Here is a 57,671-nt window from a genome sequence, read left to right on the forward strand (position 1 = left end):
GTTAATTATGGAACAGGAAAAGATGTAAGCGAAGAAACAATAGATGATGCTAAAGAGCCTCTTGAAATAAAGTTTTATAACGACAGTTATATTGAAATTCCTGTTTCAGAAAACAAATAAATGCCCCAGTTCCCATATCAGTTTTTTCAGGAGTTTGCAGTGCGTACTCCACATTATTCGCAGAAAGATTTTCATAAAAAAATCTCAAAAGAGAAATTATCAGAGTCAGATTTTCGTGAAATCTGTATTAATCCTATTTTTCAGGAAGCCATTTATCTTGCTTCACCGGAATTATATAAGAAAATGTCTCAATGGCTGCTTTCGGAAAAAGATTTTGCTTTCAAAAATGTGCAAAAGCTTCATCATACCATTCTGAAATATTATATCAGAATGAGTACAAGAGCAACTCCGTTTGGTTTATTTTCAGGAATTGGTTTGGGCTCTTTTGACAAGTCCGATCTGAAAACTTCAGTTTCAAGAAAATTAAGAGATACTAAACTGGATATGCATTTCCTTGTATCTTTAGGCAGAAAACTAGGGAATACGAAAGAAATCAGAAGACAATTGATATATTTTCCCAATAATAGTATCTATAAGGTTGGAAAAAGAATAAGGTACATAGAGTACGAATATGTAAACAGAAAAAGAGATTATATTATTTCCTCTGCACCGTTTTCGGAAGAGCTTTTTCATTTATTAGCTTTTTCAAAGAAAGGAAAAACAATACAACAGATTGCACAATCATTAGTTGCAGAAGAAATTTCTTATACAGAAGCCGAAGAATTTGTTGAAGAATTAATTGAAAATCAGGTCTTAGTAAGCGAATTGGAACCTGTGGTATCAGGTGAAAATTATTTCGATCATATCATTTCAATTTTAGATAAGGTTGAAACTTCAAGGGAAACAAAAATTTTAAAAGAGATTAAAGAAAAACTCTTACAACTGGATCAGGCAATAGGAAACCCTATTTCAGAATATCAGAAAATTGAGAGTTTAATTCAGTTTCTAAATACTGAATATGAGCAAAAATATCTCTTTCAGACCGATCTGTATTTTCAAAATAAATTTTATGTTTGTCCCGACACGAAAAAGAAAATTAAAGAGGGGATTATATTTTTAAATAAAATTAATTCTTATAATAAAAATACTTACATTGAAGAGTTTAAAAAAGCGTTTGCTGAACGTTATGAATCTGAGGAAATATCTTTATCTCTTGTTTTGGATACTGAAATAGGAATTGGATACAGACAAAATACTCAAACTAGAGGAGTGCATTCTTACCTTGAAGAGCTAAAAATTCCAAGGTCTCGAAATAAAGACGAACTTGAATTTACTCTGACCCCTTTCCAAGAAGTTCTTAATCAAAAAATACAAAAAGCATCTCTAGAAAACCAACTCATTATTGAATTTTCCGACGAAGATGTAAAAGATTTTGAAGAAAAATGGGAAGATTTACCCAAAACTTTTTCCGTAATGGCGGAGCTGATTTCCGAAAATAACAAAGAAAAATTATCTCTCGGAGGCATTGGAGGAAGCAGTGCTGCAAATCTGCTTGGCAGATTCTGCTCCGAAAAAAGTAAAGTACAGGATTTAACTAAAAAGATTACAGATAAGGAAGAACAATTGCAAACTGACAATAATGTAATCTTAGCAGAAATAATTCATCTTCCTGATTCCAGAATTGGAAATATCATCAGAAGACCTACTTTAAGAAAATACGAAATTACTTATCTGGCGCAGTCTGTTGTATCAGAAGAAAGACGGGTTTTTGTGAATGATCTTTATATTTCATTACAAAATGATCACCTTATTTTAAGATCGAAAAAACTTAACAAGAAAGTTATCCCTTTTCTAACCAACGCACACAATTATCAAAATAGTTCTTCGCTTCCCGTATATAATTTTTTATGCGATTTAAGTTCACAGAACAAACGGCGAAGTCTACATTTTAACTGGGGAGCATTAAGCCGGCTTTATCGGTTTTTACCGAGAGTTGAATATAAAAATATTATTTTATCTAAAGCTAAATGGAGTATTACAGAGCAGGAAATACAATCTTTACAAATATTTGATAATAAAGAAGAGAAGAAAATCGTATCTGAAATACAAAACTGGAGAATTAAAAGAAATATTCCACAGTGGATTGAGTGGGTGCAGTCTGATAATATTTTGCCGATCAATCTGGGAAATTCAGATATGATCAAAATCTTTCTGGAGATTATCCTGAAACATAAATCTGTCACAGTAGAAGAATATTTGTATCACGGCAGAGAAGATCTCAAAAAAGAGTTTGTTTTTCCAATGTTTAAAATATAATATGTCAGCAAAAAGAAAATTTTTTCCGGGAAGTGAGTGGCTGTATTTTAAAGTTTATACAGGAATAAAGACCGCAGATCTGGTCTTAGAAGAATTAATGCCTTTAATTGACAGCCTTGAAGAAAGAAATCAAATCTCAAAATGGTTTTTTATACGGTATAATGATCCGAAACCCCATTTAAGAATTCGCTTTAATTTAGCTGAAAAAGAGTTTTTTCAGTCGGTTGTGCAGGAGATAAATAACGGTTTGGAAAGTTTTTTGGAAAGTGGCGAAATATCAGACATATCCGTCAATACATATACCAGAGAACTGGAAAGATATGGTTATAATACCATAGAAAACGCAGAAAGTTTTTTCTTTATCAACAGCAAGATTACTTTAGAATGGCTGGAGTATGATGATGAAGAAAAGTTATTGGTCAGCATTTTTTATATCGAATGTTTGTTAAATCTGCTTAAACTTTCTATAACCGAAAAATCAGAATGGATAAAGCGTTTTAATGATGCGTTCAAAGCAGAATTTAATGCTGACAAAAATCTTAATTCACAGCTTGATAAAAAATACAGGACATTTAAGCTGAAATATATTGAGTTTCTGCATTCTCCTGAATTTTCGTCAGAAAGAAATCAGATTGTATCAAATCTTTTTAATATAGAAAGTGATATTCAGGTTATTTTAAGTAAAAATAAAACGAATAGCCTTGATGTCAATCTACCATCATTTTTTCAAAGCATTTTTCATATGAATATCAACCGCCTTTTTGTTTCAGACCAAAGGCTTTTTGAAATGGTTGTTTACGATTTTTTAAACAGGCATTGTAAAAGCCTTCTATATCTTAACTCTAAAACAACCTCAGCTGCTGCTCCTTTGTCCCCGTAAAGCCATCCGTTGAAAGCTTCGGAAACTCTTTTCCATCAAAGAATTTTTTTCTGCCGATTTTAAAAGTATTGTGAATCATTTCGGCAATATTTCCTTTACCTTTCTGTCGGTCAAAGTATCTTTTTTCGCCCAGTTTTCCGCCATGCATAGACTTTATTAAATTTAAAACCTTTTGTGCACGATCAGGAAATGCATTTTCAATCCATTGTACAAAAACAGGTTCTACCGTATCGTTCAGCCTTACCAATGTGTAACCAAAACTTTGTGCGCCTGCTTCTGAAATAGCTTTTAAAATAGCTAAAGGCTCATCACTGTTAAGTCCCGGAATGATTGGTGCTACCATAACATGCGTGGGAATTCCGTTTTCTGACAGAATCTCAATTGCCTTCAGTTTATTTTTCGCAGAACTCGTTCGTGGTTCCATCTTTCTGCGCAGATCCTCGTTTATGGTCGGAATACTAAGAGATACAGAAACTAAATTCTGTTCTGCCATCGGTTTTAAAATATCCAAATCCCGCAGCACCAAAGCATTTTTCGTTAAAACATTGACAGGATGTCGGTAATCAAGACAAACCTGTAAAAGCTGTCTGGTAATTTCAAATTGTCTTTCGGCAGGTTGATAGCAGTCTGTATTTCCGGAAAGCAGAATCGGAAAAGGTTGGTACCCTCTTTTCTTGAAAAATTTCTCCAGCAATTCCGGAGCATTTTTCTTTACCATTATTTTTCTTTCAAAATCAATTCCTGCACTGTAACCCCAATATTCGTGGGTGGGTCTTGCAAAACAGTAGGAACAGCCGTGTTCACAGCCTTGATAAGGATTCATGGAATATTCCATAGGTAAATCTTCACTTTTTACCTTATTGACAATCGTTTTAGGAAAAATCTCCGTGAAAGTAGTTTTTATGGATTCTAAATCTTCATCATCAGGTTCATAGGTAAATCTGTCGAAACGGTTATTAACATTCCGTTGCGCTCCCTGACCTTTTTTGAAATTTTCGTTCTGCATATTTTTATAAACGTAAAAATAGGCTTAGAAGTATTGAAAATAATAAGTTTTAACAGGATAGTTTTCCACAAAAAATCCGAAATCAAAAAATGATTCCGGATTTTAAAAAATTATATTCTTACTATTTCTTACGGGTCGCTACTTAAGGGCATAAAATTCTATTCCATGATCATCATCAGAATTTTTGTTGTCAAAATGTCTGTGATAATCAGAGTAATAGTCGTTATATTTTCTATTTTTCTTAGATAATATTTTTTTTACGCCAAAAAAACTCAAAACTGCCAAAAGTCCTACGCCTCCTGCCAGTAAAACTCCTACTTCTTTTTTCATATGTAGATATTATTTAATGTTCCAAGATCAATAAGATTTAAAGAAATATTACCGATCTGTTTCAAACTATATCAAATAATATACCTTTTTGTTTTTTAATTAATGATAAATTTTGTTAATTATCAAAATAATGCTTTCAGTGTTTTATGGTTTAAAAATTGTACTAAACATAAAAAAATATTATTATGGAAAGTTCAGAAAACATAGACAGAATGACAACGCTTACCGGTGTCATGGAAACTTTAAGACAAAGAGGAATTCACAGAGAATTCAGAATGAATGAAGACTGCGAAATGAAATATGAAGGATCAGACAAAAACTATAAGCCGGAGGAGCTTAGAATTGTAAAAACATACAGGTTTGAAGGTCCGAGTAATCCTGATGATAATGCTGTTTTGTATGTAGTGCAGGATGCCGAAAAAAACATAGGAATCATTCTTGATTCTTATGGAGCAGACAGCAATTATCCGGGTCAGGAATTTGATGCTTTCCTAAGAGATATTCCTATTGAAGAAAGCGATGAGTACTAATTTTTAATTCATATTAGCATAAAAGAACATCCCGAAATATTCACTTTCGGGATGTTTTATTTTAAACTTTTCTACGGTATAATTCAGGTTTTAGCTATTTTTATTTTTTTGAAGACTCATTTTTCGTATTGTTTTTAGCTTTATCGGGATTGATTCCTAATAAAGTTTTTTTCAAACCACTTTCCACACCTTTCCAAAACATATTGAAAAAAGATTTTGTAGGATCTCTTTCCACACCTTCTACGATCACAGATTCGGGAAACTGACCGGAGTCTGTTTTAATAAAGATATTGGCAACCGCACTTAGGAGATTCTTTTTTTCTTTGCTTTTTTTGTCTAAAACAGAGATCTTTAAATCTTTGTGTTTGATATTGAATGTTCCACCGATTCCCTCCGGATTGCCTTTAAAGTTAAAAAGCATTTGCTGAATAGATCCTGTTGCCGAAACACTCATATAAGGAACAATAAACGAATTTAGTGCGACAGCCGGAATATTGTCTAAATTTCCTGAAATCGCAAAACGGTCACTCTGATCAGCAGTATTAAAAGTCCAGTTTACCGCCAACGGCGATGTATTCATAAACTTACAGTCAATCTTTATACTAACCTGAGTGGGTTTCCCCTTCATTTTTGCTGAATTGAGATTATTAACATTCATATTAAAATTACTGAAAGTCAATTTTCCAGGGCCACTGCTTTTCGGAGTGTCTTCTTCATATTCTAAAGTCGAATTTTTAAGTTGAAGATTAGTGACAAACATGGGAATTTTAATGGTTCGCAATAACTTTGAATATAAAGGCTTTATTTTCGGATCATCTTCCGGAATTTTACTTCTGAAAATATTGGCATTTGCAGACTGAATGATAACTTGTGATGCATAAAATGATTTATTTTCGGAAAATAAATCCCAGTTGCCCTGCGCGGATATCTGATCTGCTTTAATATCATACAGATCCTGTTCTACAGGAATCATTCTTATAAATTCCGCTCTTGATACAAGCGGAATCATTGCAAAACGATTGATCTGAAGTTTATTTTGATCTAAACTCAATGCGGCCGTTTTCATCTGATAGAACTTAGTTTTGTAACTGAAATCGTTTGCAGTAATATGATAATTTTTTACTTTCACAGCCATTCCGTCTTTTGCAGAATTATCTGTTAGTTCAAGATTTTCAATAGAAGCATTAAGATTATTGAGACTTAAAGGTTGCTGGTTACTCTCATAAGTAATATTGGAATTTTTAAGATCAATTTTTCCAATTTTAATGGGAAAATTAATTCCTTTTGCTGAATTTTTCTTTTTTTGTGACGTTTTTGAAGAGGCTATTTTACCGTTTACGCCATCAATAAAAATATCATTTACATCCAGATTGAGTTTTTTATTTTTAAAATCAAACGTATTGATGTTGAATTTTATCAGGTTGGTTTTAAAATCCATTACCAGATCAGAGTTTGTAGGTTTGGCGATAATGTTTTTAATATGACCGCTTTTGGGTGTTAAACTGAAACTTTCTGCATACAGATTCTGTTGGTCATTGTAATAGATTCCGTTTCCCGAAATTTTGAAATCTTTATATAAAACAGGAATCACTTCTTCCGAACTCTCTTTAGTCATCTGCAATTCGGAAATGTCCATATTCAGATCCTGTGCAAAAAAGAAATCTTTTGCATTCGTTTTCACCATCTGTATTTTTGCATGGCTCACTTTTACATTTTTCAGATCAAGTTCAAAACTTTTTTCCTTTACTGCCTTTTTAACCGAGACACCGGTGTCATAAGTTCTTATAAATGGGTTTACAAAGATGGCGTTGGCGAGAGAAACTTTATTTTTTTTGAGAAAAATATCCTTGAAAGTCATTTTGGGAACCATAAACTGAAACATTTTAGATTTTTCAGGATATGTTTTCTTAAACTGCTCAAATGAAATCAGCGGTTGAAGATGAAAATTCTCAACAGAAATTTGACCGTTGGTGGTTGCAATTTTAGCAATTTTAAGCTCATAAATATCATCGGGCTGAAAAAAGAAATTTTTTCCCTTAATTTTATACTGGTCAAAAATTACAGGAAGTTTTTCTTCAACAGATTCTTCCGTTAATTGAAGGTTTTCCACATAGAGATTAAGCTCTTCCACACCAACGAATTTTTGTCTGGTATGACGGAAAACAGCAATAGTTCCGTCATTGATTCTGATGTTTTCAAATTTAACCGGATTGGGCTTTTTACCTGTTTTTTTATCAATAGGTTTTGCAAGAATAATATTTAAGTTGGGTTTAGAAAGCAAAAGATCATTGGAGCTTATTATTTTATTAAACACAGCATCGTAGATCCCAAAACGACTGACTTTTAGTGTATCAATCGTTCCCTGAAGTCCTATAACCGAAGTATTTGTCGGGTTTTTATTATTAACAGTAACTCCGGTTGCAAGAATATTTCCTGTTCCCAAGTCTACATTCAAAGATTTATAAGTTACTCGGTAAACCGTATTTTTCTTAATATAGTCTGGAAGTTGGGTTTTGAGCCAGATATTTAAGCCAAAATTTGCCAGTAAAATTATTCCCAGCAATATGCCAAAGCCAATAAGAAGCTTCTTAACCCAAGGTTTTTTCATGATTATATCTTGTTTTTCATTAAATTATTAGATTTTCAATTCTACTAAATATCCTTCATGTCCTCTTACATTCATGAAATTTCCGCCTTCAAAAGCTAAATACTGCCCTTTTATTCCGGTAAGTCTTCCTATAAATTCAGGGTTTTTATCCAGTGTAAAAGAAGTTACTTTTTCAGGTTTGTCAAACGGATAATCAAACTTCCAGAGATTTTCTCCTTCCGAATAAAATTTTTGGAAATCTTCAGGAAAGTATTCTTTAATCTTCTGCTGAAAATCTGCTAAATCCATTTCGCCTTCAAAATCATCCTGAAGCATTTTTTTCCAGCTTGTTTTATCTGCAACATGTTGTTTTAGGGCGACTTCTATCATGCCTGCTTCATAGCGGTTTTCTGTTCTGGCAATAGGAAGAGCAAAAGTCGCTCCCTGATCAATCCATCGTGTCGGAATTTGGGTGTTTCTTGTTACTCCTACTTTCACATCACCTGTGTAAGCCAGATATACGGTATGTGGCTGCAGTTGGATTTCTTTCTCAACATTCAAATCCCGTTCCGCAATTCCAAGATGTGCAGTAGAAAGTTCAGGACGAATGATCGTATCACTTGCATAAGGGCTTTCAAAAAAGCAGTTTTTGCAGAATCCCATTCTGTAAACTGTTTTGTCTAATCCGCAATTGACGCATTGGTAACCAATATGTCTTATGGTTAATTCTTTGCCGAACAGCTCATTCATGTGAATCAAATCATTGGAAAGATTAAGATAATACTGAATAGGCTCATCATTGAAGCTCGTCATTTTTAAAATTTGTCCCTGAAACTGCATGTTTTAAAATTTTAAATAAATATAGAAATTAAAATTTACTTTGATTTGTTCTATTTCACATAAAATAACATGGTAATCCCAAGCTAAAATTTTAAGGGATTGAGAATAAATCTTTTTTAGAGTAGGTTTTATGTTAAAATATCAGTTAAATACTTTTGGTTTTTGTTCTCATATTAATGTATAGAAAGTTCTTTTTATAAGTTAATTTTATTGCGTTTAAGTTGTAAATGGTTGTTTTTCAATATTTTAATTGTTGTATATTAAATGTATATATATAAGATTTATGAACTAATTGTTAACATTTTTAAATTAGGCATGTTAAGATTCTTAAAGAATAATATGACAGCGCTTATTTAAGACAGCATAATAAAACTTAAAAAAATTATATAAATCATGAGAAGAATATTACTTTTTTTAGTTTGTTTAAGCACTCATATCTATTACTCCCAATCTCAAAAAGTGGAAGTAGTAAATGACTTAAACGGACAAAAATTAGAAGTCAACGGGAAGCCTTTTATTGTAAATGGTATGAATTGGGATTACTTCCCGGTAGGAACTAATTATAATTATTCATTCTGGACTCAGTCAGATGATTTCATCAGGAAAGCATTGGATGATGAAATGTCATTGCTGAAAAATATGAATGTAAATGCAATCCGTGTATATACAGGAATTCCCAAAAAATGGATTACCTATATTTATGAAAACTATGGCATTTATACGATGCTCAATCACTCCTTCGGAAGATACGGACTTACTATTGACGGTGTTTGGACACCCGTTACCCATTATGATGATGCTAAAACTCAAGAGCTTCTAATAAAGGAAGTGAAACAACTGGCGTCTCAATACAAGAATACACCAGGCTTATTACTCTATTTATTAGGAAACGAAAATAACTATGGTTTATTTTGGCAAGGTGCAGAAACTGAAGATTTTCCAGATGATGAAGAACAGAAAAAATTTGTTGGAGAAAAAAGAGGACGGCCTATGTATCGTTTGATGAACGATGCAGCTAAAGAAATGAAATCGTTGGACGGAAATGTTCCGGTGGCGATTTGTAATGGCGATTTATTGTTCCTAAACATTATTAATGATGAATGTAAAGATGTTGATATCCTCGGAATCAATTCTTACCGTGGTGTTTCTTTTACCGATTTATTTGACAGAGTAAAAAAGGAATACGGAAAACCGGTACTTTTTACAGAGTTCGGAGCAGATGCCTTCAACGAACTTTCTCAGCAGGAAGATCAGGATGCACAAGCCTACTATCTTAAGGGGAATTGGCAGGAAATCTACGAAAATGCAGCGGGAATGGGAAAAGCTGGAAACTCCATAGGCGGTTTTACGTTCCAGTTTAGCGATGGATGGTGGAAGTACAAACAAACCGAAAATCTGGAAGTTCATGATTCTAATGCTTCTTGGAGTAACGGCGGCTATATCAAAGATTTCAAACAGGGACAAAACAATATGAACGAAGAATGGTTCGGTATCTGTGCCAAAGGGAAAACCGATGCTACGGGTCATTACCAACTCTACCCAAGAGCGGCGTATTATACTTTGAAGGAAATCCATCAGTTTAATCCTTACAACACTAGTGCTTCCAGATCTGGAAATCCTGTGCAGTCTTATTTTGGAAATGTAAATACTGCCGATGCTCAACTTCGTGCGAGAGGAGACAAAGCCGCTTTAAAAGGGGAAAGTACTGATTTGATTAGAATTAGCCAGCTTAGAGCAGATTTCACCACGTTTAATACAGGCGGAAGTCTTACAGAAACACCAAAAGACAAATCAGACGCATATACCAAATATCCTAACAAACAAGGTTTTGACCATATGCAATCGTATTTTGTAGGAATTGAAGGAAATCCTGCACCCAATATGAGAGCCAATGTCAATTTCAACATTTTAGGAAATGTAGCAGAAAATCCTATCGATCAGATTTTCTACGAAAACCGAGGCAGACCTATCAAAGTAATGAATGCCGACGGAACCATTACCGAAATGAGAGACCTGAACAGGTTACAAGTCTATAGCGCAAGTTACAACTGGAATCACAAAAATTTCGACTTGCACGGTTTCTACAGAACAGGTCATTATCATTGGGCTTATGAAGGAGATTTCTTTAACCTATATCCTGAAGCCAACTATGGGCAAATGATTGATATCTACAATGGTGAAGCTCCTTTTGGTTTTGAATTCACAGGTAAAAAAGAACTAAACGGTCTAAAGATCGCTTTCGGGCCAGAATTGTGGTGGGGAGCTAACCCAGCGTTTTTGGTAAAATATTCTAAAAATTTAGGCAAATTCAATTTTACAGGGATTTTCCACGAAGATATAGACCAAAGAGGAGATTCTCAGAGTTCTTTTGCTGTTCCTCAACCCAAAACCAGAAGAGCAACTTTAGCCTTACAAAGAAAATTAGGAAAATTTGCAGTAGATTTAGGAGGTATTTGGGCAGGTCAGCCGCTTAATGGAAGAGATTTCCAATTATACAGAGACGGAAATATCTACCAAGACCAAATCAATGGTAATGACAACTGGGGAGGAAAAGCAAAACTTACCTACACTGGAGGAAAATTCAACTGGTACGCACAAGGTTCTGCAATGGGATTGGTTGCTAACGGAGGTTGGGATCAAACACAGACCTTCACCGGTTGGAGACTAAAAGATACCGGAAGCGGTAACCAATACAATTTCCTTACAGGTTTTACCTACAAAATAGGAAACTTTGAAATTGCACCCAATTTCCTTTGGCAAGAACCCATCGAAGGGCCAATTCCTGCCACAGCAGCAGCTCCGGGAAGACCAAGAAACATTCTTCAAGATCCTTTTGTAGTAAGAGTGAATAGAAAACAAACCGCAGGAGAAATTTTGTTTACTTATGATCCTACTCCTGCAACGTGGATGTACGCTTGGGATAGCGACAGAACAGAAGATGCACCATTTGCATTCAGTGCGGGGTTTGTGTACAGACATTTACCAACCACTCAAGATGCTGCTATCGGTATTTTAGGAGACGGAAGATCGTTATTTGCGTTTCCAGGTGCAGCTCCAGCTGCAGATCTTTGGGAAGCCAATGCCAGAATTGTTTCCAAAATATCGCACGATTTCGGGGTAATTGCTAACATTTATGGAGGAACAGGTCAGGCAAACGGAAGCGACCCTCGAAAAGTAGAACGATTCGGTCTAGACCTAAGAACCATCTACAAAAAAATGAAATTTATTTCTGGAATTAAATTCAACGATTGGGGACCATACGATTTCCACAGAGACTTCAATCAGACATTCCCGATGCAGTTAATGGGAGATTTATCTCTTGAAATCGGAAAACCGGATTGGTGGATTCTTCCTGGAACGAGAATCGGAATCAGAGGAACCTACAGAACGCTAGACCAATACTCTCCAAGATACAACCCGACACAAACAATTGACGGTGCAGGAAACTGGGTTCCTGATCCAACTGCAATTGGCTTTCCCAACGGAAATGAATGGGAAATCAGAACGTACATTCAAATTAATATAGGTAAATAAATCAGAATTTTCAGGGCAGCTTTATCCGCCTTCCGCTCCCAATCTTTTTGTTTCGCTTTGCTCCACAAAAAGGATTTCCGCTTAAGTCGGGCTGCAACATTCAACCTTAAAATTTAGAATTAAAAAAAATCAAAATGAAAAATATATTTAAAAATAGAATCATAAAATCCGTATTAGGATTATCCATGCTGTTGGTTTTGGGTTGTCAGCGTGATCTGAATGAATTAGAAGAAGCCAGCTATCCTAAAAATCCCGAGATTTTTATAGATGGTTTCAGTTCAGGACTCAATTATGCTGCATTTGGAGGCTCTGCTCCTAAAGCATTTCAGGTAGATAATGAAGTAAAATATGCCGGAACAGCATCTATGCGTTTTGAAGTTCCGGATTTTGGAAGTCCGGAAGGAGCTTATGCAGGCGGAAGTTTCTTTACATCTGTCGGCAGAGATTTATCAGACTACAATGCATTAACATTTTGGGTAAAAGCGACCCAATCTGCAAACATTGATATTATCGGATTCGGTAACGATTTAGGAGAAAACAAATATCAGGTTTCTATCAGTGCATTAGCTGTAAACACCAATTGGAAAAAAGTCTATATTCCGATTCCGGATGCAAGCAAACTCATTGCTGAAAAAGGAATGTTTTTCTATTCCGAAGGTCCGGAAAACAACAACGGATACACTTTCTGGATTGATGAGGTGAAGTTTGAAAAAGTTCCGGGTGTTGCTCAGGGAACAGCAGGAATTCTAAACGGGGATGCAAAAACAGTCACTTCTTTTGTGGGAGTAAACCAAAATGTTGACGGTTTAATTTCCACATTCAGCCTTCCGAACGGAATCAATCAGGTGGTGAATCTTACTCCGTATTATTTTAATTTTTCATCTTCCAATCCTTCGGTTGCGACAGTAAATACTCTGGGAAATGTAGCTACAGTTTCAGGAGGTTCTGCGGTAATTACAGCAACTTTGGGTGGAAAACCAGCTTCTGGTAGTTTAACAATCAACTCTCAGGGGAATTTTCTGGCAGCTCCAACACCTACACTTCCTGCAGATAAAGTAATTTAGGTTTTCAGTGACGCATATACGAATGTTCCGGTAGATTATTACAACGGATATTGGGCGCCTTATCAGACGACACAATCTGCAGATTTTACAGTAAACGGAAACAATGTGCTCAATTATTATAATTTTAATTTTGTAGGAATACAGTCTGCCGCCAACCCAATTAATGCTTCTGCAACTTCGCATTTTCACGCAGATATTTACCTTCCAAATGCATTAGCAGCGGGAGCAAATTTCAAAGTAAATATTGTAGATTTTGGACCAAATGGAGCTTTTGGAGGAAATGATGACAGCAATCACGTTACAACCATTACCGCACCTGCTTTGCAGGGGCAAAACTGGGTAAGTATCAACATTCCTTTTAGTGCGATGACAGGTTTAACTTCCAGAAGCAAAATCGGACAGATTATTTTTGAAGGTACCAATATTCCGGCTTTCTACGCAGACAATATATATTTCTACAATGACGGAAGCATTATCCCATCTACACCAGCTACAGCTGCACCAGCACCTTCTCATCCGGCTTCTGGAGTTCTTTCGGTTTTCAGTGATGCGTATACAAATGTTGCCGGAACAGATTTTAATCCAAACTGGGGACAAAATACGGTAGTTTCCCAACTTCTGATTGCGGGAAATAATACTTTGAAATATGCAGGTCTTAATTATCAAGGAACACAATTCGCAAGTCCGCTTAATGTATCTTCTTATGGTTTTGTTCATTTGGATTATTACTCTGCCAATTCTACCAGCCTAAAGTTCTATTTAATCAGTCCCGGACCGGTTGAGAAAGTGTACACTTTGTCTGTACCTTCAGGTATTGGAACTAATACAAATGGATGGAAGAGCATCAGTATTCCACTCTCTGCATTTTCAGGAGTGAATTTGAGCAATATTATTCAGTTCAAAGTAGATGGGAACGGAGATGTTTTCTTTGATAATATGTATTTCCACAATTAAAATCAAAAAGAAGAATTATGAAATTTTTAAATCAACATAAATTTTTAATGTTTACATCGCTTGTTGCTTTTGCATTTTTTGCAGTTTCTTGCGAAGAAGAATCGGTTCAGACGTTACCCGAAAGAAGCTGGGAGCTTACCTGGAGCGATGAGTTTGATGGTGTGGCGGGAACTTTACCTGATGCTGCCAAATGGTCTTATGATATCGGTACCGGAAGTGGTGGCTGGGGAAATCAGGAGTTACAATATTATACCAACCGTCCTGAAAACGTTTCGCTGGACGGAAACGGAAATCTTGTCATCACAGCCAGAAAAGAAAATTATAATGGCTCAGCATTTACATCTGCAAGAATCAAAACCAAAGGGCTTTTCGACCAGCAATACGGAAGATTCGAAGCAAGATTAAAAACGCCTTACGGACCTGGATTATGGCCGGCTTTCTGGATGCTGGGTGCAAACATAGACACTGTTCAGTGGCCTCAATGTGGTGAAATTGATATTATGGAATTACGTGGACAGGAACCGCACATAGCTCACGGAACTCTTCATGGACCAGGTTATTCTGCTGGAAATGCAATTACAAAAGCTTATGCATTAAAAGACGGAAGATTTGATGTTGATTTTCATCTTTTCGCAGTAGAATGGGACGCAGACAAAATTGATTTTTTTGTAGATGATTATCTGTATCAACGTTTGACCCGCGATGAAGTAGAAAAAAAAGGTCAATGGGTGTATAATTCACCGTTCTTTATGATTCTAAATGTCGCTGTTGGAGGAAATTATGTTGGCTTCCCGGTGGATGGAACGCCTTTCCCACAAAAAATGACTATAGATTATGTAAGAGTTTACAAAACAAAATAAATTTTCAAAAATCTTAAACCTTATAGTTTTCAAAACCTATAAGGTTTCACTATAAAACAACATTTTTCAGACCATTACATCCGAGGATCTTTTTTCCTTCGGAAGGGTTTTACAACCAATTTTAAAATTAATTTATCAAAATTTCAATAATGCAATCCACGATTTCCCATATCGAATCCTCTATAGAAACTGTAAAAATCAACCACGAAGTTTTTTTTAAAATCTCCGATGCAGAAACCTTGCGTCCGTTTTTTATGACCATCGTGAGCGACTCCAATCATTGGATGTTCGTGTCCAGCAATGGCGGACTTTCCGCAGGAAGAAAAAACTCAGAATTTGCCCTTTTTCCGTATTACACCGATGACAAAATCACCGAATCGGCAGAAATTACCGGAAGCAAAACAATGGTTCAGGTGCATAAAAATGGGGAAACACTAGTTTGGGAACCTTTTTCCGTTCGCAACGAAGCACAATTTCGCACCAGCAGAAATGTGTACAAAAACGAATTTGGAAACAAGATTATTTTTGAAGAAATCAACCACGATTTAGCCCTCGCTTTTTCTTATGAATGGAATAACAGCAGCGAATTTGGCTTCATCAAAAAATCAAAAATCAAAAATTTAGCCTCCGATAATCAAAACGTTACTGTTTTAGATGGACTGCAAAACATTTTACCGTACGGAATCGGCAGCGATTTGCAAATGAGGGTTAGCAATTTGGGCGATGCCTACAAACGTACCGAACTCGATGCAACATCAGGACTCGGAATTTTCGCATTGAGTGCCATTATCGTGGATAAAGCCGAACCTAGCGAAGCTTTGAAAGCAAACACCGTTTTCTCCATCGGAACAGAAAATCCAACGTATTTGCTGTCTTCGCTTCAATTGAAAAATTTCAGAAAAGGCAAAAAAGTAAGTCAGGAAGCCGACATCAAAGGCGAAAAAGGAGCGTATTTCGTTCAACAGGAATTAGCATTAAACACCAACGATGAAAAAAATTGGTGGTTTGTAGCCAATGTGAATCAGTCGCAATCGAATGTTATTAACTGGATTGAACGCATTAAAACCGAAAAAAATCTTGCTTCAAGCATTCAAAAAGATATTGATTTAGGCACCGAAAATCTTAAAAAATTAGTGGCTGCTGCCGATGGTTTGCAGTTTACCAACGACGATTTGCGAGACAGCCGTCATTTCTCCAACACGCTGTTCAACATTATGCGTGGCGGAATTTTCGATGACAATTACACCATCGAAAAGTGGGATTTTTCCAAATATATGGAGAAAGCCAACCAACAAGTTTTAAAAAATTCAGCAGCCATCATCAACCAACTTCCAGAGAAATTTTCTTTGTTTGAGTTGATAGCAGCGCTAGAGAATGCTGATGATGCCGATTTTATCCGATTGGCAAAAGAATATCTACCGCTCAAATTTTCCCGCCGTCACGGCGATCCTTCCCGTCCGTGGAACAAATTTTCCATCAACACCAGAAGTGAAGTGGACGGCTCTAAAATTCTCGATTACGAAGGAAACTGGAGAGATATTTTCCAAAATTGGGAAGCTTTGGCGCATTCCTATCCGTATTTTATCGAAGGAATGATTTTTAAATTCCTGAATGCGACAACCTTTGACGGGTACAATCCGTATCGGGTAACCAAAGACGGTTTCGATTGGGAAACCATTGAAGAAGACGACCCTTGGAGCTACATCGGTTATTGGGGTGATCATCAGATTATTTATTTACAGAAATTTTTAGAATTTACCGAAAATTATTTCCCTAATTCGTTAGAAAATCTGTTGGACCAAGAACTTTTTGTGTACGCCAACGTACCGTACAAAATAAAATCGTACGAAGAAATCCTGAAAAATCCGAAAGATACCATCGACTTTGATTTTGAATTGGATTCAACAATTCGTGAAAGAAGAAAAGAAATGGGAGCAGACGGCGCTTTACTTACCGATGAAAACGGAGATGTCTTGAAAGTGAATTTCATAGAAAAAATATTGGCAACTGTTTTAGCAAAACTGTCCAATTTCATTTTGGAAGGCGGTATTTGGATGAATACGCAACGACCAGAATGGAACGATGCCAACAACGCTTTGGTAGGAAACGGCGTTTCGATGGTGACGCTGTATTATTTGCGACGAATGATGCAATTTTTCCAAGGTATTTTTGAAAATTCGGTTTTGGAAAATGTAAAAGTTTCTACCGAATTGGTGGATTTTTACAAAAAAATACGAGAAGGTTTTCAGGAAAATCTTCACTTACTCGAAGGAACTATTAGCAACGAAGACCGCAAAAAAATCCTCGATGTTTTTGGCGAAGCGGCTTCGGAATACCGAAATCACGTGTACACCAAAGGTTTTTGGGGTAAAAAACGTACCGTTTCTCTGGAAGGGTTGAGAAGATTTACCAACCTTTCGTTGCAGTTTTTGGAGCATTCCATCAAAGCCAACGAAAGAAAGGACGGTTTATATCACGCCTATAATCTGATGACTTCCAACGAAAAATATGTTACGATTTCATACCTGAGCGAAATGTTGGAAGGACAAGTTGCGGTGTTGAGTTCTCAGTTCCTCACTTCCGAAGAAGCATTGAAAGTGTTGGATGCGTTGAAAAATTCGGCTTTGTTCCGAGAAGACCAATACAGCTATTTACTCTATCCTAACAAGCAACTGAAAGGCTTTTTGGAAAGAAACAGCATTCCTGAAAATTTAGTTCAGCAATCAGCATTGCTTCAGCAATTAGTTGCTGAAAAAAATACACAAATCATTGAAGTAGATGTGTTAGGAAATTATCATTTTAATGGAAATTTCAAAAATGCAGGCGATTTAGAAGTAGGTTTAGATGCTTTAAAGGTTGAAAATCAAGAAAAAATCTTGATTTCAGAAATCTTTGAAGCCGTTTTCAATCACAAAGAATTTACCGGAAGAAGCGGCACTTTCTACGGGTACGAAGGTTTAGGCTCTATTTATTGGCATATGGTTTCCAAATTATTGTTAGCCGTGATGGAAGTTTGCCAAAAAGCCATCAACGAAAATGCTTCGCCCGAAACAGTGGGAAGATTATTGGAGCATTTCTACGAAATCAACGCAGGAATTGGCGTTCACAAATCTCCGGAATTGTACGGCGCATTCCCAACCGATGCGTATTCGCACACACCATTTACCAAAGGCGCACAACAACCAGGAATGACGGGACAGGTAAAAGAAGATTTGCTGAGCCGTTTTGGAGAACTGGGAATGATTGTGAAAAACGGACAATTGCAGTTCAAACCCGATTTATTGAGAAAAGAAGAATTTTTGGCGGAAGAAAAAACCATCGAATATTTTGATGTACAATCCAATGCTTCATCGTTGAAATTACCCGAAAATTCATTGTTTTTCACCAAATGCGAAGTTCCAGTAATTTATGAAATTTCGGAAACCGAAAGCGTAGAAGTTTTTAATGAACAGTGCGAAGCAAAAATAGAGAACAGTTTAACCATTAATAAAGAAGACTCTGAAAACATTTTTAAAAGAAACGGAAAAGTGTCTTTGATTAAAGTTAAAATCAGAAAAGAGCAGTTGAAATAATAATCAGTAGGAACGGGCTTTAGCCCGTTTACAAATATCAAAATCGATTGAACTTTAGCCAAAACCTAAAAATGAATGAATACAGTTTCAATAACGAATGAAATTATTCAGCTTAATATCATCCTTTTTTTTGACCTTTTTAATGTCGTGTAACAGTATGCAAAACACAATTAAACATAAAAGCGCAGCCGAAATTTTGGGAAATCCCAATTATTTAGCGATGTCTTACGGCGGTTACCGAACCAACTCCAGAAGAGTGCAACCTACCGTTTCGCAGTTGAAAGAAGATATGAAAATTCTTTCAGCGATGGGCGTGAAAATCATCAGAACGTACAACGTGCATCTTCCGGAATCGGTAAATGTGCTGAAAGCAATTAAAGAACTGCGTCAGGAAAATCCTGAATTTGAAATGTATGTGATGCTTGGAGCGTGGATCGACTGCAAAAATGCTTGGACAGGTTTTGAACCCAATCACAACGAAGAAAGTGAAAGAAACGCCGCCGAAATTGCACACGCTGTAGAATTGGCAAACGAATATCCGGAAATCATCAAGGTGATTGCCGTAGGAAATGAAGCGATGGTAAAATGGGCAACAGCTTATTACGTGCAGCCTTCTGTGATTTTGAAATGGGTGAATCATTTGCAGGATTTAAAGAAAAAAGGAGAATTGCCAAAAGATTTGTGGATAACCACTTCCGACAATTTTGCAAGTTGGGGCGGTGGTGACAAAGAATATCACACGAAAGAACTCAATGAATTGATTAAAGCCGTGGATTACATTTCGATGCACACCTATCCGATGCACGACACACATTACAACCCGATTTTTTGGGGAATTTCAGAGGATGAATTTCAGTTTTCCAAAGAAAAACAATTGGATCTGGCGATGAATCGCTCCGTGAATTATGCAAAATCGCAGTACAATGCGGTAAAAAAATATATGCAGAGTCTGGGCGTAGAAAAACCAATTCACATTGGCGAAACCGGTTGGGCAACTTTTTCTAATGAATTGTACGGAAGCAATGATTCCAAAGCAGTGGACGAATACAAAGCCGGCATTTTCTACCATAAAATGCGCAATTGGACGAACGAGGCGGGAATTTCGTGTTTTTATTTTGAAGCCTTCGATGAACCTTGGAAAGATGCCGGAAATGCAGGCGGTTCGGAAAATCATTTCGGATTGTTTACCGTAGATGGAAATGCCAAATATGCGATTTGGGATTTGGTAGATGAAGGTGCTTTCAGAAAACTGAAAAGAGACGGAAATACCATTCAGAAAACCTTTAACGGAAATTTGAAACGATTGTTAGACAGCGTAGAAATGCCGCCACATCGGGAGTTTGAGAAACAATTGATGGAAACGAAGTAAACTCTCGCAGATTGAGCTAATTAGGCAGATTTTATTTGGTTCTTAAATCTGCGAAATCTGCACAATCAGCGAGATAAAAAATATTTGGAAATTAACTCCAAAAGATATGAAAACAAAAAATTTACATATTGCCTTAATAACCAGTTTGATGATGAGTTGTACTGCACAAAAATCGTGGAAAGCCAATATCTACGAAACTTCGGCAAGCGGAAATCAATTAACTAAAATTGATGCGAGAAATGCTGTTGAAAATTCAATTAAAATAAACATTAAACCCGAAGAAAAATTCCAAAAAATTACGGGATTTGGTGGCGCTTTTACCGAAAGTTCAGCGTATTTATTGAATAAATTAAGCCCCAAAAATCGGGAAAAAGTATTGCAATTGTACTTTGGCGAAGAAGGTGCGAATTATTCTTTAACCCGCACCACGATTGCTTCTTGCGATTTTTCTTTGAACAATTACACCTACGCTCCGGTTGCCGATGATAAAGAACTGAAACATTTTTCGGTAAAGGAAGATATGGACGATTTGGTGCCGATGATTAAAGACGCACAAAAAATTTCCAAAGATGGTTTTAAAATTTTGGCTTCACCTTGGACTTCACCACCGTGGATGAAGGACAACAACTCTTGGATCAACGGAAAATTATTGCCGCAATACAACGAAACTTTTGCACTTTATTTTTCCAAATATTTAACCGAATATAAAAAATTAGGCATTCCGATTTGGGGAATTACCGTGGTGAACGAACCTCACGGAAACGGCGGAAATTGGGAAAGTATGCTCTTCACGCCTAAAGAAATGACGGATTTTGTAGAAAATTTCCTCGGGCCAAAATTAGAAAAAGACGGCTACGGAAACGTGAAAATTTTTGGGTACGACCAAAACCGAGCGGAACTCAAAAATTGGGTGGACGAAATGTACCGCTCCGAAAAATCGTCGAAATATTTCGCAGGAACGGCCATTCATTGGTACGAAAGCACTTGGAAAGTGTTTGAAGATGAGTTGCAATACGCACACAAAAAAAATCCAACTAAGCATCTCATCCAAACCGAAGCCTGCATTGATGGCGATATTCCGAAATGGAAAGACGATTCTTGGTATTGGAGTCCTGAAGCTACCGATTGGGGTTGTGATTGGGCAAAAGAAGAAGAAAAATATTTGCACCCGAAATACGTTCCGGTGTTCCGTTATGCAGGAGATATTATTGGTTGTTTGAACAATCAAGTCGATGGTTGGATTGATTGGAATATGGTTTTAGACAAAAACGGCGGTCCAAACTGGTTCAAAAACTGGTGTGGCGCTCCGATTTTGGTTGATCCCGAAACCGATGAAGTGTATGTAACGCCTTTGTTCTACACGATGGCACATTTCAGCAAATTTATTCGTCCCGAAGCGGTACGAATTGGTTTTGAAAATCCTGATAAAGAAGTGCAAGTAACCGCTGCTAAAAATCCCGACGGTTCGGTGGCGGTAGTGATCTTCAATCCATCGGAACAAGCAAAAAATATCGAAATTTTTGTAGAAAATCAAACCATATCCACCAATATCAATGCGAAAGCATTACAAACGGTTCATTTAACTTTTTAAACAATTAAAAGTATATGTCACAATCAGTAATTTCAAAAAATAAAGTTCCACTAGGACAGAAAATAGCTTTCGGTTTGGGAATGTTGGCGAACCAAATGTTTCCTGCAGCACTAGGAATCTTCATCGTAGTATTGGTGCAGAATTTAGGATTTTCTGGTTGGATGTTAGGATTAATTTATTTTATTCCAAAGTTATTTGATGCCATTACTGATCCATTGATGGGGTTTATATCGGATAATACCAAGTCGAAATGGGGCAGAAGAAGGCAATATGTTATCATTGGTGGCATCATTACAGGGATTGCGTTTGCATTAATGTTTCAATTATATTCTTCTAATTCGCCAACGTTCAATTTCTTTTATTTTTTACTGATTTCATTAGTTTTCTTTTTGGGAATTACCATATTTAGTGTTCCGTATGTGGCAATGGGTTATGAAATGAGTGATGATTTCCACGAACGAACCAATATTATGGCGGTGTCACAATTAATCGGACAATTGGCTTGGGTTATTGCGCCTTGGTTTTGGGTGATTATGTACGATCCCGATTTTTTCCCTACCGCAGAAATAGCCACCAGAACTTTGGCCATTTATGTTGCCATCGGTTGTACGATATTGGCTGTTATTCCGGGTATTTTTATCAAAAGTAAATCAACGCTCAACGAAAATTATGAACCCTTAAATTTAAAAAACGCGAGTAGAAGTTTTGATTTAATCATCGAAGGATTTAAAGAAGCTTTAAAAATAAAGCCGTTTAAAAAACTATGTATTGCTACTTTTTTAATTTTTAATGCATTTAATACGGTTGCAAGCTTTACATTTTTTGTAATTGTTTATCATTTATTTAATGGAAGTCCAGCTGATGCTGGTATTTGGCCTACGCTTTTTGGCTGTTTGGGAGCAACCTCTACAACGCTTTTTGTAATACCCATTGTGAGATGGATGGCCAATAAATATGGCAAAAAGAACGCTTTTATCATCTCTCAAAGCATTTCTATTTTAGGGTACATTTTACTTTGGTTTTTATTAGTTCCAGGCAAACCCTATTTGTTTATTATTGCATTGCCTTTTTTCTCCTTTGGTATAGGAAGTTTGTTTACCATTATGATGTCGATGACCTCCGATGTGATTGATATTGACGAACTCAATACCGGAAAAAGAAGAGAAGGAATATTTGGCGCTATTTATTGGTGGATGGTAAAATTTGGCGCTGCTATTGCGGGTGGATTAAGTGGTTTAATTCTAACTTGGGTAGGCTTCAAAGAAGGGATTTCTACAACACAACAAGAAGGGGCAATTTCTATGTTGCATATTCTTTTCTCGGTAATTCCAATTGCAGGTACATTAATAGCCATTTGGGTAATGTGGGATTATGATGTGTCAGAAGAAAAAGCCAAAGAAATAAGTGCAGAATTAGCCAGAAGAAAAGCACCAAAACCGTCTGGATACGGTGCCAACAATGTTTTGAAAGGAATGAATTTGGCTGGACTTTCCCGACTGCAACTGCAACAGCAATTCCCGCAGTATTATTTCCCAACGTTTGATTACACCAATGTTGAAGGCATAAAAACTGAATTTTACAATGTTTTCAAAGCAGGAATGAGCGGCATTTGTTTCAGTGCATTCACCGAAAAACAATTTCCGGGAGATTACATCACCGAAGAACAAATCCGAAAACGCCTTGAAGTGCTGCAACATCATACACAATGGATCAGAGTCTTTTCTTCCACGCACGGACACGAAAATATCCCGAAAATCGCCAAAGAAATGGGCTTCAACGTATTAATGGGAGCTTGGATTGGCAAAGATGAAACCGAAAACCAACAAGAAATTCAGGCTTTAATTCAGTTAATCAAAGAAGGAAATGTAGATATGGCAGCCGTTGGAAACGAAGTATTGTTCCGTGGCGACCAAAACGAAGAAACATTGTTGAGCTACATTCAGCAGGTTAAGAGTCAAACGATTGATGTTCCTGTAACGTATATTGATGTGTATTACGAAATCATCAATCACCCGAAATTGGCATCAGCAACCGATAAAATTTTAATCAACTGTTATCCGTTCTGGGAAGGTGCTTCTATAGACAACGCTGGAATGTATTTGCAGGAAATGCATCATCAAACCAAAAAAATTGCGGGTGGAAAAGAAATCATCATCGCAGAAACCGGTTGGCCAAGTAAAGGCGAAGCCGTACAAAATGCCGTTCCTTCTTCCGAAAACCTGATGAGATATTATGTAGAAGCACAAAAATGGGCATCGAAAGAAAACGTAACGCTGTTTTATTTCTCTTCTTTTGACGAATCTTGGAAAATCCATTTCGAAGGTTGGGCAGGAACTTCGTGGGGATTATGGGATGCCAACGAAAAATTCAAATTTTAAAGAAAGACACAAGACACGAGATGTTAGACACAAGACTTTTTTTATCATCAATCATCTTTTATCATTCATCATTCATCACTTTAATTTAAGAATATGTCATACAGAGCAGAGCAATATTTATCCTTACCCAAACTCAATCAGGATAATTATATCATAGGAAAAACCGAAACCGAAAAAAGAGATTTGTTTCGGGAAATTCTCAACAATGGCGTTCACGGCTTTTGTTTCAGTTTGTATGAAGACGGACAAAAACCCGGCGACATCATTTCCGAGGAACAAGTTCGCCGAAGAATGGAAATCCTGAAACCGCACACATCGTGGGTTCGCTCGTTTTCTTGCACCGAAGGCAACGAACACATCCCGAAAATCGCCAAAGAATTCGGAATGAAAACCTTGGTGGGAGCGTGGCTCGGCGACGATCCCGAAATCAACGAAAGAGAAGTAGAAGGATTGATAAAACTTGCCAAAGAAGGTTATGTGGACATTGCAGCGGTAGGAAATGAAGTGATGTACCGCAAAGATTTAACCGAAGACGAGTTGTTGGATTTCATCCACCGTGTAAAAAAAGAAATCCCCGAAATTCCGGTAGGTTATGTAGATGCCTATTACGAATTTATCATAAAACCAAGAATTACAGAAGTTTGCGACGTTATTTTGGCGAACTGTTATCCGTTTTGGGAAAGTTGCCCTGCAGAACATTCGCTCAATTATATGAAGCAAATGTATTGGCAAGCCAAAAACGCAGCTGGCGAAAAACCCGTCATCATTTCCGAAACCGGTTGGCCAAGTAAAGGCGAAGATTTGAAGGGCGCATTTCCGTCCAGAGAAAACGCTTTGAATTACTTCATCAACACCCAATTGTGGTGTATGGACGAGCAAATCGACTGTTTCTATTTTTCCTCCTTCGACGAAAGTTGGAAAGTAGGTCCCGAAGGCGAAGTCGGCGCACATTGGGGAATTTGGGACAAGCACGAGAAGTTGAAGTATTGAGAAGAATTACGAGTTACGAGATGCAAGTTGCGAGTTTTTTTTGGGCAGCTTAATCCGCCTTCCGTTCCCGCTTTTTTTATTTTTTTTTGCCCCTCTAACTCCCCAAAGGGGAGAACCAAAAAAAATAAAAAATAGCTCCACTCAAGTCGGGCTGCGAGAGATTCAACGCAAAAACCTTGTCAGGGTTTCACACCCTGACAAGGTTGAAAAAAAATAAAAAAATAAAAATTTTTAAAAAAAATAAATGACATAAGGAAACGGAGGCGTTAACAAAACGAAGTTTCGCTGATTCCATTGAAACATTAAAAATGGTGAAGCAAATTTTAAAAGATTTCCGTTAAGAAATTTCCACTGTTTGAGTGGCGGCAAAAAATGAAATAAAAAAACTAAATGTTCTTTCCGCCCGAGTTTTGGAAATTTTAGGAAATGTTTTAAAATTTTAGCCGAGTTTCCAAGTCTTTAACTTTTGGTTCTTTTGTTTGACTTCGTCGAATCTTCGATTTCAAGACAAAAGAACATTAATAAAAAAAAATAGTATGATCAAAAAATTACACCATATCGTTCTACTCCTTTTCAGCACACTCTATTTGGCGCAGGTCGATGTTGTGTACAATGATTTGGTTTGGTCCGACGAATTTTCCACCAACGGTGCGGTGGATAATGCAAAATGGCACCATCAAACCCAATTACCAAGTGGCGGAAGTTGGTACAATGGAGAACAACAACATTACACCAATCTCATTACGAATTCTTTCGCCAACAACGGCGAACTGAATATTGTGGCCAAAAAAGAAACGTTTATCGACCAAGGATTCACAAAAAATTACACTTCCGCACGATTGAATTCAAAATTTGCCTTTACATACGGAAGAGTAGACGTTCGTGCAAAAGTTCCAAAAAACCAAGGAACGTGGCCTGCAATTTGGCTTTTGGGCAGAAACATTAATGAACCGGGCGGATTTTTCGCTTCCACTTACGGAACCACCAATTGGCCGGCTTGCGGAGAAATCGATATGATGGAATACGGAATTTTCCCATCTGCTCCCGATAATTTTATTCAGAGTACATTGCACACACCATCTTCGTCTGGAAATTCGGTGAATCACGGCGGAATGTTGGCTTCATCGGATATTACGGATAATTATCACATTTATTCGATGAACTGGTCGCCGAATCAGATTACCTTTTTGTTGGATGGAGTTGCCTATTACACCTACAATCCTTCCGTAAAAAATGCATCAACCTGGCCTTTTGATAAAGAGCAATATCTACTTCTAAACATTGCAATGGGCGGTGTTGCAGGAACTATTCCGTCTACTTTTACAGAAGCTTCAATGGTAATAGATTATGTAAGATTATATCAAAACACCACTCCGGATACGGTTGCACCAACCAATTTTACGGCAAATGTAGGAACAGTAACCAGCGATTCTGTAGAATTATTACTGAATGCGACGGACAATTTTGGTGCGATTACCTATCAGATTTCTGGTGGTGCTACGCAAACGGTTTACGGAACTTCGGGCGTCCAAAAATCGGTCATCATTTCAGGATTAAGTCCTACCACAACGTACAATTTTACCATAACAGCAAGCGATGCCGCAGGAAATACGGCCGCCAATAATCCCATTGCATTAAGTGCAACCACACTTTCCAATATCAATACTGCCTGCAACGGAACATCTACATTAGCTTCACAAGGCGCATTTTCTACGGGATACAAATATGGTTTTCAAACCATTGGAACAGATGTAAAAGTAACGTTTGAATTGTTAGACACCGATAAAACGGGCGTTGTTGCCTATTTGTGGAAACAAACACCTTTCACCGAAATCGCAATGACGAATACTTCTGGAAAGATTTTTACTCAAACTTTAACAGGGCAAACGTTGGGATCTACCATCAATTACGCCGTTAAATTTGCGTATGCAGGTGGAATGTCGGTAACGAAATATTATTCTTATGTGGTAGGAGATGCGTGTACATTGGGAGTAGAAAACTTTTCTGCTTCGCAGGAATTCATTTACCCCAATCCGGTGGAAAATGTATTGAACTTAAAATTATCCGAAAATAAAAATGCGATTACTCTTTACGATTTTTCGGGGAAGAAAGTACTTGAGAAAAATATAATAGCCAATTCTGAAATAGATATGACTTCTTATCCTTCAGGGAATTATTTAATTAAAATTGAAAACTCAAAAGGAACAAATACTCATAAATTCATAAAAAAATAGTTGTTAAAAGATCAACTAAAAATATTATTAACCTTTAAATTTTTATAAAATGAAAAATTTCTCTCTTTTTTTAATGCTGTTGGCATTTACGTTTGGCTTTTCTCAGCCAACAACCAATGCACCAACACCGACACACTTGCCGGCTAATGTAATTTCGATATTTAGTGATGCATATACTAATGTTGTCACTAATTATAATCCAAACTGGGGGCAGTCAGGAACAGTAAATCCTACATTTATTCCTGTTTTTGGTTCTGGAAACAATGTTCTGGTTTATTCTAATTTTAATTATCAAGGAACGGAGCTTACAACACAAAATGCAGCTTCAATGGAGTTTTTGCATATTGATGTTTGGTCTAATACTTCCGGTGCAATTCTGAAAGTTTCTCCAATCAATAACGGAACAGGAGCAGGGGAATTTTTGGTTAATGTACCATTAACCGCAGGTAGCTGGAATAGTGTGAATTTGCCAAAATCAGCTTTCACCGGAATGACATGGAACTCTGTTTTCCAGTTGAAGTTTGATGGTCAGTCGGGAACGACACCATCAACTGTTTATTTAGATAATATCTACTTTTGGAAAAACCCTGTAGATCCTACTGCCGATGCTACTTTAAGTGACTTGAAAGTTAATGGAACAACTGTTGCCGGATTCAGTTCTGCAATTACTACTTATTCTGTACAGTTTCCGCAGGGAACTACTGCTATTCCACAAATTACCGCAGCTATAACAAGCAATACAAACGCAACAAGAGTAATTACGCAAGCTGCTTCTATTCCTGGAACAGCAACAGTTGCTGTAACGGCTCAAAACGGCACAACGACGAGAATATATACGATAAATTATACGGTTTCGGGTCCCTCAACAGCCGCTCCAAATCCACCTGCAAGAGCTGCTGCTGATGTAATATCTTTCTTTAGTGAGGCATATACTAATGTTCCTGTTTCTGAATGGTCTACTTCTTGGGATGATTCTACAATTCAGGATGTTACAGTGGCAGGAAATGCTGTGAAAAAGATTACATTTACCAACTTTCTTGGTGTACAGCTTGCTAATTATATAAATGCTACTGCAATGACGCATTTTCATATGGATTATTTTATAGATGCAGGAACAGACTTAGTAGGAAAAGTATTCAATCCAAAATGGTCAAATCATGCTTCTCAGGCTGGGGAAACTTCATCATTTTTATTGAATCATTTACCTTCAACAACAGGAACATGGGTTTCGATTGATGTTCCGATCAGCGATTTTAACATTCCAGGAGGACAAATCAGAAACTCTTTGTATCAATTCCTAATTTCGAGTAATCTTGGAAGTGTTTATGTAGACAACATCTATTTTTATAAAAACGGAACTTTAGGAGTAAAAGATATTCAAAACAAAAAAGAAGCAAGAATATATCCAAATCCTGTAAAAGCAGGGGAAACTGTGACGGTTGATGGTAAAGTGAAATCTTTGGAGATTTATAATATGGCTGGTCAGAAAGTGAAAAATTCAGTAGATAATACCGTAGCTACTGATGGTCTTTCTAAAGGGCTTTATATCATCAAAACCACCAACGAAAAAGGAGAAACACAATCTTCTAAGCTTGTTGTTAACTAAATTATGTTATTTTTTTTAAAAGCCCGTCATATTTGGCGGGCTTTTTCATTTTAATTCGTTATTTTTGATTTGATGGTGAAAAGACTTCTTAGCTGTATATTGTGTTTATTGTTTGCTTTAATATACTCACAAAGCATTCAGAATATAGGTTTGCCTTTTATTCAGAATTATCTGCCTAAAGATTATGGCAACCATGGTAAAATCTGGGAAATAAAAGCAGCAGACAATGGGATGGTTTATATGGCAGCGGAAAATGGTGTTTTGGAGTTTGATGGTCAAAACTGGAACAGATTTAGGAATTATAAAGGATATACGAGATCTCTTCACATTGCAAATGCTTCTACCATATATGTTGGCGCAGATATGGATTTCGGCGTTTACGAAAAAGACAAATTTCAAAAGTTTTCTTACACTTCGCTTTATCCTTACCGAAAAAATAACAACGGCGTTACAGAAGAATTTTGGGGAGCGTATCAGGTAAAAGATAAGATTGTTTTTATTTCGCATCAGAATTTATACACTTTTTATCGGGGGGAAGTTTCAAAAATATCAGCTCCGGTAAGATTCACAGACAGCTTTTTAGTAAACGGATTACTTTACCTTGCTGACGACAGGAAGGGATTGCTGCAATTTGATGGAAAAAATTTGAATTTAATCTGTTCTTATCCTGAGAACAGCCAATTAGAAATAGCTGGAGTGTTCAAAATAGCTAAAGAACTTAGAATTGTCACTAAAAACCATGGGATTTTTCAGGTTTCAGAAAAGAAAATGACACCCGCTATTTCGGAGGTCAATTCTATTCTCGAAAAAAATAAAGTTTTCAGTTTTACTTCAATTGATGATAAATATTTAGCTTTTGGAACGATTACCGATGGACTGTATATTACAGATCTAAACGGAAAAATTGTTCAGCATATTAATAAAAACAAAGGCTTATCCAATAATACTGTTCTTTCTCTTTTTTATCAAAAAAATGGCAAATTGTGGCTTGGTTTGGATTATGGAATTGCCTCTGTAGACATAAGCAGCAGTATTTCTTACTTTTACAGTGTCAACGGTAATTTTGGGACAGGATATACAGCCCTTATTAATGAAAGTAAATTATTTTTAGGTTCCAATCAGGGATTATATTATACAGACTGGAATAATTTTAGAAATAATCAGAAAAATCCACTTTTTAATCTTATCAAAGGTTCGGACGGGCAGGTTTGGACTTTAGAAACAATTGAAGGAAATATTTATTGCGGTCATGATAGAGGATTGTTTCTAGTAAAAGATAATATATTTCAGAAAATCAACGATGAGTATGGTGTTTCCCAAATAATTCCTTTTAGAAATAACTATGTATTAACCGGTAATTATAAAGGAATTTCTATTTATAAAAAAGAATTTGGCGGATTGAGATTTGTGAAAAATATGAAATACATTCTCGGAGCAGTAAGCCAGATTCAAATCGAAAGCAACCAGACCATCTGGATCAATATTCCTAATTACGGAGTTATAATAACCGATTTGGATGTAAATCTTAACCCGGTGAACAGAAAAATTTTTCTGGATTCTGAATTTGAAGGAAATTCTCCTCAAATCTATAAAAATGATGGAGAGATCATGATTGTCACCGCAACTCATGCATACAAATATATTTCGGCTGACAAAAAATTCAGATTGATGAATGATAAAATCGGCGCAGCAGTCATCAAAGAAGTGCTTCCCGGTTTTTATTTTCCTAAGAAAATTTCGCCAGAATATAACTTTTATCCTGTTTACAATGGTTTTGCGCTGGAAAAAACACCAAACCAGAAAGTAAATTTTCTTGCAGATTTAGTTTTCAGAAAAGCTAAGGCGTTTAATAATCATAATGAAACAGCAATACATCATCAGCAAAGCATCAGCTATAAATATAATAACTTTCATTTTAGCTTTATAGCTCCTAACGAAGAAGGAGTGGAATATCAGTATTATTTAAAGGGTTTTTCAGATAAATGGTCGCCTTGGAGTACTAAAAATGAAGTAAATTTTTTAAACCTCAAAGAAGGCGATTATACACTTCACATTAAAGCAAGAAAAGAAAATTTTTTATCGGAAACGAAAAAAATTAATTTTACGGTAAAAGCACCTTGGTACAGAACAATATACAGCTATGTTCTATATGGACTAATCATAATTGCTTCATTTTACTTTTTGAGGAAGCATCATCAAAACAGACTTAAAAAACAAGCTTTTGATTTCCTGCAAAAACAACGGGAATTTCTTAGAGAGCAGTCCGAAAAACACCGTGAGGAAATTCTGATTGCAAAGCAAAAACAGATGGAAACAGAACAGCAAAACCTGAGAGAGGAAATCCGAAGGAAAACCATTGAGCTGGCTACTAAAGCAAAAGATGATGAAGACAAAAACAGAATACTTTCTATCATTAACTGCAAAATAAAAGAAATAGAAGATACCCCAAATATTTCTAAAATTAGGTTGGGAGAAATCCGCAGAATGCTCAGCCAGTATCTTCATACAGAAGATCACACGTTTGAAATTCAAATGGATGAGCTGCATCAGGAATTTTTCAAATCTATGAAAGTCAGGTTTCCCAATCTTTCTATTTATGAATTGCGGCTTTGTGCCTATCTTCGAATAGGCTTAAACTCAAAAGAAATGGCGGATATTTTCCAAGTGCTTCCGTCAAGCATTAATGTAAGCAGATCCCGACTAAGAAAAAAACTCGGACTAAAGCCAGAAGATGATCTTTACAACTTTCTTAATGGATTTTAAATATTTATTCTCTTTTATTTTAAGATATTGTATTGATTCTCATTAAAAAAAAGTGTAAAAATCAGTTATAATGAGTGCTAATTAATACGTTTCTTATAAAAAGATGTGTGAATAGGTTGTTCTCATCAGCTTAAAGTATGAAACAAAATCCAGGCAATGTTAAATAGATTTGCCATTGTTCTTTTTTAAATTAAGAATACTGATATATACTCGGTCAACTTAATTTTTATAAATTTGTGATTCTTCAAACACTTATGAAAAATACACTTTACCTGTTCTTTATTTTATATACATTAATTTTCAAAGCTCAATCTTTGAAAACAGTTTCAGTTTTCGATTCTGAAGAAAATAAACCAGTTCCTAATGCAAAAATTCTTACAGAAACAAGGGTTTATTATACCAATGAAGATGGTAAGGTTTTAATTCCTGAAAATATTAAAGAGATTGAGATTTCTGCACCTCTTTATGAAAATAAAAAAACCGGCATTTCTGCTCAAATTTTTCTGAAACCTCTTTTTAAAGAAATTGAAGAGGTAACAATTACAAATATTGATTTAAAAAAACTATTCCAAGACTTAATTGATAATTACAAAACAGTTTACTATTCAAGCCCTTCACTTTATTCAGGAACCATAAAACAAAAGTCATTCGTTGATGGAAAAATTTCACATCTTTTGGTAGCAGATGTTAATATCTGGACTAAATTTAATTTTTTTAACTTCAGTGCATCGAAAGACGCCGACAGCTTTTTCAATATTGGTCTTAACAATATTAGGTTTTACAAAACAATAAAGCTGGACGAAAAATATCCTTTTCAATCTGTTCCGAATTTACAACCGGAAGATTTTGTAGGAACTTTCTTCATGAATCGTCAGATTGTGGGAATGCTGAATGTTTTTAAGGATACAAAAATAAAAACTTCATTACTATACGAAAATGCAGGTATTCAGAAACTCCGTTTTGAAACTGAAAAAAATGAGAAATTAGGAGTGAAATTTGCCGGCTTTATAACGTATAATAAAAATGACCGTGCAATTGTAAATATGCAGGTGGATATTGATCAAAACAATGTTGAAACAGAAAAAAAAGCAAAAAACGGCGAACTTTACAATAGTAATACGACTAAGGCAAACGTGTTTTTTGACTTTTACAAAAGAAACAACAAGTATTTGCCATCACTTATTACAGTTACAGGAGAAGGGTATTGTGAATTTAAAAACAGAAAAATACCATTTGCTGCTTATCAGGAAATAAAGCTGGAAAATTTCGTTGAAGGAAATAAAAGAGGTTTAAAAGAAAAAATAGACCTCTCCAAGCCTTTTGTAGAAAATATTCCCGATAAAAAGATCAATGAAACTAGCACATTGCTCTCTAAAGAAGAACAGAATTTTATTGATACAAAACAATAATATAAAACAGCAAATGATATATCTCGTTACCGGAGGAAGCGGTTTCATAGGTTCCCATCTTATAGAAAATTTATTAAAAAAAGGACATTCTGTCATTAATGTTGACAATTTTGATGATTTTTATGATTATAAAATAAAAATCGAAAATACTTTGGAGTCTTTAAACATAATTCAGCAATTTGAATTTGCAGATAAGAAAAAAGATATCGAAAGACTTTCTGCCCTTACAAAATCCCCACAGTATCAGTTGTTTTTTCAGGACATCCGGGATAAATCTGGGCTGGAAAAAATTTTCAGTGAAAATACAATAGATATGGTAATTCATCTGGCTGCTCTTGCCGGAGTCCGCCCTTCTATTGAAAGACCTCTGGAATATGAAGAAGTAAATGTCCGCGGAACGATGAATCTTCTGGAACTTTGCTGTCAGTTTCACGTTAAAAAAATTGTCTGTGCATCTTCATCCAGCGTTTATGGAAACAACCAGAAAGTTCCTTTCTCTGAAAACGATAATGTAGATAATCCTATATCGCCTTATGCTGCAACCAAAAAATGTGTAGAGATTTTAGGTCATGTGTACCATGATTTATATAAAATTGATATGATTCAATTAAGGTTCTTTACCGTGTACGGACCGAGGCAAAGGCCCGATCTTGCCATTTGCAAATTCACTAAATTAATTTCTGAAGACAAAGAAATTCCCTTCTATGGTGATGGCAATACGGCAAGAGACTATACGTATATTGATGATATTATTGATGGGATTTTAAAGTCTGCCTCTTATCTTGAAAATAATTCAGATGTTTACGAGATCATTAATTTGGGAGAAAACGAAGTTATTACATTATCTGAGATGCTTTCTGAAATTGAAAAAAATCTTGGTAAAACTGCCATCCGGAAAAATCTGCCATTACAACCGGGTGATGTATTGAAAACCAATGCAGATATAGCAAAAGCAAGACACTTAATAGACTATCATCCTGCCACAAACTTCCAAAATGGCATAAAAAAATTTGTGGAATGGTTTTTGAGAAAATGACAGCAATACGCCGGAAAAACTTTGGTAGCAATACTTTAAAGTTTTCAGCAGTAAATATTTTATTAAAAGAATTGAAAATCAAGTCATAAAAAAGTTTATAATATAACCTATTTTTATACTTTTGCAAAAAAAATAAAAATTATGTACTGGACATTAGAATTAGCTTCTTATTTAAGCGACGCACCTTGGCCGATGACAAAAGCAGAACTTATCGACTATGCGATCAGAACTGGTGCACCAATGGAAGTAGTGGAAAACCTTCAGGCAATTGAGGACGAAGGCGAAATCTACGATGCAATTGATGAAATCTGGAGCGATTATCCTACAGATGAAGATTATCTTTGGAACGAAGACGAATATTAATAAGCACCTAAGCTTTAGGCATCACGCTTAAAGCTTTTTTGCCTTTTCTACATATCAATTTACACGTTAAGTGTTATTAAAACGCTTAAAGCATTTCGCTTAAAGCATAAAGCAAAAATTTATGAGTTTTTTAAACAAAGTTCTTAAAGGGTTTTTGGGAGACAAAAAAGCGCAGGACCTAAAAGAAGTAAAAAAAGTTGTAACAAAAATCAAAGCCGTTGAACCAACGATTCAGCAATTGTCTGATGATGGTTTGAGAGAGAAAACTGCGGAGTTTAAATCTAAAATAAAAGAGGCAACAAGCAGCATTTCGGCTCAGATAGAACAAATTAAAGAGCAGATCAAAAACTCCAAGAATGTAGATGAAAAAGAAGCTCTTTTTTCTAGAATCGAGACTTTAAAGAAAGATTCTTACGAAATTGAAGAAAAAGTACTTGCTCAGGTATTGCCGGAAGCTTTTGCCTTAATTAAAGAAACATCCAGAAGATGGGCTCAGAATGGTGAGATCCGTGTAACAGCGACAGATTGGGACAGACAATTGGCGGCTGCAGGAAAAGATTTCATCGAAATTCAGGGCGACCAGGCTGTATGGAAAAATTCATGGAACGCTGCAGGAACTCCTGTAGTATGGGACATGGTGCATTATGATGTTCAGTTTATTGGCGGGGTAATTCTTCACAGCGGAAAAATTGCCGAAATGGCAACAGGTGAAGGTAAAACGTTAGTAGGAACACTTCCGATTTACTTAAATGCGCTTCCGGAAAGAGGGGTACACGTAGTAACCGTTAACGATTATCTTGCAAAAAGAGACTCGGCATGGATGGGACCATTGTATCAGTTCCACGGAATGTCTATTGACTGTATTGACAACCATCAGCCAAATTCTGACGGAAGAAGAAAAGCATACAATTCGGATATTACTTACGGAACCAATAATGAATTCGGTTTTGATTACCTTAGAGATAATATGGTGACTTCACCTACTGAATTGGTTCAGAGAGAGTTGAATTTTGCCATAGTTGATGAGGTTGACTCCGTATTGGTGGATGATGCAAGAACGCCATTAATTATTTCTGGTCCTGTGCCGCAGGGAGACAGACAGGAATTTGATGTTTTAAAACCTTCTATCGACAGAATCGTTGAGGTTCAGAAAAAAACAGTTTCTGCAATCTTTAATGAAGCTAAAAAATTAATTGCAGCAGGAAATACTAAAGAAGGTGGTTTCAAATTGCTTCAGGCTTACAGAGGTCTTCCAAAAAACAGACAGTTAATTAAATTTTTATCGGAGAGCGGAAACCGTGCATTGCTTCAGAAAGTAGAAGCGCAGTATATGCAGGACAACAACCGTGATATGCCGATTGTAGATAAAGATCTTTACTTCGTGATTGAAGAAAAGAATAATCAGGTGGATTTGACCGATAAAGGAGTTGAATACATGTCTCAGGGGAATTCGGATCCTAACTTTTTCGTACTTCCGGATATCGGGACAGAAATTGCAGAAGTTGAAGCTAAAAATTTATCTAAAGAAGAGGAATTTGAAGCTAAAGAAAAACTTTTTTCAGAATTTGCCGAGAAATCTGAGCGTGTGCATACAATGAGCCAGTTGTTGAAGGCATATACTTTATTTGAGAAAGATGACGAATATGTCGTTATTGACGGGGAAGTAAAAATCGTTGACGAACAGACAGGTCGTATCATGGAAGGAAGACGTTATTCAGACGGTCTTCACCAGGCAATTGAGGCTAAAGAAAATGTAAAAATTGAAGCAGCTACTCAAACTTTTGCAACAGTTACCCTTCAGAATTACTTCCGTATGTACAACAAATTGGCGGGGATGACGGGTACAGCAGAAACTGAAGCGGGAGAATTGTGGCAAATTTATAAGCTGGATGTAGTGGTAATCCCTACCAACAGACCAATTCAGAGACATGATAAACAGGATTTGGTGTATAAAACCAATCGTGAAAAATACAATGCAGTAATTGAAGAAATAGAAAGACTTACCGCAGCAGGAAGACCTGTTTTGGTGGGTACAACTTCGGTTGAGATTTCACAGTTATTGTCAAAGGCACTACAGCTTAGAAAAATTCAGCATCAGGTTTTGAATGCGAAACTTCACAAAAAAGAAGCGGAAATTGTAGCTGGAGCAGGACAACCGGGAGTTGTAACCATTGCAACCAATATGGCGGGTCGTGGTACCGATATTAAGCTTTCTAAAGAAGTAAAAGAAGCAGGAGGTTTAGCAATTATCGGTACAGAAAGACATGATTCCAGACGTGTTGACAGACAGCTAAGAGGTAGAGCAGGAAGACAGGGAGATCCTGGAAGCTCACAGTTTTATGTTTCTTTGGAAGATAATCTGATGCGTTTATTTGGTTCTGAAAGAATTGCCAAAATGATGGATAGAATGGGGCATAAAGAAGGTGAGGTAATTCAGCATTCTATGATTTCTAAATCTATCGAAAGAGCGCAGAAAAAAGTAGAGGAAAACAACTTCGGAGTAAGAAAAAGATTGTTGGAGTATGATGATGTGATGAATAAGCAGCGTGACGTAATCTATAAGAGAAGAAAGAATGCATTATTCGGAGATCATTTGAAATACGATATTACCAACATGATTTTTGATGTGGCAAACTCTATAGTTTCTAAAGGGAAAGTATCCGGAAATTATAAAGATTTTGAGTTTGAAGTCATTAAGAATTTCACAATGGAATCTCCGGTTTCTGAAAATGATTTTAAATCAAAACAAATTCCTGAGCTTACCAATATTCTTTTCAAAGCTGCTCAGGAAGATTATAATATGAAGCTTAATCTTCTGAAAGAGAAATCATTCCCGATTATAGAAAATGTATACCAGAATCAGGGTTCTATGTTCAAAATGATTCAGGTTCCTTTTACAGATGGAACAAAGACATTAACTATTGTTACTGATCTGAAAGAAGCTTATGAAACACAATGTGACAGCTTGATTAATGATTTTGAAAAGAATATTACTTTATCCATTATTGATGAAAACTGGAAACTTCACCTTCGTGAGATGGACGATTTAAGAAGATCTTCTCAAGGTGCGGTTTATGAGCAGAAAGATCCTTTGGTAATTTACAAACAGGAATCTTTCCATCTTTTCAGTGAAATGGTAGATAAAATGAATAAAGAAATCATTTCATTCTTATACAGAGGAGAAATTCCTGCGTAAGATTTAATTTTTAAAATAGAAAAGTCCTGTTGATGATCCGACAGGACTTTTTATTTGGAATAAATCTTAACAAGCTGACAAAAATCACTCAATTGATTAATTTAGAATAATTAAAAACAATATATTTGCAAAAAGTTTTTAATATTATGAAGAAAGTTTTGGTGTGTGTATCTATTTTGGGTACAGTTGCAGCAACTGCACAGGAAAAAGATTCTGTAAATGCAAAGAATATTGATGAAGTAGTTGTTACCGGATATTTGTCAAAAGACAGCCAGTCTGCCAACAAAATGCCTTTGAAAGATATTGAGAATCCGCAGGTTTACAATACTGTAAATAAAAATGTAATCAAAGAGCAGGTGGTGACCAATTTTAATGATGCCTTGAAGAATGTTACCGGAATTACAAGGCTTTGGGAGTCTACAGGAAGAGGCAACGACGGAGGAGAATTTTATTCAATGAGGGGATTTTCTTTACAGCCCAACCTTATCAATGGAATGCCGGCTTTTAATAACGGAACACTAGATCCTGCCGGAATTGAAATAATTGAAGCTATAAAAGGACCTTCAGGTACATTGTATGGCGGAAGCGTAATTTCTTATGGCGGTCTTCTGAATGTTATTACTAAAAAACCGTATCATTATTTCGGGGGAGAAGTAGGCTACGTTACCGGAACTTATGGTCTGAATCGTGTAACAGCAGATGTGAATGCTCCCGTTGCAAAAAATATGTTTGCAAGAGTAAATGCAGCGTATCAAAAACAAAATTCTTTTCAGGATGCAGGATACAGCGAATCATTTTATGTAAATCCTTCCTTGAAGTTTATTGCTAATGATAGACTTACTTTCTTTATCAATACTGAGATTAAAAAATCTGATGCAGCCAATGCTCCCATGATTTTCTTAAGCAGATACAGTCCGTTATCATTTAATTCTATTGATGTATTTGAGCAGAATTACAAAAAATCGTATACTTCAAATGATCTGAATATCAAAAACTCTACTTTCAATATTCAGGCACAGGCTCAATATAAAATATCCGATAACTGGACGTCAAGTACCATACTTTCCAGAGGAAATACTAAAACAGATGGTTACTACCAATATTTATGGGATTCTTCCAACGGGAATGAGTTTACAAGATTTATCACGAAGGCTTACGGAGAAACCAATACAACAGGAATTCAGCAGAATTTTGTAGGAAACTTCAATATCGGAAGCGTAAAAAACAAACTTTTATTCGGATTAGATTACTTGCAAAGAGAATTTTTGATTGGAGGAACGGGCTGGACAGGTTTCGGAACAATTTCTTTAATAAACCAAACCGATACGTCTTTTCAAAAGTTAAATAAATCTGCTGTAGATAATGCACTTGCAGGAACCAATCAGGAAATAAATACAATGACGGCACAGATTTACAGTGCGTACGTTTCAGATGTTGTGAATATACTTCCTAATTTATCTGCAATGTTAAGTTTAAGACTTGATCATTTTACAGGAAACCCTACAGCATTTGCTACGGAAGAATCTGAGCCTACTACCACTTTGTCTCCAAAATTAGGATTGGTTTATCAGCCGATAAAAGATAAGGTTTCAGTTTTTGCAAACTACATGAACGGATTCCAGAATGTTGAGCCGCAACTGGTTCAGTTTACAGATCAAACCGGAAATGTTACCGGACAGGAAGTCCGCTATTTTACTCCGGAACAGGCGAATCAGTGGGAAGTGGGAACTAAAGCAAGCTTAATCAAAGATAAACTATCTATTACAGCGAGTTACTACGATATTAAAGTTAAAAACAAATTGATGGGAACAGGTCCTGATATAAGTCAGGGAGGAGAGGTAGAAAGTAAAGGTTTCGAAATAAGTGTTGTTGGTAGCCCGATTGAAGGATTAAATGTTATTGCAGGATTCAGTTCAAATGACAGCAAAGTGGTTGCAGGAGATGATACTTATGTAGGGTACAGACCTGAAGAAGCTGGACCAAGAAATATTTTTAACTTTTGGACTAACTATAAAATCCAGCAGGGAGTTCTGAAAAATGTAGGAATTGGTTTTGGAGCCAATTCTGCAAGCGAATTATATACATTAAACAGAGCGGCAGTCGGTACTTTTGCAATTCCTAGTTATGCTGTTTTCAATGCGGCATTGTCTTATAATGCTGAAAAATATTCAGTAATAATGAAACTGGACAATATTGCCAATAAAAAATACTTTACAGGATGGTCTACAGTAACTCCGCAAAGACTAAGAACATTATCTCTAAGTTTAAATTATAAATTTTAGAACAAAAATACTTTGAGTAAAAGAAGTTTTTTATAAAATACATTCTGAGCCAGGCTTTTTACAGCTTGGCTTTGTGCGTTTAATTCAATAGTAGAAATGAGAAAAAAACATCATCATCAAAAAAAGAAGCCGACACTTTTCAAGAAATGGACGGGAAAGCTGCATCTCTGGTTCGGGCTTTCTATCGGGCTTATTATATTTGTTGTTTCGGTGACAGGAGCTTTATACGTCTTTAAAGACGAAATAGAAAACTATACCCGTAAAGATGTTGTTTATCATAACGAAAAAAATATTGAGCAAAAGCAGACTCTTCCTATTCGTGTTTTAGAAAAAGCGGTAGAAACTCAGGTTCCGGAAAAATATAAGATTCATTGGGTAAATGTTCCGATTGATAAAAAAATGTCTTATCAGTTTTACTGGTATGAGCATGATACGGAAGGAACCTGGAACTATTTTGATGAGATTCCTATTTTCAAAGTAGCGTATGTAAATCCATATACAGGTGATGTTATTCGGGTTTACGATGAGAAAAACGGCTTCTTCCAGATCGTTAAGATGATTCACTGGAGTTTTTTACTCAAACAGGATTGGGGAAAATATGTTGTGGGAATACCGGTCATCATTTTTATCATTATGCTGATTTCAGGAATTATTCTGTGGTGGCCAAAAAACAGAGCAGCCCGCAAGCAAAGATTTTCCTTTAACTGGAAAAATGTTAAAAGCTGGAAAAGAAAAAATTATGATTTACACAACGTTTTAGGTTTTTATACATCCGTTTTTGGATTAATTTTTGCCATTACAGGGCTTTTTTATGCTTTTTTTGTAGTTCAGACTATGATATACGTAGTTTTTTCCGGCGGAAATACTGTTTACCCGGACTTTTCTCATATTACTACAAAAGCTCCTATCGAAATGCGTAATGAGACAACTCTAGATAAAGTAATGGCAACTGTAGAACAAAAATATCCCGATTCTTACGGATATTCTATTGATTTGGGACATCCGCATATGGATGATCATGAGCATCCTAATTTTTCAGTTTTTGTGAAACATCTTTCTTATTCTTATCATAAAAACAGCAGCCTTATTTTTGATGAAAACTCAGGTGAGCTTCTTCATACACATGATCATGATAACAAAAATCTTGGTGAAAAAGCAATTGCTGCCAATTACGATGTTCATGTAGGTTCTATTTTGGGACTTCCTACCAAGATTATCGCATTTGTTGTAAGTCTTATGTGTGCATCCTTGCCTGTAACTGGTTTTCTGATTTGGTGGGGTAGGAGGAAAAAGCAGAAAAAAGCTGTAATATCATTCAAAAAATAAAGAATTATTTCTATTAATAAAGATTAAATCAATCTTTTTTATAAATTTATTGCTTCTAAATTATACAATAATAAAAATGTCAGTAATAGATTTGTCAAAACAGGTTGCATTAGGGATAGATATTGGTGGAACAAATACCAAGTTCGGACTGGTTAATCACAGAGGTGAAATTATAGTTAAAGGTTCTATCTCTACCGATCAGTATGAGACAGCAGAAACTTTTGTGGATGCTTTATACGAAACCATTAAGCCATTGATAGATAAGCATTGTGACGGAAAAATAATGGAAGGTATCGGAGTAGGTGCGCCGAATGCAAACTATTACACCGGAACTATCGAACACGCACCCAACCTTCCATGGAAAGGAGTGATAAATTTTGCTGAATTGATGTCTGCAAAATTTGGAAGCCCTTGTAAAATGACCAATGATGCCAATGCTGCTGCTCTGGGAGAGATGATGTACGGAGCTGCACGTGGGATGAAAGATTTTATCATGATTACTTTAGGAACCGGTGTAGGAAGCGGAATTGTTTCGGGAGGTCATCTGATCTACGGACATGATGGTTTTGCCGGAGAATTGGGACATACCATTGTAAAGCCGGGAGGAAGAAAACATTGGAGTACAGGCTCTGAAGGCAGTCTTGAAGCGTATGCTTCTGCAACAGGAATTTCTATTACCGCTAAAAAAATGAGAGCAGAATTTCCAGATTCTATGCTCAATAGCTATCCTGAAGATGCCATTAATTCTAAAACAGTTTACGAATGTGCAGAAAAAGGAGACGCTGTCGCTATTGAAGTATTCAGATATACAGGTCAGAAGTTAGGAGAAGCTTTGGCAAATTTTGTTATGTTTTCCTCACCACAGGCAATACTCTTGTTCGGAGGCGTTATTAAAGCAGGAGATTTTATTTTAAAGCCTGCAAAGCTCCACATGGAAAGAAATCTTCTTCCTATCTTCAGAAATAAAGTAAAACTTGTCTTTAGTGAACTTGATGAGGCTGATGCTGCAATTTTAGGAGCAAGCGCATTGGTTTGGGAAAAGTAAAATTGAATAATTTATATACAAAAATAAAGCATCCGAAAAAATGGATGCTTTTGCTTTTATATTTAGGTTAAATTGATTCTGAAAACTGCTTTAAAAGATCAGTCAGTGTATTCACATCATGTACTCCGCTTTGCTTGTACAGCAATTCACCGTTTTTGAAAACAGCTAAGGTTGGAACTCCTCTTACGCCTACCTGAGCTGCAATATCTGGGTATTGGTCTACATCCAACATCATAATTCTTGCAGACTCTCCTACATTTTCTTTTACTTTTGTTAAAACTGAAGACTGTACTTTACAAGGCTGACACCATGTTGCGAAAAAATCAATAAGAACCGGACGTTCAGAGTTGATAACTTCCTGAAATTTTTTAGACATTTAGATCAAATTTAAAGGACTTTAGACTGACAAACAAAATCCGAAACCGGAAGTTTTTCTGTTTTTTTAATTCCGTTGAATCCTCCTTCTATTTCCGTGAAATTTCTGATTCCGTGAGAGTTAAGAATACTGGCTGCGATCATGCTGCGGTAGCCTCCCGCACAGTGTAAAAAGAAATGTTCAGAATCATCAATCGCAGAAACCCATTCGCTGATGATATCTAGAGGTCTGTTATACGCATTGTCAATATGTTCTGCGGAATATTCTGAAATTTTTCTTACATCAATTACTTTTGAATTTGCAGTAAACTGTTCAGCAAATTCAGCAGGAGAAATCCTTTTTACTTCGTCAATTTCTTTGCTGGATTTTTTCCAAGCATCAAATCCTCCTTTCAGATATCCCAAAACATTGTCGAAACCAACTCTGCTCAATCGCATAATTACTTCTTCTTCAGTTCCTTCATCAGAAACCAATATAATAGGTTGCTGAACATCTACTACCAATGTTCCTACCCAAGGTGCAAAGTCTCCTTTTAGACCAATATTGATCGAATTAGGAATAAAACCTTTGTGAAAATCTGCTGGATTTCGGGTGTCTAAAATTAAAGCGCCCGTTTCTTCTGCAAAGCTTTCAAAGTCTTCAACAGAAATAGGATTAAGCCCTTTATTCATGACAACTTCCAGACTTTCGTAACCACCTTTATTAAGTGCAACATTCATCCCGAAATATTTCGGAGGAGCAGTTAACCCATCCAACACTTCTCTTATAAAAGATTCTTTATCCGGCTGATTGAGTGCGTAGTTTGTTTTTTTCTGATTTCCAAGAATATCAACAGTTTCTTTCTGCATATTTTTTCCGCAGGCAGATCCGGCTCCATGTGCCGGATAAACAGTAATGCTGTCATCCAAAGGCATGATTTTCGACTGTAAACTGTCATAAAGAATTCCTGCCAAATCTTCTTGCGTAAGATTGGTTGCTTTTTGGGCAAGGTCAGGTCTTCCGACGTCACCTAAAAATAAAGTATCTCCGGTAAAAATAGCAGTTTCGATACCATTTTCGTCAATTAAAAGATACGTTGTGCTTTCCATAGTGTGACCGGGCGTGTGAAGAGTCTTTATTTTGATTTTTCCAATTTCAAAAATTTGACCATCTTCTGCAATGATTGCCTCAAACTGAGGTTCTGCAGTGGGACCGTACACGATAGAAGCATTTGTTTTTTTACTTAAATCCAAATGACCCGAGACGAAATCTGCATGAAAATGAGTTTCAAATATATATTTTAGAGTAACGTTATCTTTTTCTAATCGATCCAGATAAGGTTTCACCTCTCTCAATGGATCTATGATTGCTGATTCATTTTCTGATACGATATAATATGCACCTTGTGCTAAACAGCCTGTATATATTTGCTCAATTTTCATTTGGGATTGATAATTTGTCTTTAATGTACAAAAATCGGATATTATTTTCTAAAAAGCCAGTAAAATGAATATCTGTTATGATAGAATAAATCTATAAAGTTTCATTTAGTTTAAAATCGTAGAATAATTTGTAGTAAGTATCATCTAGCTCCTCAGAAATCTTATGGTTTTTTTTAAACTCTATATAGGATGTTTTATAAGTCTCACCTTCAGGATAATCAATTACTCCCATGTTTCTGTTATAGAGATAATGTTTAATGAGTTTATTATCAGAAATTACAATCAGATCTTCAAAATATTTTTTTGTTTCAGGAGTTTGTTCCCAATTGTTTTTGTTTGTTTTGTAAAATTCCAGCATCTTTTCTGTAGCATAAACTTCAGATTCAATTTGCATATCATTAAAGCCTGTTAAAATATCTTTTATATCCAGATTTTTTTTCAGCCATTCTATTTTGGCTTCTGCAGCGACGAGGGTTGCTTTCGTCATCATAGAATCTCTTTTTACGATAGGAGAAAAGAGAATGTCCGGAGAATCGTTCACCGGTAATGTTTTTGTTGCGGCAATATCCAAAACACTGAAATAGCTTTCTGTTTTCTGTTTCAGATCAAGTAATTGTTCGTTGGTCATTTCGTCGCTTGAGACTCTTATTTTAAATGTCCATCCGCCACTTTCATAGATTGCAAGCAGAGAATTTTTTTCAACAGGTCTTATTCCATTGAAGAAGTCGGCTTCAACCATTGAGTTTTTGAACAGTGAATAAATATAATGTACATTGAGCTGATCACCCGAAATTTTTCCGAATAAAGGTTTCATCTCAACATGGGTTTGTGAGTTTTTATTAATGGCAACCCAATAGCTCAAAAACTCATCTCTGAGAGTCTGATTATTAATTTCTTCTTTCGGATAAATGTAAATGGTAAGGACGGTTTTATTTTTCTTAGATTGTTTTTGTATATAACTGATTCCTATATTTTTATTTTTAGAATCGTATGATCGCACTGTTTCTCTCTCAAAGCCTGCCCATAGTTTCGGGAAAACGGTTTTTGTCCATTGATGGGTAAAGTCTTCTTTTACTTTAAGATCAACGGGTTTTTGATTTTGCTGTGAGAAAATAATAACTGAAATAAAACAAAAGGAAAAAAACAGACTCTTTCTAAACATAATTAAGGTATTCTGACTGCTAAATTAAATTTATTTTATTAAAGTGGTGGTGTAGTCTAATAAGTAAAAGAGATTATTAAAACTTTTTACAAAAAACTTTATCTTTAGATGTTAAAAAAATCAAATGAGAGACAAAACAAAATTTATTGATGAACTTACTGCAAGATATACTCCGAAAGGGGAACATATCATTTTAGGCAAAGGAATGTTGGATGGCGATGTCGTGACGGAAGTGAATGTTACCATTCCTTTAAAAACAATCAACCGTCATGGTCTTATTGCCGGAGCTACAGGAACCGGAAAAACAAAAACACTTCAGGTTTTTGCAGAGCAGCTTTCGCATGCAGGAGTTCCGTCTTTAGTTTTAGATATTAAAGGGGATTTTTCGGGTATTGCAGAAGCCGGAAAAATGAATTCTGTTATTGAAGAGCGATACGCAAAAACACAACTTTCTTACAATCCGCAGGCTTTTCCTGTTGAGCTGATGAGTATTTCGGGCGGAAAAGGTGTGAAATTACGTGCTACAGTTACCGAATTTGGTCCTGTTTTATTAAGTAAGATTTTACAGCTGAATGATACTCAGCAAAGTATCATGTCGATTGTTTTCAAATATTGTGATGATAAAGGGCTGCCTTTAATAGACTTAAATGACCTCAAGAAAGTTCTGCAATATGTTACAGATAATCCGCAGGGAAAAGCAGAATTGTCAGCCAATTACGGCTCTATTGCCTCTGCATCTTTAGGTGCAATTTTGAGATCCATCGTTGCTTTGGAACAGCAGGGAGCATCAGATTTTTTTGGAGAGCTGAGTTTTGATGTTCATGATTTACTGGAAACACGAGATGGAAAAGGCGTTGTTAATATTTTACGGGTTGCAGATATTCAAAGTAAACCGCAATTGTTTTCTACGTTTATGCTTTCGCTTTTTGCTGAAATCTATATGACGTTTCCGGAAGAAGGCGACAGCGGAAAACCTAAACTGGTTCTTTTCATTGATGAAGCGCATCTGATTTTTGATGAATCTTCCAAAGCTTTAATTTCACAAATTGAAACGATGGTGAAATTGATCCGTTCTAAAGGTGTTGGGATTTATTTTATCACTCAGATTCCAGGTGATGTACCGGAAAATGTGCTTTCTCAGTTAGGTTTAAAGATTCAGCATGCATTGAGAGGTTTTACGGCAAAAGATAAAAAAGAAATTTCAAAAGCAGTTGAAAATTATCCTTCAACGGAATTTTATAATGCCTCAGAGCTAATTCAGAATTTGGGAATTGGTGAAGCTTTCATCACCGCTTTAGACGAAAAAGGAATTCCGACGCCTTTGGTTCATACTTATCTGATTTCTCCGGAATCCAGAATGGATGTTTTGAATGATGCGGAAGTTTCAGATCTGGTTTCAAGATCTGCACTGGTTGCTAAATATGAAAAACCGATTGATAGCGAATCTGCCTACGAAATCTTAGTGCAAAGAATGGAGCAGGCTGTTGAAAATTCGGCTTCTGCACAAAAAACAAAACCTGTAAAAGAAGAACCGGGAATGTTTGAAAAGGTTTTAAACAGTCGGCAAGGAAGAACTTTTACAAATACTTTGCTGCGTGAAGGTGCAAAAGCGATTTTAGGAATGCTCGGTTTAGGAGGTAGAAAAAGAAGGTAACTGCAAGTTTCTGGAATTTTATTATTTTAGCAGAATTGCGTTTTAACAACAGACGATTAAAAGGTTTGGTTTTTGATTGCTGAATTTGTAAAGTAAGATTAGAAATAAATGTATTCAATTATAGATATAGAAAGTAATGGTGCAGGTTTCAGAAAAGAATGCATTATAGATATTGCCATTTATCGCTATGATGGTCAGAAAATTGTAGACCAGTTTATCTCTTTGGTAAATCCTGAGAGTGATATTACCCCTTTTGTGCAAAAACTGACCGGAATTACTCCAAAAATGGTAAAAACTGCTCCAAAATTTCATGAATTGGCAAAAAGAGTTGTAGAAATCACACAGAATACCACATTGGTGGGTCATAATATTGATTTTGATTACAGAATGCTCCGTCAATCATTCAGTCGACTTGGGTATGATTTCAAAATCAATACTTTAGATACGATACCCCTGGCTAAAAAGCTGATTCCTGATGAGGTAAGTTATTCACTTCAAAAATTGGTTAAATCTCTCGGTATTCCGCTTTCTAATGCTCATAGGGCGGAAGGTGACGCAAGAGCTACTTTAGAACTGTTCAAGCTTTTAATCTCAAAAGATACAGAAAACGAGATTATTCAGAAACAGCACGAAGAGACTAATGCTAAAAATTATATCAACAAAATCAGAGAGTTAACTCAGGATCTGCCTAACGAAAAAGGATTTGTATACTTTCAGAACGGAGACGGAAAAATTATTTTTTCGGATTACGTGCAGGACATCAATAAGTTTTCTAAAAAGCTGTTTAATTCCAAATCCAAAAAATGGGAAATAATACAGCGGGATGTGGAACAGATTCATTTTGAACTTACAGGCTCGGATATTATTGCCAAATTGATTCTAAATTCTAAAGGAATTAAAAAAAGGGAAGTGTTTCCATTCGGACTGTATTTCAGAAATCAAAAGTATATTGTAGAGAAAAATAATTTAAACAAAACCGAAAAACCGATTCTCAGATTCAAAGCATTTACGCAAGGCACAAAAGCTGTTCAGTTTATTAAGCTTCTTGAAGAATGGAAAGATCCTGAAAATCTTAAATCTAAAATTGATTTCAGAAAAAGAAACGAACTTTGGCTGGGAACGGGCAGAAAGCTTGGCGAAAAATTATTTATCATCGTAGAAAACGGAAAGCCTGTTTCGTATGGTTTTTATGAACTTTTTACCCAGATTCAGACGATGAGCAAAATTTCAAAACTGAAAATTGATCTGCCGCTTCCCGTCACAGATCTTATCAATGACCTGCAGCTCGCTTTGCTTCGCAGTGATTTTGAAACACTTCCGCTGCCAAAATAACGAGGCTTCTTCAGAACCTTTTTTCTCAATGTAAAAAAGAAATAGTATTTTTGCAGAAATTAAACAGAGCAATGCAGAATTTTAAACAAAATAAAACCGGAAAAAAGGGAACTGTAAAGTTCTCTAAGGTTTGGAATATTTAAAAGAGTAGCTTGCATAAAATAATCATTGCGGCAGACTCTTTTTTAAGAATCTGTCGTTTTTTATGTCAAAAAATAAAATTATGAATTCAAAAGATTTACTTAAAATTGCCAATGAATTTGGTACACCGTTGTATGTATACAATGCAGACTCGATAAAAGCACAATACGAAACACTTTCTTCGTCATTTTTAAAACACACCAAGTTTTTTTATGCTGCCAAAGCTTTAACGAATATCAATATATTAAAGTACATCAAAAATTTAGGAGCTTCGTTGGATTGTGTATCCATCAATGAAGTAAAATTGGGTTTAAAGGCAGGATTTCCAAAAGAAAAAATTCTTTTCACGCCCAACTGTGTAGATCTTGCTGAGATTGAAGAAGCGATGCAGTATGGCGTTCACATCAACATCGACAATATCTCTATTCTGGAGCAGTTCGGGAACAAATACGGAAATTCTTATCCGATTTTTGTCAGAATCAATCCGCATATTTATGCCGGTGGAAACCACAAAATTTCTACAGGACATATTGATTCAAAATTTGGTATTTCAATTCACCAGATGCGTCATATTGAAAGAGTGATGAAATCAACCAATCTGAATGTAGAAGGGCTTCATATGCATACCGGAAGTGAGATTAAAGATCCGGAAGTTTTCATTCAGGCATTGGAAATTATGCTGGATCTGGCTGAACATTTTCCGAATCTGAAATATCTTGATATGGGAAGCGGATTCAAAATTCCTTATCAGGACAGTGAAATGGAAACAGACGTAAAAACTTTAGGAAAGAAAGTAGAAAAAGTACTCTCCGAATATGCCAAAACAGCCGGAAGAAAATTTGAGCTATGGTTTGAGCCCGGAAAATTTTTGGTGGGAAAGAGCGGATATCTTCTGGTAAAAGCAAATGTTATCAAACAGACCACCGCAACCGTTTTTGTAGGAGTAAACTCAGGATTCAATCATCTGATCCGTCCTATGTTTTATGATTCTTACCATGAAATTGAGAATTTATCCAATCCGAAAGGGGCCGAAAGAATTTATACTGTTGTAGGAAATATTTGTGAAACCGATACTTTTGCATGGGACCGAAAACTGAATGAGGTAAGAGAAGGTGATATTCTGGCTTTCCATACTGCGGGAGCCTATGGTTTTGAGATGAGTTCTAATTTTAATTCAAGACTTAAGCCTGCGGAAGTTTTATTTTTGGATGACAAAGCACATTTAATCAGAAAAAGAGACGAGTTTGAAGACTTACTGAGAAATCAGATTGAAGTCTTATAACTTAAACTTAAATAAAAAAAGGAAACTTCACTTTTGTCGTGGAGTTTCTTTTTTTTGGCTCAATTTTTACTGTGAAATTTAATGATTAGCTTTTATGTAATACAGCTCTATTAATTCTAAAATTACGCACATGAAAACATTAACATTTTTACTAGCCTTAATCACTGCCAATCTTACTTATTCTCAGGTTTTAGATGAAAGAGACGATTCTTTTATGATGGAAAATAATAAAAATTTGCTGAAAATTGATATCAAAGAACCTTTCATGCAGGTTGCCATAAAAGGATGTTCCGATTTCAAACCGGCGAGTTTTGAAGGTGGAGCAGCCGCATACAAAGAGATATTGAGAAAATACATGTATACATTTCTGAATTCCGATTTTTATACATTAACGGGCGATTTTACTTTTACACTTACTATTGATGCGATGGGCAAAGTGATTGATATTGCAGGAGATCCAAAGGTGCTGAACAGTGAAATTTTTTTTGATGACATGCAATATGTTGTAAGAAGAATTAAAACAAATTGGACACCCGCAATGTGTAACGGAGAACCTGTAAAATCTGAAATGAAATTAAAAATGAATTTCTCATCTTTGTCATCTGATATGTAAAGATGATAAAGTACTTTGTGATGATATGTTTTCTGTTAGGCTTTAAAAGTTATTCGCAGGAAACAAGGGTAGACTCTGAAAATTCTGTAACATATAAAAGTGCAGAGTTTCCGGGAGGTGACGGTGCATTTTCGAAAGAGTTTTTAAAAATGATTCATGCATATATTGACTTGGGTTTGTATGCGGTGAACGGTAAATTTGTTTTCACGTTTGATGTTGATGAAAATGGAAAAGTAATCAATCTCAAAGTTTTACCTAAAGTTAAAAACAGTGAAATGTTCATAGAAGATATGCAGTTTGCAATGAAGAAAGTAAAGAAGAAATGGAAACCGGCTATCAGAAATGGGAAGCCTGTACTATCACAAAAAATAATCAGTATTTATTTTACGTCAGATTATTTTGATCATGGAGATTAATCTTTTATCTTTTTAATAAAAAATCCTATTTTAGCTGTTGTTAATTTAGAATAGCTATTTTTTTGATATGAATAAATTTTTTGTTTTAGTTGGTCTGTCTATTACATCATTTTTTAATACTCAGGTTTTATATGATGATAATATTAAAGGATATGAAGGAGGCTCTGAACAGTTCTATGCTGATTTGAATGATGCTTTAGTTAAAAATGGTTTTGAAAAATGTAATAATAGGATGTCTGAAATGTTTGTGGCAAAAGTTGAAATTATCGAAGGTATTGCTAGAATAAACAACAAGAATATTCTAGATGATTGCGCAACACAATGGTTTATTAAAGGATTTAATAATATCAATAAATTAAAAAAATGGAGGTATGCAGATGGAAATTTAAATAAATTTTCTATAACATTTTATCCAATTGATTACGGAAAAAATTTTATGAAAGGCTATACTCCAGAAAAGCTTGTAAAAAATGCTGAGTTTCCCAGTGGAACGATTGCTTTTAGAAATGCACTATTTGAAAAATTAAGAAATCAGAATATTAATCTTAAAGATTTACAAATTGTTGTCACTTTTACCATTAACAAAGAAGGAGATTTAAATAATATCATTGTAGAAAAACCACAAAATTTAGGATTAGATTTAAAAAGTAAAATTATCAAATCGATAGAACAAATTAATACGAAATGGAAACCGCAATCTTTTCGAAATATTCCAGTGTCCTCAAGATTCAGAATTCCAATAACATTCAAAGGTTAATTAAAAACACTCCTGACATTCTGTCACAATATTTTGTATCTTTGCAAATTCAATAAGTTCAGAATTTAATATTTTGAGTTCAAATCTTTATGTGTAGAACCTAGACGTTAAATTTTAAACCTTAAATAAGATTATCGTGCAGGAAAAATATATAGACGAAACAAAACAGGGAGAAGCTTTCGCCATTGCGGAAAAAGCAGAAAACTCAAAGAAACTGTTCCTGGAGAGCTACGGTTGTCAGATGAATTTCTCTGACTCTGAAATTGTTGCATCCATACTTAATGAGCAGGGTTACAATACAACATTAAAGGTTGAAGAAGCAGACCTTATCCTTTTAAATACCTGTTCCATCCGTGAAAAAGCCGAGCAGACCGTAAGAATGCGTCTGTCTCAGTTCAAAAACCTGAAAAAAGAAAAGCCGAATATGACGGTTGGTGTTCTGGGCTGCATGGCAGAAAGATTAAAAACCAAATTCTTGGAAGAAGAACAGTTGGTGGATCTTGTGGTTGGTCCCGATGCATACAGAGATTTACCCAATCTTTTAAAAGAAACCGAAGACGGAAGAGATGCAATCAACGTAATTCTTTCGAAAGAAGAGACTTATGCAGATATCAATCCGGTTCGTTTGGGCGGAAATGGGGTTACAGCTTATGTAACTATTACAAGAGGCTGCGACAATATGTGTACATTCTGCGTCGTTCCTTTCACGAGAGGGCGAGAAAGAAGCCGTGATCCGCATTCTATTCTTGATGAGTGCAAAAGCCTGTGGGAAAATGGGTATAAAGAAATTACCTTATTGGGGCAGAACGTAGATTCCTACCTTTGGTATGGAGGCGGTCCTAAAAAAGATTTTGCCAAAGCATCTGAAATGCAGAAAGCTACAGCTGTAAATTTTGCACAGTTGCTTGATCTGGTTGCGAAAGCCGTTCCTGAAATGAGAATCCGTTTCTCCACTTCCAATCCGCAGGATATGAGTCTGGATGTATTCAGAATGATGGCAAAACACGATAATATCTGTAAATATGTTCACCTTCCGGTTCAGAGCGGAAGCAACAATATGCTGGAAGCCATGAACAGACAGCACACCCGTGAAGAATACTTAGATTTAATTAAAAAAGCAAAAGAAATCGTTCCCGCAGTTGCTTTTTCTCAGGATATGATCGTTGGTTTCTGCAACGAAACAGAGGAAGATCATCAGGATACATTAAGCTTAATGAGAGAAGTGGAATATGACTACGGTTATATGTTCGCTTATTCAGAAAGACCGGGAACTCCTGCTCACAAAAAGATGGAAGACAATATTCCTGCGGACGTTAAACAGAGACGTTTGGCGGAAGTTATTGCTTTACAGGGAGAACTGTCCAGAAAAAGAATGAAATCTTATGTAGGAAGAGTTCACCAGATTTTAATTGAAGGAACTTCCAAAAAGAACGAAAACCAGTGGAAAGGAAGAAACTCCCAGAATGCGGTTTGCGTTTTCGATAAACTGGAAGGGCAGAAAATTGGTGACATTGTGGACGTTTTTGTTTTTGATAATACACAAGGTACACTTTTAGGGGAAACGGTAAATAAATAATTTAAAATTTTTATGGCAGCTTTATCCGCCCTCCGTTCCCGCTTTTTTGCTCGTCGTTCCTCCTCGCAAAAAGAGCTCCACTCAGGTCGGGCTGCGAAGTGAGGTTTCAAAACAAGATTTATCGTTAAATGAAAGATTTACAAAATACACCACTTTTAAATACGATTTCTGCATTATTAGAAAATGCCAGAAAGAGTGTTGTTGTTGCTGTAAATCAAACAATGGTTCTGACCTATTTTGAAATTGGAAAAACAATTGTAGAAGACGAGCAAAATGGAGAATACCGTGCAGAATACGGAAAAACGCTCCTAAAAGATTTGTCTTTACATCTTACGGAAAGATTTGGAAAAGGGTTCTCGGTAGAAAACCTTGATAGAATGCGATTTTTCTATAAAACTTATTCTGAACAAATTTCGTCAACACTGTTGACGAATTCTTCAAATACAATTTCCCAGACACTGTCTGTAAAATTCAATCTTTCATGGTCTCACTATTTAAAATTAATGAGAATAAAAGACCCTAATGAAAGAAAATTCTACGAAATTGAAAGTTATAAAAATAACATAAACAAGATTTTATTAACATTTTAAACTCAGACAATGGAAAAATTTCATAAATATTGCCTAAGTGTATTGTTGGTAATAATCTGCAGCAATATTTCGGCACAAATTTCCAATGGAACAGCCGAAAGTGAAGACTGTAAACAGTTGTATGAACTTTATAACCGGATTTTAAATCAGGGTTGTGAAGATTTACAGGAAATTGGGGTAAAAGAAGATCTTGTGCATAAGATAACGATAAATCAAAAGCAGTACGCAATTGATATTATCGGTAAAATTTTTCCTAATAAACAAAAGAACAATTTTCATCAAAATATAACGAGAGCAGATTTTTCTGAAAAAGAAAAACACAGTCTTCTCCTGAAAAACTTTGAAAACAATAGTAGAGAAAATCTCTTCGCTGAAATTTTATATTTTAAAACCAAGGTTTCAAAAGTCAGAAATAAAGATTATTTAGACGTTGTAAGTTAAATTTAAATCCAATTATTTTTAAACTAACTAACAGATTTACACTTATTAATGTAAGTCATATTCAAATCAATAATCTAAAAATTTACTTATGAGCAACGAGCTTCAAAATATAAAAAACCGTTTCGGAATTATCGGAAATTTTCCGGCATTGAATCGTGCATTAGAAAAATCTATACAAGTAGCACCTACCGATATTTCTGTTTTAGTAATCGGGGAAAGTGGAGTGGGGAAAGAATTTATTCCGAAAATCATCCATTCAGAATCTAAAAGAAAACATCAGCCTTATATTGTCGTTAATTGTGGTGCAATTCCGGAAGGAACGATTGATTCCGAATTGTTCGGACACGAAAAAGGGGCATTTACAGGAGCCACAGCAACCAGAAAAGGTTATTTTGAAGTTGCTGATGGCGGAACGATCTTTCTGGATGAGGTAGGAGAACTTCCTTTGCAGACGCAGGTTCGTTTACTTCGAGTTTTGGAAAGCGGCGAATTTATGAAAGTAGGTTCTTCGCAGGTTCAGAAAACGAATGTAAGAATTGTTGCCGCAACGAACGTGAATATGATGAAGGCAATTCAGGACGGAAGATTTCGTGAAGATTTGTTCTATCGTTTGAACACCGTTCAGATTGATATGCCTGCTTTGAGAGAGCGGAAAGGTGATATTCATCTGCTGTTCAGAAAATTTGCCATTGATTTTGCAGAAAAATACAGAATGCCTGAATTGGAGCTTGAGCCAAGCGCAGTTCATTATATCGAAAATTACACTTTTCCCGGAAATGTACGCCAGCTGAGAAATTTGGTAGAACAAATGACCGTAGTGGAAAGAGAAAGAAAAATATCAGTAGAAAAACTGACAGAATATATTCCGATGGATGCCCATCTTCCAATGGTTGTCAATCAGCCGAATACACAAAAGCAAAGTGATTTTGGAAGTGAAAGAGAAATTATGTACAAAATTCTCTTCGATATGAGAAACGATATTAATGATCTGAAATCCTTAACTTCGGAACTGATTAAAAACAGGGGAAACTCGGATCTGAGTAATCAGGAAAAAAATCTTATCAACAGAATTTACACTTCAGAAACCCAACAGTCGGCAAATCCGAATTCTCTTTTGTTTTTTGAAAATAATAATAGCTCAGGACAAAATAATATTCAGAATCCTACAATTATATCTAATTCCGATGATAATTTTGATGATTTTGAAGACGTGGAAATTGAAGACAATAAACCGGAATCTCTTTCACTACAGAATAATGAAAAAGATCTGATTGTGAAAGCTTTAGAAAAGCACAACGGAAGAAGAAACAGAGCAGCAGATGAACTGGGAATTTCTCAGAGAACGCTTTACCGTAAGATTAAACAGTATAATCTGGAAGATTAAATATTTAACCCGAAACACCAATAAATGAATAAGCTCACAAATCTTTTTATTTTGATATTATCAGTAGGATTGCTCAATTCTTGCTATACATTTACCGGCTCTTCTCTGAAAGATGAGAAAACAGTCCAGATCAATGAGTTTCCTAATAATGCAGCTTTAGTAAACCCAACACTTTCTCAGCAGTTTTCGACGGATATTCAAAACAGATTCCTGCAGCGAACTACTTTGAAAGGAACAAAAACCAATCCGGATATTTTAATTGAAGGAGAGATTATAGATTATGCCATCACGCCGACAACCATTAGTTCGTCAACACAGCAGACAAGCGCTGGAGCAATTCAACAGTCTCAGAATAAGCTTACGATCACTGTGAAAGTGCGTTACGAAAACAAACTTCATCCTGATGTGAGCTTTGAAAGAAATTATTCTGATGAAGCCGTTTTCAACAGTGATTTGTCGCAGAGTCAGATTGAAACATCACAGGTAAGACTGGTAACAGAGAGAATTATTAATAAGATTTTTAACGATATTGTAGCTAATTGGTAAAGTGATGAATAACAGAGTTTTAGAATTATTAAAAAATCCGAAAATTATTCAGTCAGAAGATTTAAGTCTTTTGAAAGAGGAAATTAATTCTTCCCCGTATATTCAGAATATCCGCGCACTTCACCTTTATGGAGTTCATCTTTTTGACAGAGAAAATTATCAGAAAGAATTATCTACTACAGCGGCTTATACCACTGATAAAAAAATCCTTTACCAGCTGATTAACGGTAAATTACAGCAGCAGCCATCAATTCCGAAAATAGACGAAGAAACTAAAACTGTTGAAAAAGAAAATGTAAGAGAGAAAGTAAAACATGATTACGAAGCTGTCTCACAGGATCTTATTGCTCCCAAACCGGAGATTAAGCATGTTTTGGTAAACGGAGAACGAAACAGGATTTTATATGAAGGAGAGGAGAATTTCCTGACTGATGAAAACTCTGAAACAATTGATCTGGAATCTACATTAGAATCCGGAGTAATTGTAATTCAAAAAAGAGAAATATCTACAGAAACTCAAAATACAGAAGAAAAAAATCTTCAGGAAACTGATTTAGATGAAAAACAGACCGCTTCCAGCTCTTTAGATTCGGAAATGCCTGGAACTTTACTGTCTGACAAAGATAATACACAAGAAATTCAGGAAAAAGTTCATATTTCAGAGCCTGGAATTGAGCCAGTTGCAGGAAATCTGAATGTTGAAACGGTTATTAGTGAAGATAAAATTGATTCTGAAAAGGTTTCCGACAAAGTAAATGATGAATCAGAACTTAGTTTCCTGAAAATTGAATCTTTTGAACCCGAAAGTGGAACAGAAGAAATTCAGAATCAAAGTACTGTTTCAGAGCCTGAAATTGAGCCAGTTGCAGAAAATCTGAATGTTGAAGCGGTTATTAATGAAGATAAAATTGACTCTGAGAAAGTTTCCGACAAAGTAAATGATGAATCAGAACTTAGTTTCCTTAAAATTGAATCTTTTGAACCTGAAAGTGAAGTAAATGCAGGAAGCTTGCCTGAAAGAGAAGATCATCAGGAGGAATCAAAGGTGACTCTAAATCCTGAAACCATCATTAATGAAGACCGGATTGAAACACCTAAGATTGCGGAACAGATAAAAGATGATGCTCAACTAAGTTTTCATGGAACAGAATCTTTTCTCCCTGAAATAAGAATTGAAACTTCTCATTCTGAAGCTCAAACAAAAATTAATAGTCCTAAATCTTCTGTAAATAAATATGAAGAAGAGATGAGACGCCTGATTGAAGAAGTTGAAAAAAGGATGAAAACGGAGAAGAAAGCAAATACTGCTGAAACGCCAAAAGATGATGATCATCCAGGAAATGAGATCAGTTTCGCAGAAACACAGGATTTTGTGATTGATACTAAAGAAGAAAAAGAAAATTTAACTTCAGATAATCAAAAAAATATTTCGGACGAAATAAATAATGAAGAGGAGGAAAATAAGATTGTAAACTCGAGCTGGAAGCCGATGAGTTTTGAAAGTAACCTTCCCGATGCTTTATTAAACAAAAAAAATGAAAGTAAGGAAATCTCAGCAGAAGAAACAGAAATTGTAAAAATACAGGAAGATAAATCTAATCTTGAAGAACCAAAAACATTTTCTGAAACTGAAATGAATGATGAATTTGAAATTGAAGAAAGCAAAATAATAACAGATGATGAAAGCGAAAGTGGGGAAGTTCCTGTAATGAATGTGTCATTCTTTGGATCAGAAATTTCAAGTCTGCTGATTAATCAGGACCACAATAAGCCAAAGGAGAAAACACAGCAAGTACCAATTGCTGCTGAACCACTAAAAAAACAAGCTGCTGACAGTAATATTCCCGGTTTTATCAATACATGGCAAAGCTGGCTGAAAATTGACCGGACAGAAGAGATTCTGAAAGAAAAGGCTATAA

42 protein-coding genes (2 of these 42 cut by a window edge) are annotated in these 57,671 nt (G+C 35.7%); 35 read left to right on the top strand and 7 right to left on the bottom strand.

Features of this window, described 5'->3' with window-relative positions; all coding sequences use genetic code 11:
• The 3 genes in view from FNE73_RS01935 to FNE73_RS01945 are tightly spaced (at most 1 nt apart) and all read left to right on the top strand, a layout consistent with a single transcriptional unit that may run on beyond the window.
• A protein-coding gene (locus tag FNE73_RS01935; RefSeq protein WP_143883101.1) for a CocE/NonD family hydrolase crosses the window boundary here: on the top strand, positions 1 to 120 show its 3' end. Its footprint begins 2,115 nt before the window's first position; the window shows 120 of its 2,235 coding nt (coding positions 2,116–2,235); its start codon lies beyond the left edge, outside the window; the stop codon is at positions 118 to 120.
• Complete coding sequence (locus tag FNE73_RS01940) at positions 121 to 2,316, top strand: lantibiotic dehydratase family protein (protein WP_143883102.1); 2,196 nt, start codon at positions 121 to 123, stop codon at positions 2,314 to 2,316.
• Position 2,317: 1 nt separating this feature from the next.
• A complete protein-coding gene (locus FNE73_RS01945) occupies positions 2,318 to 3,196 on the top strand; it encodes a thiopeptide-type bacteriocin biosynthesis protein (RefSeq protein ID WP_143883103.1) in 879 nt (292 codons plus the stop codon).
• Here FNE73_RS01945 and FNE73_RS01950 read toward each other — a convergent pair.
• Together FNE73_RS01950 and FNE73_RS01955 are read right to left on the bottom strand one after the other, a co-directional pair.
• The gene (locus FNE73_RS01950) at positions 3,159 to 4,202 is read right to left on the bottom strand and encodes a PA0069 family radical SAM protein (protein ID WP_143883104.1); all 1,044 of its coding nucleotides are present in this window, start codon (positions 4,200 to 4,202) and stop codon (positions 3,159 to 3,161) included. The two genes, FNE73_RS01945 and FNE73_RS01950, sit on opposite strands and share 38 nt — an antisense overlap.
• Positions 4,203 to 4,340: 138 nt before the next feature.
• Positions 4,341 to 4,532 carry a hypothetical protein gene (locus tag FNE73_RS01955; RefSeq protein WP_143883105.1) on the bottom strand — a complete coding sequence of 64 codons (192 nt, stop codon included), beginning with the start codon at positions 4,530 to 4,532 and terminating at the stop codon, positions 4,341 to 4,343.
• A 185-nt stretch (positions 4,533 to 4,717) separates the two neighbouring features.
• Between FNE73_RS01955 and FNE73_RS01960 the strand changes: the two genes are divergently transcribed.
• Positions 4,718 to 5,062: a hypothetical protein gene (locus FNE73_RS01960; RefSeq protein ID WP_143883106.1), complete on the top strand. Its 345-nt coding sequence runs from the start codon at positions 4,718 to 4,720 to the stop codon at positions 5,060 to 5,062.
• A 100-nt stretch (positions 5,063 to 5,162) separates the two neighbouring features.
• Here FNE73_RS01960 and FNE73_RS01965 read toward each other — a convergent pair whose 3' ends face one another.
• Both FNE73_RS01965 and FNE73_RS01970 read right to left on the bottom strand, forming a co-directional pair.
• Positions 5,163 to 7,670 carry an AsmA family protein gene (locus tag FNE73_RS01965; protein ID WP_143883107.1) on the bottom strand — a complete coding sequence of 836 codons (2,508 nt, stop codon included), beginning with the start codon at positions 7,668 to 7,670 and terminating at the stop codon, positions 5,163 to 5,165.
• 27 nt (positions 7,671 to 7,697) lie between these two features.
• Positions 7,698 to 8,489 carry a DUF2797 domain-containing protein gene (locus FNE73_RS01970; RefSeq protein WP_143883108.1) on the bottom strand — a complete coding sequence of 264 codons (792 nt, stop codon included), beginning with the start codon at positions 8,487 to 8,489 and terminating at the stop codon, positions 7,698 to 7,700.
• 393 nt (positions 8,490 to 8,882) lie between these two features.
• Here FNE73_RS01970 and FNE73_RS01975 point away from each other — a divergent pair, with 393 nt between their 5' ends.
• The 19 genes from FNE73_RS01975 (at position 8,883) to FNE73_RS02065 (ending at position 42,061) form a co-directional block, all read left to right on the top strand.
• The gene (locus FNE73_RS01975) at positions 8,883 to 12,023 is read left to right on the top strand and encodes a glycoside hydrolase family 2 TIM barrel-domain containing protein (RefSeq protein WP_143883109.1); all 3,141 of its coding nucleotides are present in this window, start codon (positions 8,883 to 8,885) and stop codon (positions 12,021 to 12,023) included.
• A gap of 134 nt (positions 12,024 to 12,157) precedes the next feature.
• On the top strand, positions 12,158 to 13,087 hold the full coding sequence (locus FNE73_RS01980; protein ID WP_143883110.1) for an Ig-like domain-containing protein: 930 nt from the start codon (positions 12,158 to 12,160) through the stop codon (positions 13,085 to 13,087).
• Between the two features lie 105 nt (positions 13,088 to 13,192).
• On the top strand, positions 13,193 to 14,041 hold the full coding sequence (locus tag FNE73_RS01985; RefSeq protein ID WP_143883111.1) for a hypothetical protein: 849 nt from the start codon (positions 13,193 to 13,195) through the stop codon (positions 14,039 to 14,041).
• A 17-nt stretch (positions 14,042 to 14,058) separates the two neighbouring features.
• A complete protein-coding gene (locus FNE73_RS01990) occupies positions 14,059 to 14,901 on the top strand; it encodes a glycoside hydrolase family 16 protein (RefSeq protein ID WP_143883112.1) in 843 nt (280 codons plus the stop codon).
• 149 nt (positions 14,902 to 15,050) lie between these two features.
• A complete protein-coding gene (locus tag FNE73_RS01995) occupies positions 15,051 to 18,473 on the top strand; it encodes a hypothetical protein (protein WP_143883113.1) in 3,423 nt (1,140 codons plus the stop codon).
• 157 nt (positions 18,474 to 18,630) lie between these two features.
• Complete coding sequence (locus FNE73_RS02000) at positions 18,631 to 19,842, top strand: glycosyl hydrolase family 17 protein (RefSeq protein ID WP_143883114.1); 1,212 nt, start codon at positions 18,631 to 18,633, stop codon at positions 19,840 to 19,842.
• A gap of 106 nt (positions 19,843 to 19,948) precedes the next feature.
• The gene (locus FNE73_RS02005) at positions 19,949 to 21,433 is read left to right on the top strand and encodes a glycoside hydrolase family 30 protein (protein WP_143883115.1); all 1,485 of its coding nucleotides are present in this window, start codon (positions 19,949 to 19,951) and stop codon (positions 21,431 to 21,433) included.
• Between the two features lie 14 nt (positions 21,434 to 21,447).
• On the top strand, positions 21,448 to 23,811 hold the full coding sequence (locus FNE73_RS02010) for an MFS transporter (RefSeq protein ID WP_143883116.1): 2,364 nt from the start codon (positions 21,448 to 21,450) through the stop codon (positions 23,809 to 23,811).
• 93 nt (positions 23,812 to 23,904) lie between these two features.
• Positions 23,905 to 24,801, top strand: a complete 897-nt coding sequence (locus tag FNE73_RS02015) for a glycoside hydrolase family 17 protein (RefSeq protein ID WP_143883117.1) — start codon at positions 23,905 to 23,907, stop codon at positions 24,799 to 24,801.
• Between the two features lie 536 nt (positions 24,802 to 25,337).
• Positions 25,338 to 27,035 (top strand): family 16 glycosylhydrolase, encoded by a 1,698-nt coding sequence (locus FNE73_RS16650; RefSeq protein WP_185147270.1) that lies wholly within the window; start codon positions 25,338 to 25,340, stop codon positions 27,033 to 27,035.
• Positions 27,036 to 27,084: 49 nt separating this feature from the next.
• A complete protein-coding gene (locus FNE73_RS02025) occupies positions 27,085 to 28,641 on the top strand; it encodes a T9SS type A sorting domain-containing protein (protein ID WP_143883118.1) in 1,557 nt (518 codons plus the stop codon).
• Positions 28,642 to 28,749: 108 nt separating this feature from the next.
• Positions 28,750 to 31,404 (top strand): triple tyrosine motif-containing protein, encoded by a 2,655-nt coding sequence (locus FNE73_RS02030; RefSeq protein WP_185147271.1) that lies wholly within the window; start codon positions 28,750 to 28,752, stop codon positions 31,402 to 31,404.
• A 254-nt stretch (positions 31,405 to 31,658) separates the two neighbouring features.
• Positions 31,659 to 32,813: a hypothetical protein gene (locus tag FNE73_RS02035; protein WP_143883120.1), complete on the top strand. Its 1,155-nt coding sequence runs from the start codon at positions 31,659 to 31,661 to the stop codon at positions 32,811 to 32,813.
• Positions 32,814 to 32,826: 13 nt separating this feature from the next.
• A complete protein-coding gene (locus FNE73_RS02040) occupies positions 32,827 to 33,849 on the top strand; it encodes a GDP-mannose 4,6-dehydratase (RefSeq protein ID WP_143883121.1) in 1,023 nt (340 codons plus the stop codon).
• A 141-nt stretch (positions 33,850 to 33,990) separates the two neighbouring features.
• Positions 33,991 to 34,212 carry a DUF2795 domain-containing protein gene (locus FNE73_RS02045; protein WP_027382805.1) on the top strand — a complete coding sequence of 74 codons (222 nt, stop codon included), beginning with the start codon at positions 33,991 to 33,993 and terminating at the stop codon, positions 34,210 to 34,212.
• A 121-nt stretch (positions 34,213 to 34,333) separates the two neighbouring features.
• A complete protein-coding gene (secA, locus tag FNE73_RS02050) occupies positions 34,334 to 37,408 on the top strand; it encodes a preprotein translocase subunit SecA (RefSeq protein WP_143883122.1) in 3,075 nt (1,024 codons plus the stop codon).
• 146 nt (positions 37,409 to 37,554) lie between these two features.
• A complete protein-coding gene (locus tag FNE73_RS02055) occupies positions 37,555 to 39,690 on the top strand; it encodes a TonB-dependent siderophore receptor (protein WP_143883123.1) in 2,136 nt (711 codons plus the stop codon).
• A gap of 96 nt (positions 39,691 to 39,786) precedes the next feature.
• The gene (locus FNE73_RS02060; RefSeq protein WP_143883124.1) at positions 39,787 to 41,016 is read left to right on the top strand and encodes a PepSY-associated TM helix domain-containing protein; all 1,230 of its coding nucleotides are present in this window, start codon (positions 39,787 to 39,789) and stop codon (positions 41,014 to 41,016) included.
• A gap of 76 nt (positions 41,017 to 41,092) precedes the next feature.
• The gene (locus tag FNE73_RS02065; RefSeq protein ID WP_143883125.1) at positions 41,093 to 42,061 is read left to right on the top strand and encodes an ROK family protein; all 969 of its coding nucleotides are present in this window, start codon (positions 41,093 to 41,095) and stop codon (positions 42,059 to 42,061) included.
• Between the two features lie 67 nt (positions 42,062 to 42,128).
• Here FNE73_RS02065 and FNE73_RS02070 read toward each other — a convergent pair whose 3' ends face one another.
• The 3 genes from FNE73_RS02070 to FNE73_RS02080 form a co-directional block, all read right to left on the bottom strand.
• Complete coding sequence (locus FNE73_RS02070; protein ID WP_143883126.1) at positions 42,129 to 42,437, bottom strand: thioredoxin family protein; 309 nt, start codon at positions 42,435 to 42,437, stop codon at positions 42,129 to 42,131.
• 11 nt (positions 42,438 to 42,448) lie between these two features.
• A complete protein-coding gene (locus FNE73_RS02075) occupies positions 42,449 to 43,858 on the bottom strand; it encodes an MBL fold metallo-hydrolase (RefSeq protein WP_143883127.1) in 1,410 nt (469 codons plus the stop codon).
• A 91-nt stretch (positions 43,859 to 43,949) separates the two neighbouring features.
• On the bottom strand, positions 43,950 to 45,020 hold the full coding sequence (locus FNE73_RS02080) for a hypothetical protein (protein ID WP_143883128.1): 1,071 nt from the start codon (positions 45,018 to 45,020) through the stop codon (positions 43,950 to 43,952).
• Between the two features lie 124 nt (positions 45,021 to 45,144).
• Here FNE73_RS02080 and FNE73_RS02085 point away from each other — a divergent pair, with 124 nt between their 5' ends.
• From FNE73_RS02085 to FNE73_RS02140, 12 genes are all read left to right on the top strand, one after another.
• Positions 45,145 to 46,674, top strand: a complete 1,530-nt coding sequence (locus FNE73_RS02085) for a helicase HerA-like domain-containing protein (RefSeq protein WP_143883129.1) — start codon at positions 45,145 to 45,147, stop codon at positions 46,672 to 46,674.
• 108 nt (positions 46,675 to 46,782) lie between these two features.
• Entirely contained in the window at positions 46,783 to 48,006 is a 1,224-nt protein-coding gene (locus tag FNE73_RS02090) for a 3'-5' exonuclease (RefSeq protein WP_143883130.1), read from the top strand.
• 223 nt (positions 48,007 to 48,229) lie between these two features.
• Positions 48,230 to 49,429 (top strand): diaminopimelate decarboxylase, encoded by a 1,200-nt coding sequence (gene lysA, locus FNE73_RS02095; protein ID WP_185147272.1) that lies wholly within the window; start codon positions 48,230 to 48,232, stop codon positions 49,427 to 49,429.
• A gap of 130 nt (positions 49,430 to 49,559) precedes the next feature.
• The gene (locus FNE73_RS02100) at positions 49,560 to 50,042 is read left to right on the top strand and encodes an energy transducer TonB (protein ID WP_143883131.1); all 483 of its coding nucleotides are present in this window, start codon (positions 49,560 to 49,562) and stop codon (positions 50,040 to 50,042) included.
• A 20-nt stretch (positions 50,043 to 50,062) separates the two neighbouring features.
• Complete coding sequence (locus tag FNE73_RS02105; protein WP_185147273.1) at positions 50,063 to 50,458, top strand: energy transducer TonB; 396 nt, start codon at positions 50,063 to 50,065, stop codon at positions 50,456 to 50,458.
• A gap of 67 nt (positions 50,459 to 50,525) precedes the next feature.
• A complete protein-coding gene (locus FNE73_RS02110; protein WP_143883133.1) occupies positions 50,526 to 51,215 on the top strand; it encodes a hypothetical protein in 690 nt (229 codons plus the stop codon).
• A 136-nt stretch (positions 51,216 to 51,351) separates the two neighbouring features.
• Positions 51,352 to 52,791 (top strand): tRNA (N6-isopentenyl adenosine(37)-C2)-methylthiotransferase MiaB, encoded by a 1,440-nt coding sequence (gene miaB, locus FNE73_RS02115; RefSeq protein ID WP_143883134.1) that lies wholly within the window; start codon positions 51,352 to 51,354, stop codon positions 52,789 to 52,791.
• 128 nt (positions 52,792 to 52,919) lie between these two features.
• Positions 52,920 to 53,381 (top strand): DUF1016 N-terminal domain-containing protein, encoded by a 462-nt coding sequence (locus FNE73_RS02120; protein WP_143883135.1) that lies wholly within the window; start codon positions 52,920 to 52,922, stop codon positions 53,379 to 53,381.
• Between the two features lie 9 nt (positions 53,382 to 53,390).
• Positions 53,391 to 53,822, top strand: a complete 432-nt coding sequence (locus FNE73_RS02125) for a hypothetical protein (protein WP_143883136.1) — start codon at positions 53,391 to 53,393, stop codon at positions 53,820 to 53,822.
• Positions 53,823 to 53,910: 88 nt separating this feature from the next.
• Positions 53,911 to 55,206 carry a sigma-54 interaction domain-containing protein gene (locus tag FNE73_RS02130; protein WP_143883137.1) on the top strand — a complete coding sequence of 432 codons (1,296 nt, stop codon included), beginning with the start codon at positions 53,911 to 53,913 and terminating at the stop codon, positions 55,204 to 55,206.
• A 24-nt stretch (positions 55,207 to 55,230) separates the two neighbouring features.
• A complete protein-coding gene (locus FNE73_RS02135) occupies positions 55,231 to 55,752 on the top strand; it encodes an LptE family protein (protein WP_143883138.1) in 522 nt (173 codons plus the stop codon).
• A gap of 4 nt (positions 55,753 to 55,756) precedes the next feature.
• Positions 55,757 to 57,671, top strand: the 5' portion of a protein-coding gene (locus tag FNE73_RS02140; RefSeq protein WP_143883139.1) for a hypothetical protein. Its footprint extends 263 nt past the window's final position; 1,915 of the gene's 2,178 nt are visible here — the first part of the coding sequence; its start codon is at positions 55,757 to 55,759; its stop codon lies off the right edge, out of view.

It is taken from the genome of Chryseobacterium binzhouense (assembly GCF_007474545.1).
Taxonomy (GTDB): domain Bacteria; phylum Bacteroidota; class Bacteroidia; order Flavobacteriales; family Weeksellaceae; genus Chryseobacterium; species Chryseobacterium binzhouense.

Coding starts and splice junctions, on each gene's coding strand:
- FNE73_RS02125 (WP_143883136.1), top strand. CDS start 53,391: ATGGAAAAATTTCATAAATATTGCCTAAGTGTATTGTTGGTAATAATC.
- FNE73_RS02045 (WP_027382805.1), top strand. CDS start 33,991: ATGTACTGGACATTAGAATTAGCTTCTTATTTAAGCGACGCACCTTGG.
- FNE73_RS02105 (WP_185147273.1), top strand. CDS start 50,063: ATGATATGTTTTCTGTTAGGCTTTAAAAGTTATTCGCAGGAAACAAGG.
- FNE73_RS02090 (WP_143883130.1), top strand. CDS start 46,783: ATGTATTCAATTATAGATATAGAAAGTAATGGTGCAGGTTTCAGAAAA.
- FNE73_RS01945 (WP_143883103.1), top strand. CDS start 2,318: ATGTCAGCAAAAAGAAAATTTTTTCCGGGAAGTGAGTGGCTGTATTTT.
- FNE73_RS02060 (WP_143883124.1), top strand. CDS start 39,787: ATGAGAAAAAAACATCATCATCAAAAAAAGAAGCCGACACTTTTCAAG.
- FNE73_RS16650 (WP_185147270.1), top strand. CDS start 25,338: ATGATCAAAAAATTACACCATATCGTTCTACTCCTTTTCAGCACACTC.
- FNE73_RS02000 (WP_143883114.1), top strand. CDS start 18,631: ATGCAAAACACAATTAAACATAAAAGCGCAGCCGAAATTTTGGGAAAT.
- FNE73_RS01950 (WP_143883104.1), bottom strand. CDS start 4,202: ATGCAGAACGAAAATTTCAAAAAAGGTCAGGGAGCGCAACGGAATGTT.
- secA (WP_143883122.1), top strand. CDS start 34,334: ATGAGTTTTTTAAACAAAGTTCTTAAAGGGTTTTTGGGAGACAAAAAA.
- FNE73_RS01990 (WP_143883112.1), top strand. CDS start 14,059: ATGAAATTTTTAAATCAACATAAATTTTTAATGTTTACATCGCTTGTT.
- FNE73_RS02120 (WP_143883135.1), top strand. CDS start 52,920: ATGAAAGATTTACAAAATACACCACTTTTAAATACGATTTCTGCATTA.
- FNE73_RS02040 (WP_143883121.1), top strand. CDS start 32,827: ATGATATATCTCGTTACCGGAGGAAGCGGTTTCATAGGTTCCCATCTT.
- FNE73_RS02055 (WP_143883123.1), top strand. CDS start 37,555: ATGAAGAAAGTTTTGGTGTGTGTATCTATTTTGGGTACAGTTGCAGCA.
- FNE73_RS02035 (WP_143883120.1), top strand. CDS start 31,659: ATGAAAAATACACTTTACCTGTTCTTTATTTTATATACATTAATTTTC.
- FNE73_RS02070 (WP_143883126.1), bottom strand. CDS start 42,437: ATGTCTAAAAAATTTCAGGAAGTTATCAACTCTGAACGTCCGGTTCTT.
- FNE73_RS02005 (WP_143883115.1), top strand. CDS start 19,949: ATGAAAACAAAAAATTTACATATTGCCTTAATAACCAGTTTGATGATG.
- FNE73_RS02135 (WP_143883138.1), top strand. CDS start 55,231: ATGAATAAGCTCACAAATCTTTTTATTTTGATATTATCAGTAGGATTG.
- FNE73_RS02100 (WP_143883131.1), top strand. CDS start 49,560: ATGAAAACATTAACATTTTTACTAGCCTTAATCACTGCCAATCTTACT.
- FNE73_RS02025 (WP_143883118.1), top strand. CDS start 27,085: ATGAAAAATTTCTCTCTTTTTTTAATGCTGTTGGCATTTACGTTTGGC.
- FNE73_RS01955 (WP_143883105.1), bottom strand. CDS start 4,532: ATGAAAAAAGAAGTAGGAGTTTTACTGGCAGGAGGCGTAGGACTTTTG.
- FNE73_RS02075 (WP_143883127.1), bottom strand. CDS start 43,858: ATGAAAATTGAGCAAATATATACAGGCTGTTTAGCACAAGGTGCATAT.
- FNE73_RS02130 (WP_143883137.1), top strand. CDS start 53,911: ATGAGCAACGAGCTTCAAAATATAAAAAACCGTTTCGGAATTATCGGA.
- FNE73_RS01965 (WP_143883107.1), bottom strand. CDS start 7,670: ATGAAAAAACCTTGGGTTAAGAAGCTTCTTATTGGCTTTGGCATATTG.
- FNE73_RS01975 (WP_143883109.1), top strand. CDS start 8,883: ATGAGAAGAATATTACTTTTTTTAGTTTGTTTAAGCACTCATATCTAT.
- FNE73_RS01995 (WP_143883113.1), top strand. CDS start 15,051: ATGCAATCCACGATTTCCCATATCGAATCCTCTATAGAAACTGTAAAA.
- FNE73_RS02085 (WP_143883129.1), top strand. CDS start 45,145: ATGAGAGACAAAACAAAATTTATTGATGAACTTACTGCAAGATATACT.
- lysA (WP_185147272.1), top strand. CDS start 48,230: ATGAATTCAAAAGATTTACTTAAAATTGCCAATGAATTTGGTACACCG.
- FNE73_RS02080 (WP_143883128.1), bottom strand. CDS start 45,020: ATGTTTAGAAAGAGTCTGTTTTTTTCCTTTTGTTTTATTTCAGTTATT.
- FNE73_RS02065 (WP_143883125.1), top strand. CDS start 41,093: ATGTCAGTAATAGATTTGTCAAAACAGGTTGCATTAGGGATAGATATT.
- FNE73_RS02015 (WP_143883117.1), top strand. CDS start 23,905: ATGTCATACAGAGCAGAGCAATATTTATCCTTACCCAAACTCAATCAG.
- FNE73_RS02110 (WP_143883133.1), top strand. CDS start 50,526: ATGAATAAATTTTTTGTTTTAGTTGGTCTGTCTATTACATCATTTTTT.
- FNE73_RS02010 (WP_143883116.1), top strand. CDS start 21,448: ATGTCACAATCAGTAATTTCAAAAAATAAAGTTCCACTAGGACAGAAA.
- FNE73_RS01970 (WP_143883108.1), bottom strand. CDS start 8,489: ATGCAGTTTCAGGGACAAATTTTAAAAATGACGAGCTTCAATGATGAG.
- FNE73_RS01960 (WP_143883106.1), top strand. CDS start 4,718: ATGGAAAGTTCAGAAAACATAGACAGAATGACAACGCTTACCGGTGTC.
- FNE73_RS01940 (WP_143883102.1), top strand. CDS start 121: ATGCCCCAGTTCCCATATCAGTTTTTTCAGGAGTTTGCAGTGCGTACT.
- FNE73_RS01980 (WP_143883110.1), top strand. CDS start 12,158: ATGAAAAATATATTTAAAAATAGAATCATAAAATCCGTATTAGGATTA.